Here is a 57,671-nt window from a genome sequence, read left to right on the forward strand (position 1 = left end):
AAATAAACCCCTTAAATAGATTCTCTCTATCCAAGGGGGATTTATACTTCGTTTGTTACTGGAATAAAATTTTTATAATTGCTTAAGTTAGCTTCCTTTGAATAGTCAGAAAGTTTACCTGTGTAGATATGATTGAGCTCCTTTAGATTCATAAAATCATTTGGAGTTACTAATCCAGGTCGTTTATTGAATAGATTTAATCCACTTTTTTCAAGGACTGTAGCTACAAATTGCGAACAAAAATAGCCATATTCCCTTTCAATTGGGACCTTCACGATTACACCTAATAATCCAATAAAGCTATATACATATTTGTCCCTTTCCTTTTCAAATCGTTTGATTACTTTTCTCATTCGGGAATAAACACCTAATTCTACTTCAAGTGAAAAAATAGAGCAGGTGGTCTCACTGAAATATTCGTATATTTTACTGTCTATACCTTCAATAACAAAGCCGCCCCATAAAGGATTATTATATTTTTTTCTCCCAAAGCTATAGAACTGCCTTAAATCTTTGGTAAAAGAGATAGCAACATGATTATATGGTGCCTTGGTATACACTTGTATAATCTTTGTTGGAACTGAGCCCGTATTGGTCAGTAATATATATATTGTTCTTTTTTTGCTCTTAACCTTAAGACCTTCCATAAGAAACTCTCCTACTTCTTTTATCAGATATATTATAATATTGTATCATATTTTAGGTATAAAAGTAATGTCAAAAAATGAGTTAAGAAAATTCCTAACTCATAAGTTAAAAAGCAATATTTATTTTTTGTCCACATTATATCACCTACACTTCGCTGCGCCTAATAACTTCAAATCCATTCATAGCTTCCAGCATGACGTAGTATGAGCGTAGGCCACATTCTGCTGCTTTTTCAATAGTAATTCTGTCCATGTTGAATATTCCTGAAACGTCTCCTTTTTTGAGTAACGAAATAATCTCATCGTCAAACTCTTCACCATAAGGACTGTAGCCATAGGGCCCATCCTCAGTCAGCATATGGGATAAATCTCCACTGGCAATAAACACTGCATCAGTATTGCTGTCTTCTACTGCCTTTTTTATACACATACCAAATCTGTACAGCTGCATTTTAGGCAGCATACCATTAACTACCCTAATTAAATGTTTGCGAAATGATAATATATGTAATACTATTATCATAGAACATTTTAAGGGGTGAACTTTATGGGCTTTTATGAAGAGCTTAGCAGATACTATGATATTATATTTCCAGCTACATCAGATAAGATTGACTTCATAGAAAAAGCAGCTGATAATGGGAAATACGTTCTTGACATTGCCTGTGGAACAGGAAACTATGCAATTGAGCTAGCTAAGAAAGGATATATAGTAGACGGAATAGATCTTGATGCTGCGATGATTGAAGCTGGGAAGAAGAAAGCAAAGAAAGAAGATTTAGATATTAATCTTGTTCAAGGAGATATGAAAGACATTAATGCCTTATTTTCTGAGAAAAAATATGATTTAGCATATTGTATAGGAAATTCATTAGTCCATTTAGACAATGAAGCAGAGATTCAGCACATGATTGATGATATAGGTAAAATCATAGATAATGGCGGAAAACTGCTCATTCAAATAATTAATTATGACAGAATATTAGATTTTGATATAGATCATTTGCCTACAATAAGCAAAAAAGAATTAGGGGTAGAATTTGTCAGAAATTATATCCTTGATAGAGAATCTAGAAAAATATTGTTTAATACTGAAATACATATATCTAATGAAACAGGACGACAGAAATATGAGAACTCTGTAGCTTTACTTCCTTTAAGGAAAGAAGCTTTAGTTAATATAGTGAAGAAGGCTGGATTCAATAATATTAAGGTTTACGGTGGATTTAATGAAGAAGAGTATACAGAAAATTCTTTTGCTACTGTATTAATAGCTGAGAAATAATAAGAACAATGAGCTTTAAAATATGGTTTATGTCTCAAAATTATTTAATAATTACCGATATAACGAATAATATTTTTCAAAAAACAGAAAACTCTAATAAGAGGCTTTCTGTTTTTTGTCTATGTTCATTTTCAAAAATCAATATGTCTTTTAGCTTTTTATGAACCTCTATCATCGTCTTACGTTTCATTTTGTAATCTTTTGCAATTATGATATAATGAGTTAACTATTAATTCGGAAGGGTAATTTTATGATTATTGACTATTCCTACACTAAAAGAAAAATCGATAATATTTCTGGACATATATTTAAAGGGAGAAATTATAGATGTAATTACGTCAGATACAAATCTCTATATAGAAACTGTTCCCCTGGAACTGAAAATGTTGAACTATATTTTTTTGAACCTAAAAAAGAGGTTCGAGCTTCTGCCTTAATTCTTCACGGGTTAGGCAGCAAGAACATAAAATATCTTTTATGGCTTGGTCCTCACTTAGCTAGTGCTGGTGTAAGCACTAGTGTATTAATATTGCCTGGTAATTATACTAGAGTGGAAAACAACTCTATTAGTGGCCGTAGCTATCTTTATCCTGATATTAATACAATGTACCAATTTTGGGAGCATGGAGTAATAGATACCCTTAGTACTATTGATTTATTAGAACAATTAAATTCTTGGAACAAAAATAACATTATTGCTGGATATTGTTTAGGTGGTATGATATCCACAATTGTCGGTGCCATAGATAATAGAATTAACCATTTATTATTTATGACAACAGGAGGTCATATACCTCGTATTTTACATCAATCACCTGCTACTGTGTTTGCAAGAAAAATGTTTGAAAAAGGCTATGGTACGGATTATCATTTAAAGGACGAAAAAATACTTTATGATATTTATGAAGAGCAATTTCCAGAAATAAAGAAAATGTCTTTTGAAGATATAGTATCTAGTGAATATATCCATCCTTTATTTAAAATAGATCCTATTTCCTATGCTCATTTATTAGACATGAAAAAGGTAACATTTATTGATGCATACTTTGATTCTACCTTACCTGTGCAATCACGCAAGATACTCTATAATGAAATGTCTGAGGCAAATACTAAGATATTACCCATAAGTCATGTGAATTGGCTTCCTTTTGGATATTTTTTAGCTAAATATATACTCCATAAGCTAAACTTCAATTCTAAGGAAGCAAAAAAAGCTCTATTGATCAAAGAAATAATACGAAATCCATTAGAAAAATAAACTATGGCAGGTCATTTATGGATAAATTAAAAGAAAAATTTAGAACTTCTTTTTTTATAGTAAATAAGCTATATTTAGTACTAATATTTATTGTTCTTGCCGTAGAAAATCTAACCTTAGGATTCTATTATTTCCTCATATCTATTTTTATTTATACCTGGAAAATATTAAATTCAAGGATTCCTATAAATGTAAGTAAGAAACTTGAACCCAAAACATTTATCTATAAAAAAACTAAAAATAAAGACCTTAAATTAGATATTTGGCTTCCATCAAAAAATAAAACAACCACTCCTTTAGTGTTTTTTTGCCATGGTGGAGGATGGATTTCTGGGTCTAGAAATCAGCCTAATAATGTTTCTTGGTGTAAATATCTTGCAGCAAAGGGCTTTGCTGTTGCTAGCATTGACTACAGGTATGGCTATAGAAATACTATGGATGATATCCTTTTAGATTATAGAGATGCATTAAATTATGTAATAAAAAACAGTAAAAGACTGTCTGTTAACAAGGATAATATAGTACTAATGGGATTATCTGCAGGCGGTCATCTTTCTTTATTGTATTCTACTTATCATACATATAATAAAAATAAAGAATCAATGTCTGGCATAAAAGGGGTAGTAGCTTACTATGCTCCTTCTGATATAAATGACATCTTTGTTTCTGAAAACAAGTCTATATTTGCAAGGTTTGCGACTAGTCAAACATTAAAGGGAATTGCAGCTCCAAAAGAAGAAATATTTAATTATTATTCTCCCATCACATGGATTAGTGAAAACATGATTCCCTGTTTAATAGTTCATGGAAAACTAGACACTACTGTGCCATTTAAATCTTCTGTAAAATTTGTTTCAAAATTAAAAGAATATAATATCAAGCATACTTTTATGGTTCATAAAAAAGGTGGACATTCCTTTGATACTAAGCTTAAGGACATGACCACCGTAAATATATTGGAGAAAACAGCTAGGTTTATTAGAAAGGTTATGTAAAAAAAGCTACAGAATTTAATAATGATTTTAAGGGACTTCTAAAAGACTGCGCCTTTGTAAATGCGTTTTATATTGAAACAAGATATCCGACAGAAGATCCTCTTGCAGTTGAAAAGGAAGAGGTTCTAATGTGTTTTGAAATTACAGAGAATATAATAGATTTTATTGATGGACTCATAAAATGAGATTAGATGGACAGGTTCCTTGGCTTTTGCAAGATTAAGAAATCTGTCCATCTAATTATATTACTTAATTTGCTCAAACCTCTTAACCATTTTCCCATCGACTTCAAGCTGTTCAGTTAATTGGGAGAATGAAGGTTTCTACCCATCTTCTAGCTTCAAAAATTAACTGCCTAAAGGACTTTGGAAATTGAATTTTACTTTCACAATACTAATGGTGATGATTTCGTGGTGGCTATCAATGATAGTTAACATAATTGTCAGAGTTTTTTTATTAGTAAGTTTTACTAGCACAACAGGTTAATTTAAGATTACTTAAGCTTTCTGATATGAGACTACCTAGCGTCCCTAAAAATATCAGTAGCGATTTGTAATTTTTATGTATTCTTTCCTTCTGCCTCATATCAAAAGCAATTATTCCTATGACACCTATGAGCTTGTCAGAATCTATTATTGGATATCCGATTGTAGACATTACATCACATTTACCTTTTACACTACAATTCGAACAAGCTTTAATAGAGCCTGGATTCTCTATATACATTGGCTCTTTATTCTTCTCCACCATTTCAAAGGCACAATTTTCTGGTAGTCTTTCACCTATTTTGTTTTTATTCCTGCCTGTTGCAGCCACTCTGTATAACTTTTCATCTACTATAGAAACATCTACATCTAAAACTGCAGCAATTGCATCTGCCACTTTTTGAGTGGTTTTTTGTATTCTTATTAATCCCATTATCCTCAGCCTCCTTTCTAAGTAATCCTTGTATATTCCTTGTCTTTTAAACAATTTTTACTGTATATAGTTCATACAATTCCATATGCTTTTGAAAATTCCTTTTTATTAAGCTGTAATATAGAGAGCTACAAAGATAAAAATAATAATTCTAAAAAAGCAGAAACCCGATAAAATGGTTTCTGCTTTTACTCTCTTTCATATATTTCTATCCCAACTCTGTTAATATGATTAATTAAATCTTTATTCTGTATCTTATCAAATATTGATATATCAAAACTATATGGCAAATATAGTTCATCTAACTCTAAATAAATTTTATTTAAGTCTTTTATATCTATATCGTTGCCTACTAAAGTCAAATCTATGTCAGAACCATTTTTAAAATTACCTTTTGCTCTTGAACCATAAAGTAATACTTTTTCAATTTTAGAATACCTAGCAAAAATGCTGATTATGCTCTCTAAGATACTATCTTTTAGACCATATCTCATATATCATTATCCTCTTCTTCCAGAATTTCTTCCATTTTAATTCTTAGCCTATTGAACTCTGCAAAATACATGTCTTCTATAAGCATAATAATGCCATCTGCTGTATTTTCATCATATGTATGACTGGTTAAGTTACGATTTTTTATCATTTGCATCCATACTTCGCCATTCTCTATAATACCTAGCTTAAAGGCTTCTTTAACTGCATCTCTTGCGCCATAAATATCTGTATTCCCTTTACTTTCTAGAAAATCTCTCAAGGTCTTCCAAGCTAACTCATATGTATATTCGAACGCTTGTATTAACCCTTGCTTTTCAAGTTTCGAAAGATTTCTAGTCTCCATTAATTCTAATGCTTCTTTGACTTGAATAAATGCCTTTTTATAGTTGCTAAACCTCTGAATCCAACGGATATCTTTATGCTCCATGGCGCTCTCCCTTCATTGTTCAAAATTATAGCAAAAATTGATTCCACTCTTTTGATTATATTATATCATAGCAAACTGTTTTCACTATAATTTATTCTACATCTTATGCTCGGACTGTTTCTCTGTAGTCTCAATACCAATTTCCTTAAAATCTACCAGTATAATTTTCTCATTATATTTTGCAAAATTAATAACGTCATCTGTAAATCCTGATTTTGAGAAAAATACATAGTGTTTATTTTTATAGCTCAGGGCTTGTGATTTTTCTAATAGCGAGTTAATAACCCCCATATCTAAAAGCTGGTTTCTCCATTTGCATTCACCAAGCAAGGCATTATCCTTAGAAATTGCCAATATCTCTATTTCTTCCTCTCTCTTCATAATAGGATTATTTCCCCACCATTGCCCTATCCTTTCAAAAATAAATGGCAGTTCCATTCTTTTATTCTTATGCTTTAGAAAATCTACACAAATCCTTTTAAAAGTACTTCCTAAGAAATCATTTAATTCAAGTAATATCTTTTTTTCATATACATAGTCAATCATTTCTTGTTCAATAAGTCCTATGTTAGTAAAAATAAATCTATACCAGAATCTAAACAGAGGATTTTTTATGGAGTAAGTAGTTTTCTTGCTGTTTTCCTTTTCCCCTATAGGGATTTGTTTTTCTAAAATCTCCAATTCTATAAGAGATTTTATATAGTTGGAGGACTTTGAGCTATCTTCACCCACTTTTGTAGCTATTTCATTTAACTTAGAGCTTCCCGTAGCAATAGCTTCAATAATCGAGTTATATAGAGCTAGTTCTCTAAGCTCCTGCTTTAATAAAGTAGCTGGTTCTTCGAAAAGGTAGCTTGACTTGTTTAATATTTGATTCTTTATATTTTCTTCAATAGAAAATACATCTTTAAATTTTAATAAATACTGAGGTATTCCCCCTACAATTCCATATGCTGTTACTTTATCTTCTAAGCTATAATTAGGAAAAAACTTTATACTATCAAAAAAATCAAATGGTTCTATTTTCATTTGAGCAGTTCTTCTACCATAGAGAGGGCTCTTATAAGAAAGAATTTCTTTTTCCATAAAGCTCATAGAAGAACCACATACAACTATAAATAGCTTGCTAGCCTTTAATTGATGATCTATTAGATTTTGCATAAGAGAAGGAATAGAAGGATTGGCAGAAACTATATATGGAAATTCATCTATTACTAATATTAGAGGTTCTTTTTCAGCTTTTTGATTAAGGAACAAAAAAGCCTTCTCCCAAGAATCAAATTTTTGAATCCATTCATCCATATGGAAATGTTCTAATATTTTTCTAGAAAACTTTTCAAGTGCCATTTTATCATTATACTCTTCTGCTACAAAAAATATTGCATTTTTGCCTTTACAAAATTCACTTAACAATCTAGTTTTTCCTACTCTCCTTCTTCCGTACATAACCACAAACTGAAATGCATCTTCATTATACAATTTTTCAAGAACATTTAGTTCATATTCTCTACCTACAAACTTCACATTTTCACCTTCTTTTTGCCCTTACATATATTATATCCCAAATAGAATAACTTAATCAAGATTAAGTTATTCTAAATAAACTTAATGATAAGTTCTAAAGTCAATCAAGCTATTCCCTCAATAGAAAAAGAATCAGAAATATTAATTTTCTGATTCTTTTTCTTTTAATTCAATTTTCTATTTCTTTTTTTATTAGTCCTACAATTTGATATCCACATTTCCACCTAAATGTGGATTTATGGACGTCTCCATTGCTTTTGTTGACTGCTGAAGCATATCTGCTAAGTTAGCAGATTGTACATTTGCAGAATCCATTGACAGCTTTAAAACTGCTAAACTAGCCTGTTGTTGTATACTGGATTTACTAATCGCAGTTGACATTGCTGCTACATCCATATTATCAGCTCCTTTGATTGATTTATATAATATTTTATATGGAACTATTTTATTACTGTTCTTCTTTAGTTACTGCAACTTCACCTTGTAATGTATCAACTAAGGTTCTTTCCATATTTAATACACTATTTGAATACATTCCTTCATAATACTTCAAATATTCACCTGATATAATTTCTTTTAGCCATTCTCTATTATCTAAGTACCACTTAATAGTCTTGTCCATACCTTCTTCAAAAGTATAGGATGGACTCCATCCTAATTCCTTAGTTATTTTCGAGTTATCTATGGCATACCTTCTATCATGCCCAGGTCTATCTTTTACGTATTCAATTAAATCATCTGATTTTCCTAAAGCTTTTATAATAAGTTTAACTATTTCAATGTTAGCTTTTTCGTTGTTCCCGCCTATATTATAGACTTCTCCTATCTTGCCTTTATGTAATACTATATCTATGGCCGTACAATGGTCCTTAACATATAACCAATCTCTTACTTGCTTACCATCTCCATATATAGGAAGGTATTTATCCTGCAACGCATTATTTATCATAAGCGGTATTAACTTTTCTGGGAATTGATATGGTCCATAGTTATTAGAACAACGAGTAATATTTACAGGAAGTCCATAAGTTTCACCGTAAGCTCTTACCAACATATCTGCTGAAGCTTTTGAAGCTGAATATGGACTATTAGGTGATATATTTGTTTTCTCAGTAAAATATCCTTCTGTTCCCAGTGTTCCATATACTTCATCAGTAGAAACTTGTATGTATTTAACTTCTTCCTCAAACGTTCTGCTATATTTATCATTAGGTTCTAGCTTCCAATAACTTTTAGCAGTATCTAACAAAGCTTGAGTCCCTAAAACATTAGTTCTTAGAAAAACCTCTGGTTCTTCTATACTTCTATCCACATGTGATTCTGCTGCAAAATTGATTACTACATTGATATCAAATTTCCTAAATATTTTCTCAAGCAAGCTTCTATCGCAAATATCACCTTTTATAAAATAATATCTACTATCATCAGAGATATCGTCTAGGTTTTTTAGATTTCCTGCATAGGTTAATAAATCTAAATTAACTATTTTATAATTATAATTTTCAAGCATGTACCTAATAAAATTTGATCCAATAAACCCTGCTCCACCTGTTACTAAAATATTCATAGTATATTCCTCCAAAATACTCAGAAGCTAGATTTCTCCTGCAATACTTAGCAGATACTTACCATATTCAGTTTTCTCGTATTCTCTTCCTAAAGATATCATTTCTTCTTTAGTTATCCACTTGTTTCTATAGGCTATCTCTTCCAAGCAGCTAATATAGAGGCCTGTCCTCTCTTGCATTGTCCTTACAAAGTTAGATGCATTTGCAAGACCTTCATATGTACCTGTATCAAGCCATGCAAATCCTCTTCCTAATAATTCAACTTTGAGCTTACCTTCATTGAGATACTCCCTATTTAAATCTGTGATTTCTATTTCTCCACGAGCAGAAGGCTTAAGATTTTTGGCTCTCTCTATTACACTGTTATCATAATAATAAAGTCCTGGAACAGCATAATGAGACTTAGGCCTGTCCGGTTTTTCTTCTATAGATAATACATTATAGCTTTCATCAAATTCAACAACACCAAATTCTTTAGGATCAGGTACATAATACCCAAAAATAATAGCACCTTCTTTTATTTGAGAGGCATTCAATAATTTAGGCACAAAGCCTTGTCCATAGAATATATTGTCTCCCAGTATAAGACAGACACTATCATTACCTATGAACTCTTCTCCAACTATAAAGGCATCTGCTAGTCCCCTAGGATTTTCTTGAATCTTATACTCAAATCTCATGCCTAAACTAGAACCATCTCCTAGTAAAACTTTATAAAAATCTATATATTCAGGGTTTGAAATAATAAGAACTTCTGTAATTTTGGATAACATTAATACGGATAATGGATAATATATCATTGGCTTATCGTATATAGGTAAAAGCTGTTTACTTATACCTTTTGTTATTGGGTAGAGTCTTGAACCAGAGCCACCTGCTAGGATTATGCCTTTCATTTATTTTTCCTCCAATAAACTAATGAATCTAAGCATTAATATTTATTTCATGCTTTAAAATATAACCACTATTCATCTATTCTATTTTAAAATAATGTCACATATCCTATCTACATCCTCTAATGCAAGATCTGCATAAAGTGGTAGGCATATAATACTATCTGATATATGCTTCGCAACAGGTGTTTCAGTAATATTAAATCTTCCTTTATAGCACTCAAAATCACTAACGAGTGGGTAAAAGTACTTTCGAGCATAGATATTTTGAGTCTTTAATCTCTCAAACACTTCATCTCGCATTAATCTGTATCCATCAAATACAACAGGAAAATAAGCATAGTTACCTTTAACATTTGCTTGTGGTTTACATAGTTTAATCCCCTTGGTATTGTATAGCCTATCTTGATACCTATCTACAATAGCTTTTCTCCTTACTATTTCCTTATCTACATGTCTAAGATTGCATATTCCCATAGCTGCTTGAAATTCATTCATTTTTGCATTGCCACCAACATATTCAACTGCATCAGATTGCGTAATCCCAAAGTTTTTTAAAGCGTCGAGCTTTCTCTTGAGTTTTTCATCTCGAAATACAACTGCTCCTCCCTCAATGGTATTGAAAACCTTTGTAGCATGAAAGCTAAACATAGAAGCATCTCCAAAGGTTCCTACTCCCTTTCCATTCACTGTGACACCAAAAGCATGGGCTGCATCATAAATTACTTTGAGATTATGTTTCCTAGCTATTTCATCAATTCTATCTACGTCACACACATTACCATATACATGAACAGGTATAATGGCAGATGTCTTGTCGGTAATCAAATTCTCTATTTTATCTACATCAATTGTATAATCTTTTGGATTTATATCACAGAATATAGGGTTAATACCGTTTCTTACTATTGCATGAGTTGTAGACGCAAACGTGAACGGAGTAGTTATTACTTCTCCCATTAATCCCGTAGCTGCAATTATGGATTCAAGGGCAAAATGACCATTTGTAAACAATGTAATATCGGACACCTGTAAATAATCAACTAGTTTTAATTCTAATTCTTTATGTTTTATTCCCATATTGGTCAGCCAATGGCTTTCCCATAAGCCTCTAATCTCCTCTGTATATTCCTCAAAGTCTGGCATTGAAGAACAAGCTATTTGGATTGTTTTATTCATAATTTATTTGCACCTCTATTATAATTTCTTCATCATGTATATTGATTTCGAAGACGATTTCCCACAAAAATAAAATCCATATTTTTTATAAAATTCTATAGCTATAACGTTTTGGTTGAAAACTTCTAACTTAATAGCTTTCATATTATTAGTTTCTGAAGTTTTAATGCATAAATCTAATAATGATTTACCAACGTCTCTATTTTGTGATTTGTCCTTCACCCCAATTTGTGTTAAATACGCTACATTATTATCTTTATCATTGGCATAAAAAGCTATAAAACCTATGAAATCATTTTTTTCAATTGCAGCAAACACGATAGCATTTTTATATAATTTTTCTGCATAAGTATTTAAATCTATTACTCTTTCTGATAGAGGTGGATCAAATACTTTATCAAAATTGTGAACAATCTTACGTATTTCATCAATATTTTCTACTCGTAAAATTTCATAATTTTTTACTTGATAACTTCTCCTAATATTTTCATACATATGTATTGCCTCTACATAAACTCATAATCATCTAGCATCTTATTTATCATATTCGGCTCGTTAAACATCATTACATCAATAATAGATAAGCCAGCTTCAAATTCAGGCCTCTTTTGAGAATATCTAGGAAGATTCATTTTTAAGAAATTTATCTTAATTCCCTCTTTTTCGTATTTTTCACGATTGAAGAACCCTATTCCACCTTCGGGATTCCAATACTCTTCAATGTTTCCTATTGTCCTACAAATATTAAGTGCCCATTCGTCTGGAGCGTTGGGTTTTTCAATTTCTAGTTTTTTTTCAGAAAAAATATCAATATCTACATCTACATTAATATAGTTACAAACAACTTTTATAATATTCTCATTTAATTTCACTATGCTTTGTGTTTCAATATCAAGAGCTAGTTTAATTATTTCAACCGCCTGTCTATAAAAAGGAGCTAGTTTTTTATAATGTTCTAATTGACGAAATATTTTATCACGCCAATCAGAACTATTATTAATTAATATATCTTTAATTCTAGTCTCTCTACTATGTTTAATTAATGGAACCGATACATATTGCCATCCATAACTTGGTTTTAGTATTCTATTTCTTTCAATCCATCCATGTTTAATAAATTGAACTGCATCAAGTAAAATAAATTTATCAGTGTACTTTATTAAACTAAAATATCCTAAATATGGGAAAAAATATGGTTGCATTATTGCAATTTTCAATTTATATCACTCTTTTTCTTTTATTATAATGTATTTATATTAGTCTATCACTCTATTTTATTTTTCTATCTATCTTTCTCTTTGTAAAAACTCATCTCATTAATTTCAAATCTATTATAAATATCTTTAAGTGATGCCTGTGATACTAATGCTCTTAGCAAGTCTTTTCTATAATCTGGTATAGGAAATTTATTGAACCTTTGGGATTTTTTTAATTCACAAGGATCATTTTCTTCAAAAATAAATTCTTTAGAAATTTTTTGCCATATTTCTAACCCTTTTTCTGAGTATATTGAAACAAGGCTAACTCCTTCATCATGACTATAATATTTTGTTCCCCAAAAATCTCCTAATCTTATGTCTGCAAAAACCCTATTATGCCTAAACTCACACTCATAGCAGCTTTCTTTAAAACATGTGTTTTTTAAATAAAAAGAGAAAAATATGTCATCGTATACAGTCTTTGAATATTCTTTTCCGTCTTTGTCTTGTATAACTACTGAAAATTTATGCCATCCAATTCTTTTTGAGCGAAAATTTAACTTAACAAATTCTCCTAATCCATATTCTGATTTTAAGTATTCTTTATATTTGAGAAATAAGTTAATAGGTGTAGTACCTCGGCAAAACAAATCTACTAATATAAAGTTTTTCTCAATACCAACTTGATAAATATATTTTCTTATTCCATATATTTGACATGGTAATCCTATTATTAATGTTTTTTTATTTGAATCGATTTTTGAAAAAGCATCTATAATATAGCTTTGAACATATTTTGAACTTTTCATTTTTTCTAAATCTTCTTCACAATTAGCAACTATATGTTTAGCATAATCATCCTCTGGATTCATAATAGCTCCAATAACATTGTAATTTTGTTTATAGCAATATTTAGATAACTCACTTGCAACACCCCCGGACGAGACAGATTTTAACTCTGATTCATCTCTATGAATAGCAGAATATACTTTGCAATTCTCTAGTCCTTTACCTTCAGTAGAGTTATTAATATCAAAAACTCTATAACAAACTTTAACACACAGTCCACAATGTGTACACTCATGTTCATTAACAAATGGGATGAGAAAAGATTCTGAATTCAACTGTAAATCAATACACTTATTTGGACAAATAACTGCACAAATTCCACATCCTGTACATTGGTTAAGGGTATTTTTGAGAGTTGAAATATTATACATTTGTCTTTGTCTCCATTAGCTCTTTCAAAGCGTCTGTCCCTCTTCTAACCATGTTTTGGACTTGTGGTATATGTTCTTCTAAATGCTTTCGAATAAATAATCGATTTTCAAAACACAAGTTAATTTTCCGAATCATGTCATCTGAAGTTGGTTCGCATACATATTCTGGTAATCCTAATATTGAAGCAAATCCTATAATTTTTGTACTCTTAGAGCCTTGTCCATGCATAATAAAAACAGTAGGAACAAATTGTGAAACAGACCCCACTGAAGCATGCATTCTGCCTGTAACAAAAACATCAAATTGACTAATAATAGCTTTAGTTTTTGCAGGGACATATGCATTATCTATGCATAAAACATCATCCATATTCCTCACTATTCCACGTTTTGCTATTACCTGTTGCAATTGTTTTACAATAAAATAGTCTCGTCCAGGCTTAAGCTTAAAATTGGGAGGTAAATCAAAACCATTGCTATGTGACATTAGTATAACTCTAGCACCTAAATTATTTACGACATGCTCAACAGCAATGGCAAATTCTGTATATTCCTCGTCGCTTCTTGGCCACTTATCATAAGGAGGAGTAGCCATATTGAAACCACAAACAACCATACCAACTATCGGTTTTGTTGATTTAATGACATGTTCTCTTTCAAATATGTCTTGCATTTCACTAATTTTTGCTGGCTCAAATAAAAACGAAGGGCAAGGAAATTCTTTCACATTATCGGTTTTAAAACCAATATCTTTTACCATACAAGTTGCTTCATGCTCGCGATGAGTAACCAAACTGAAGTTTTCAAAAGTAATCCTTGCCAATTCATTAGTTTTCCGATCGCTAAATGGCCCAACCGTAGCAGCAAATAACACTGTACGTTTCTTGAGCAATTGTGCAACTCGCATCTTAAGTAAATTAACTAACATTCTGTTATTTCCTACAGGATTAGCTTTGTCCCCCCACATTTCGCCACTAATATCTATAATCAAATCACTAGACATTACTTGTTCCAAATAAGGCGTGGTTTCCACAATTTGTCCTGTTTGATTATAAATCTCTGCAATTCCATACTCCTTTAAAGCAATATTAACATCATGATCAGACCAAGAATAATAGATATCCATTGGTAAGCAAACTACTTCCTCTCTTTCACAAAATTCTTCTGTCATCTGAAAAGTAGTTACTATTTCTGCCTCTGGAAATACACGATGAAGTTCTCTGAAAAATGGTTCTATAATGTAATAATTACCTACATTTCCATATTCAAGCCTGCCCCAATGTAATGTACATAATCCTGTCACTAATATCTTCATCCTTACTGTTCCCCCTATCTTTTACTATAGTAAACTTATAAAATAAATTATCGTTTTTTATCTTTTGCCCTAACTACCCTTAGGCTATTGTTATAATTCTATAGTGTACTATTTGTTCTATACAGTAGTTATATCAAAATATATGTATATATAATAAGTTTTTCATAAAATCTATCAGTTTATTATTTCCTATAATCCTAGATTCTAAATGAAATCTTTTATTTATTTTTAAATAAGCCTCCATAATTTTCAGCTCAATATTATATATACTTGAAAACATAACTATAATGATTTCATATGCCTTATAAATGTACAAATACTTATTCTATAATCATACTTGTTCATAGCTTCTCTTTGTCCATTTAAAGCTATCTTTTCTAACTCATTAATATTTTTCTGATAGTATTTAATTTTATCAATAACTGTATCAAGGTCATATAATATTATATTTTCCCCATCTTTAAAATATTTGTTTGTAAATCTATCCTTTTCAGTTACAGCTACTGCTCCATTAATCATAGCAGATAATACTCTCTCTGTAACTCCATTGTATAAATGTCCAGTAATATTTAAAACCATTTTACTATTATTCATCATTTCAAGTAATGATTTGTAATCTACTTTGCTTTTTATTATTAACTTACCAGATTTGTTTAATTTATTATACTCTTCAACATTACCTAAACAAACAATATTCAGATCAGATTCTCCTATTTTCTTAACTAACTCATATCGTTTATAAACTCTAACATATCTTTCAACTTGTGAATGAATTAAAGCTCTACAACCAAAATCATCATTTATTATGTTATGTTTTAAAAGAAATTTAGATATTTCATCATCAATATTTATAAGAAATTTTTCTTTTATAGCTAAATCTGATAAATAATTTATAATTAATCTAAACTTTTCATCTAGTTTATCCCAAGACTTCTTTATTTCAACTGGATCTATTAAGGAGCCTGCAAATAATACATCGATTTCTCTTTCATTAAATTTCTTTTCTGCATAATTAGCAGCAGGATAGCCACTACAATTGCTTAAAATTATTTTTTTACTAGGAAAATACTTTTTAAAATATTCAATATTTTCTTCGTCTATACACGTAAACAATGTTTTTTGTGGGGAGTTAATAATTCTACTAAGTTGGTTTACAGGATGGTCTCCTAGTGTTCCTAAAAAAGGTATGTCTAATGTATCATATAGGTTTCTACCATCACTTAATTTTATATCTATTCCTATACAATTAGATGAATATATAAAATCACATTTTTTATTTATTATATCTGTATTTATTTTACTAACAACGTTAGGCTCTAAGAGATCTAAAATATATACTTCAAATCCTAACTGTTTATAAAACTTAGCTCTGTAATCAGTTCCAACTCTTAATACATCATATTGAGATTGCCCTTTAAAGAATACTATTCTCTTGTTAATTTTACCTATTTCAATATTTTCCCATCGATCTCCTTTGTTAGAATTAAAGCAATATTCAAAACCACTATATGTATATTTTTTATTCAAGGACTTCTTTTCAATTTTATTGAAAAGGTCAATTTCCGAAAAAAAATCAAAATATTTTTGCTCATAATATATAGGTAAAACTTTCTCATCTTCCTTATTCAAATATATCTTTCCTTCAATAGTCTCCTTTTCTACGTAATTAAACTCATATAAATTATAATAAAAATCAAAATGTCTATCATTAATATCAAAATAATTATTTCCTTCTTCATCAATAAAATAAACAAAATCGTCAACAATAGAATTATAGCATCTATACCATGCAAATGTTAGATCTCTCAAGTTTGATAAAATCACTATCTTATTAACGTTATTATGTTGTTTTTTGTAGTACTCAACAATATCTGGTAATTGACTGAAATCAAAATCTTCACTTCTTATATTATCGTAAAGATACATCTTATACTCTCTTCTATCAAACTCATTAATGATCTTATTAAATTCATCTATTCTTTGTAAATCATTTAAAAAAATTAATAAGATGTTATCCAATAATCTGGCCTCCCTATCTTTAAGAGAAGTAAAACATTCAAAATCGCTGAAAAAGCCTAAATTAATTTACTATTATTTTGATACTTTAGCTGAAAAATCTCGTATTTTCAAAAAAACAAGATTCTTCGCTAACGCTCTATACATTGCACACAACTTTGGAAACTAATTGGTAACTAAGCAAATCCTGATATATCAAGGGTTTAGAGGATATGGAGTACAAGTTAATTCATAAACTCTAAAATAATGAGTCCCTCTTAACAAAAAATAACAAAACATTAATTTCCAAACTCCTATCCTTTTTCGGGATAAAAAGCTTGTTTCTTATGAATCTTGGATATTTGCCAAATTTTTACCAAAGATGTGTGTCATGTATAGCGCTAACGCTCAGGATCACTAAAAGACTTTTTTCAATGGTTATGAATATTTTCTTTCCCCTAATTTGCTTTTGTCTCATTTAAAGTCATTATTACTTATTAACAATGATAACAGCCTTCTTTTTAAATCTATACTCTCCCATACTTATCCTCATATCTTATTATGTCATCTTCTCCAAAATACTCTCCTAATTGAACTTCAGCAACCATCAAAGAATCTTCTTCTGATTTGTTTATTAATTTATGCTTACATCCTTTAGGTATATAAATAAAACTACCTGACGATACGGATTTAACAGATTCTCCTATAATTATTTCTCCTAGCCCCTTTATAACTACCCAATACTCTTCTCTTTTTTTGTGTTCTTGAAGACTTAGTTCCTCTAACGGATTTATTTTTATTATCTTTGATTGAGAATAAGGATTTAAAAAAGTAGTTTTATAGAACCCCCAAGGTTTATTATATATCTCGTGTTCTAAAATGGAATCGTCAAGAGATAAGAAATCATATGTCATATCAAATTCTATATTTTCTAATAAAAGAACATGCATATTCTTTTTAGTTATTATATTCATTAGTGTATAATCCTCATTTAGTATAGGTATAAAATTGATTCTTGTAGATTTGAATATTTCTATTATATCTCCAAAATCATCATTTCGATAAATGTATTTAAAATTTTTATTATAGATATGTTTTATATCTGATTCTAATTTTTCACCTGATAATAATGCTCTCCTAATATCACCATCAGTCATTGTTCCAATAATTCTTTTATTATCATCATTTATTATTAAAAAACCTTTTTTATTTTTCTCAATCTTTTCTAAAGCATTAAAAATAGTTCCACTTGAATTAAAAATATAATTTCCAAAACTCATAATTTCATTCCCTCATTTGTTTTTCTATTTGCAATATGCAATTAAAGTATCACAACTTAGTTCAGTAACTAATCTTTCTCTATAAAAATCTTCTACCCATTCGAGGGTATCTAACTTCCTGTTTTCTAGTTCAGGTTTTCCTTTTATAATCCAATTCAATGCATTATATAAATCATATCTCTGAATCCCTTTAAATTCATAAATTAGCCATCCAGATGTTTTAAGTAATTTCTCAAGAGATTCCTTATTAAAATAAGTAATATGAGCTCGTTGGAAATAAAAGTCATAATAGGTTTCAGATATATTCAACATATGATCATCAAAATTTGGTACTTCTATTATTAAGAGTCCATCTTTTTTTAGCATTTTTCTTATTTTCTTTAAAAATTCTTCAGGTTCACTAATATGTTCCAAAACATGCAATAAAAATATTACATCATACTTCTCATAAAAAGATTTTGGCAAATCTTCATTTATTAAATTAACATTAAATATTTTACATCCTAAATTAGTTGTTCCATATTCACGTCTAATATCACTTATCTCTATTCCTTGAATACTATACCCATGCATCTCCATATATTTGATAAAAAATCCATACCCACATCCAACTTCAAGCATGTCATCAGTTCTTTTTAATTTATTCTGAAAAGCTGCTAATCGTCTTCTGCTTTCTATAGTTGATCTCTCTTTTATACTGTTCATATCTATACTTTTAAAAGTATCTATAGCTTGACTATCCTTATCGTAGTATTTTTTATCCTCTATTATTGACGGTCTTGGATAAATCTGAACTTGTCCACAACTGGAGCATTTAACAACCTTATGCTGATTACTATCCCTTAAATTATCCTTTATAATTTTTGATTTAGATGACCCACACATTATACAATTAAATAGCAATTCTATCACCTTCCCGTATTAGCCTACCTATATTTAATAATCAAATCAGCTACTTCTCTTAGAGCTCCTTGTCCACCTTTTACTGAAGTAATATATTTTGAATTTTCTTTAACAATACTTATTGCATCAGCAACACAACAACCTAATCCTACTATTTTTATAGAATCTAAATCGTTAATATCGTCACCTAGATATGCAATCTCTTCTAATTTTAAGTTATGCTTTTTTGCTATTTCTCTAACCAATGGCGCTTTTTCTTTTATTCCCATATAGATTTCATCAATTCCGAGTTTTTCAGCTCTTCTTTTTACTAAATCAACCTTTTCTCCAGTAATTATTACAGTCTTGATTCCCACTTCTCTTAACAATTGAACACCCATACCATCTTTAGTGTTAAATCTTTTTAGCTCATCTCCTACTTCAGAATAATACATTCCACCATCTGTTAAAACACCATCACTATCTGTAATAAGAAGCTTAATATTCTTAAATACTTGTTTTAATTTGAAATAGTCATTCTTTTTCTTTCTTTCCAATAATTTTTCAACTATTATCCAATCACTAAGTTCATCTATTTCAAAATAGCTATCTTCGTCCATTTCTACTATTCCTATGTTACCAGATATTCTATTTTTAGATTTTAGCAAGCTTTCCTTACTAGTTATATAAAAGGCACCATTCTCTACAAGAAAGCCTTCAAAACTTTGTCTCATTGGTCTATTCATATAGTTATAGTTAACAGGATAATATTCTTTTTCATTTCTCGACCAAATAAATCTTTTCTGTCTAACTACTGAAAGAACACTATCAAATTTATTTTCTAGCACCATTTTAAATCCGTTCTCTAGATCTTCAATCTGTAACAATGGTGACGTAGCTTGAATTAATACAATATTTACAAAGTCATATTTTGAGGCAAATTCTAGCATAGCAGACTCTGTAGTAGAGTTATCTCTAGCAGTAGACTCATCACGATCAATTACTATTATTTTTTCAGAATTATATGATTCAACAACATCTTTTATACTCTGACTATCAGTAGATACAAATACTTTATCTATATACTTACAACTTGTAGCCATATCTAATACCCAATAAACTAAAGGTCGACCATTAATGGGCTTAATATTCTTTAATGGAATTGATTTACTACCACCTCTCAATGGTATAAAAGCAACATTTCTATATTTCATCTTATTTCCCCTTATACTTTAATTTTTTCCTTTGTACTTTTTCTATATCTAATATTTCTTCACTTTTATAAGATAGTGCGCTTGATACATTATCCAAGTTAATCACCAATTTTCTCATATCATCAGGTTCTAAAGAAGCTGCATGATCTGTCCCTTTCCAAGTTCTATCTAGTGTATAATGTCTTTCTATATATTCAGCTCCTAGAGTAAAAGCTGATATATCAACAGATGTACCTAAATGGTGCCCTGAAAAGCCAATAGCTTTAACTATACTTTTATATCTTTCATTCAAATTATTTATTTCTAAAAGGCATATATCTTCATATGGAACTGGGTATCCCGATGTACAGTTATACAGTATAATATCTTTATTTCTTGATTTTTCAATAGCCATATTAATTAATTTTTCTAACTCTATACTTGTAGTCATGCCTGTAGATATATGTATTTCTCCTTTATAATGCTTGAATAAATAGTCTAACATTTCAAAATGTGTATTCATAGCAGATGGAATTTTAATAAATTTAGGGTTCAAGGAAGCTATTTCCTTTGCTGACGTCATATCCCATACAGAAGTACTATATATTACTCCGTATTCCTCACATAATTCCTTAAGTTCTCTGTGTTGCTCTAATGTAAACTCTAAAAACTCCCTATGCTCACCATAAGTTTTACCATATGAATTAGCTGGATTTGGATGTGGAGTATTATATTCTTCTTCTGATAATAACTCTCTATTATTTCTTTTTTGAAATTTAATAGCATCTACTTTACAGTATAATGCAGCTATCTTAATCATTTCTTTAGCTATATTCATATCTCCTTTATGATTACATCCTATTTCTGCTATTATTATTGGTTTATTCATATAATTTTTACCTCCCCAAGTTTTTACATATTTTAAAATATTCTTTTTTATATTTTTATGTATTGATTCTACTAACTCTATATCTAAATTAACTTTAAATGTTTTTTAATAATCATTTAAACTAGCTATCTAATTTAAAACTATCTATAGCTTTCTTCATCTCGGTATATACATCATAAATGGTTTCTATATCCTCTTTACACTTGTCCATAAACTGCCTAAAGCTATTTGAAATTCGTTCACCTTTTAAAGCCTTATCTTTTTCTTCATTCAAGCCATCTATGCTATCTGCTAAAGTTTTATAGCTTACTCTGTTCATAGGTAGAATAAAAGTTTGAAAGAACTTGTTTTTCTCTACCTTACTTAAAACTCTATCTAGCTTTACGTACATTTTTTCAGCTTGATTAAAATTCCTATTTTTAGTAAATGTATCTATACTCTCTAAGATTCTATAGTATTCTTTTATTATTTTAGATGTTTCTTGATACTCTCTATCCATTTTCTTAGACTGTGATAACAAATGGTCTTCACTATAACTATTTTTTTGAAAGACTAGCCAGTTTTCTTCTACTATACTTTCTTTTAGATATTCTCTTATTATTTCTTCTAGTTCTATAAAAGTAGTTCCTTCTATATGAGCTCCACCTTTAGTACTATTTATAACCTTTGTGTTTTCAAAACTTCCTATATATAATTCCATTTGTTGTCTCATCCTATTGAATCCTTCATCTGTCAGTACTTCATTACCATATACATCTTTTGTCCATATACCTTTTTTAATTTCTTCTTCAGTTACATCGGTACTATAGTCAATCCCTTCAGAATGCCTTTTTTTATCTCTATAAGCTAAGTTTTGACCAGCAAGTATTATAGTACTAAAGCCTAATTTATATAAAAGCTGCAATGTAACTACAGCAATAGATGGAGCATCAAATACAAAATCTATACTTGTATTCTCTTCAGCTTTTAAATAATAAGCTGCTATAGTATCCTGACTGGTTAGCATATGGTATTTGTCACCTTTATAATTTTCTAATGTCTCATAGCCTACACTTGAACCAAATATCATAGGTATATTCGCTATACCCATTTCCTTAACCTTTTCAAATACTATTTGATTTCTTTCTGTAGGGTCATATGTACAAGCCGCATCAGGGTATATTTTGTTATGGATCAAAGTATTTATAGCTGAACCTACGCTAAATATATAGGCTAACTTATTTTCTTTAATATATCGTATATTCTCTATTTCTTCGTTTAATGAAGGGCCTGCTGCAACTAGCAAAGCAGTTTTACCTTTAAACTGTCCTCTTTTCTCTATAAGTATATTAGGTGTAAATAAAACTTCATTAAAATTCTTCATGCTGTTTAGTATCCAGCGCTTTTGAAAAGCATGCTCTGTTAAAATACCACTTTTTTTATTTTTAGCTACTTCTCTGTAAATACTTAAGAAGTTTTTATAATCTTCTTCAAACAAATTTTTATGCTGAGGAAGTACAACCATGACAGTTTTACCAGTTGATTTGCTTAAGTATTTATTTAGGAAATTATATATGTTTTCTTTATCTGTTCCAGTAACCATACCCTTCAGTTTCTTTGATGGAAGGTCTTTTATATCTTTATTCGATAAATAAGCATATAATATTTCTGGTACAGGTTCATATATATAGTAACTCACATCTGTATACTTTTCTAAGAATATGTCTATATGGTATCCCAATCCAGTACCATAAAATATTACACTACTATTCGGCTGAATAACCTTATATTCTTCTATAATTGCTTCGGCTTCCCTAATAGGGTTATATTTACTATGTAAATATATGCTTTTATTTTCTTTTTTTATTGATAAAGTTTTATGTCCGTTTTTTGTATCTTCTATTTTTATATACTCTTCGTCTATATTATTTTCTATTTCTTTTAATTTCGACAGAGTTGTAGGAAAAAGCTCTTTCAATATTACTATATTGTCAACCAATAGCATACTAATTATCCCCCTTAGAGACCAATCCTTCTAGTTTTTCTTTCATTCCATTAAATAATGGAGTTAATTCATAAGATAGTATATCTGCTATAGAGATTAAGTCTTGATTTCTAAGTATTTCTTCTAATTCTTCAATTAGTTCTTGAAGTGTATATATATCTTTAGCATAGTAATTCCAATCTTCATAACTAGATACTATATCCTTCAATCTTTCATTTGTATCTATAGAAGCAAATGAATCTATAATCCATGCAATACCTTCTAAAAGGTCTGAAAATTTATCCCAGGATTGCTCAGTTGGAGTTTTGTAGAATTCATTCGAAAGAATATTTAACTCTGGAATAGCCCTATTAAAATAATCTATTGTCGTAATCATTATATTTTCTGCTAATTCCTTCAGTGTACTAGATACTACATTAACTTCTCTTATGCTTCTAATGTTATCTAAAAAATAATCATGATAATCTTCGTATATTTCTAAGTCATCTATTACTAAATGACTAAAATAATAGTCTGATTTTTCTAATATACTATCTATTTTTTGAAATAAGCCATCTATAATGCTCTTATCATTGCTATATTCTAATACCTTATCTAATATGTAAACCTTCATCTTCTACCTCCAAATTTATTGTCTTTTAGACAATCTTCTTAAGTATTATCGACAAATAGTAGAAAAATCTTAAATCTTTGCATGCAAAAAGAGCTAGGAAATTTTTCCCTAACTCTTTTATGCTTATCTTTATTTAAGCTTAAGACCCTTCTTCACTTCGTTCATCAGGGTAAGCGATTCACTCAATTTTAGAAAAGCACTAAAATTGGTTCACTGCTTATCTTAATAATTGAAGTACTCCTTGCGGAGCTTGGTTTGCCTGCGCTAGCATGGCCTGAGCTGCTTGTTGTAGAATGTTTTGTTTAGTGAATTCTACCATTTCTTTAGCCATGTCTGTATCTCTAATTCTTGCTTCTGCTGATTGTAGGTTTTCAGCAGCATTGTCTAAATTCTTGATAGTGTATTCAAGTCTGTTTTGGTTAGCACCTAATCTAGAACGTAAACTAGAAACTTGACCTATAGCATCATCCACCATTTTAAGCTCAGCATCAATAGACCCTGAAGCTGTTAAAGATGTAACATCAAGACCACTTACTCCTAAATCACTAGCTGATACCCCTTTGCCTCCTGATGTTTGTATAGCTAATTTCATTGTTTGTCCGCTGTTAGCACCTATTTGAAAAACTCCAATGCCACTATTAAAATCTCCATTTAGTAGTTGCTTACCATTGAATTGAGTACGGTCTGCTATACCAGTTAATTCTTTATTTAATTCTTTTATTTCGTCTTGAATTGCACTAATATCTTCGTCTTGTAATGTTCCTGCATTACCAGCTTTAACTACTAGTTCTCTCATTCTCTTAAGAATGTTATGGGTTTCAGTTAATGCACCTTCAGCTGTTTGAATTAATGATATAGCATCTTGTGAGTTAGCTGATGCTTGATTTAATCCTCTGATTTGGTTTCTCATCTTTTCAGAGATTGATAGACCAGCTGCGTCATCTCCAGCTCTGTTAATTTTTAATCCTGATGATAATTTTTCCATTGATTTTGCTTGGTATCCAGTTGTGATACCCAATTGTCTGTGAGTATTAACTGCCATTAAGTTGTTATTAATTCTCATTTAATATTCCTCCTTGAATTATGTTTTTGATTTGGCATCCCTGCCATGTTCAGTAAGATCCTTCGACTTCGTCTCAGGATGACATTTTTGTGTTAACTCTGGCCAGAGTTATAAACTTTTAATTTTGTCTTCACATTATTTATCGGACAAACAGTTTAAAAACTTTAGCGTTTTTACAAATTATTTTTTTCTGATTTGATTTATTTATCTCCAGTGAAATAGTTAATATGAATTGTGAATGTTTGCTAAAATTTAGACTTTTTCAGCAAATCTTCTAGTACTGATAAGTCTATTGATTTAGGCTGTGCAGCATACTTATTTTCAGCCTTGATGTTTTCATATATCTCTTTTCTATGTATATCTATATTCTTTGGTGCATTTATACCCAATTTTACTTTGCCATCCTCTATTCCCACTACAATTATTTCTATATTGTTATTTATGACTATACTCTCATTAGTTTTTCTGGTAAGTATTAGCATGTGCTATTCCTCCTTACCTTTAGCTTTTGCATTTTCTAAAATATAATGCTTAGTTGTGTATCTATTGTCATCTAATACTATTTGCTTTCCTAGCTTTTCTCTTGTATTTATGATAATAGGGCCTGCCAGATTTGCTGTCATCTTGGTAATATCTTCTGGTATAACTACTACAGAATAAACTAAAACATCTTTTTCATCTTTTATATTTAGTTTTTCTAGAATATGCTCTGGTATGTTGAACTCATAGTCTTCTTTAAATAAAAACGGGTTTGTAATTATAAATGCCAGCTCTGGTTGTTCTACTGATTGGAGCCACTTGAATGGTATATCCATATCTGGATTAGCTATTATGATAAATCTTTCAAGATCGTCAAAGCCTGGAATACCATCTTTGAAGTTGATTATGTTTTTTTCGTCTATTTCTATTTCGTTGAAGTCTCTTGTTAATAGCTTCATTGTTTAACCTCCTCATTTTGGGATTCTTCGCTAGCGCTCAGAATGACATTATTGTTATGATATTCTTTGCTATTGTTTAGAATAGCATACTCATCTTTAAAGCAATTTGGGAATGGCTATTAGCCATTCCCTATGCTTTATTATCTATGTATCTAATTTCTGTTTTTGGATATTGCTTCATATATATGTCCACTTTGCCTGGTCTATAGTCTGCCTCTGGTCTTCTCGGTGTATAGCTATGCTCTACTCCACCCAGCTGCCATTGTATATTTAAATATCCTGTTACATCTATTTTAGGCCTGCTAGTTGGTATGAGAGCAAAGTCAAATTCATGCTGCTTTGGCATAGAATTTTTGAAGGCTATTTCGGGTATAGCTTCAGGCATTTTTCTTTGTATCATAGCCATTCTGTTACCATCATCTACTATTCTAGCTATGCCTTCTAAGGCTTGCTGTCTACCTAGCTGTGCATATTCAGCAGCTACCTGAGACCAAGGCTTTCTTCCTGCTTCTGCAAAAGGTTGAGACTGATCTATAAGTACTTTAGGCAATTTCCTGTCTATTATCATCTGTGGCTTTATTTGCCTTATAGATTGTTCTCCCTTAGGCTGTCTCATGTCTAAATATGCATTTGTGGTTTCGATGCCTATTTGGCCTTTTACTGTTGTTATGCTTAGTGGCATTTTATCACCTCGAGATTCTTCACTATCGTTCAGAATGACAATATAAGATTCTTCGCTAACGTTCAGAATGACAACATAAGATTCTTTGCTAATGCTCAGAATGACTTGTGTTATTGATAAGCAATGGCCTTCCTACTATCTTAAGAAATCTACTAGACTAGGCTGGATAATTCTTGCTCCTGCTGACATAGATGCTAGATATACGCTTTCTGCCATTTTAAAGTTCATAATTACCTCTGCTAAGTCTGCATCCTCATTTTCTGATAGCAGTCTTTTAAAGTTTACGGCATCTGAGTCTAGTCTTTTTTGAGTCATTTCCAGTCTATTAGTCTTAGCTCCTATTTCGGCTTTTACTTCAAGTGTATTGCTAATTGAAGCATCTATAGTGCCTAAGCTATTACTTAATGCAGTAAAATCTTCATCTTCCAAATATTGCTCTATTTCTTCAAACATTTTTACAAGATAAGAATCATCTCCAGTACTCGCAGAAGCTGCACCATAGTCAGGAGTAGTTCCTACACCGAAAACTCTCATTCCTACTACATTTACATCAATATTTTCAGAAACTCCAACATTATAAGAAGATATTTCATTATTTTTCAATGTTTGATTTGGTTCTGAAGGGTCATTTTTAAGATAATATTTACCATTTTCATCTAGTAAAGGTCTATCTGTCTTAAACCCTGTAAATATTGATCTACCTGCATGTGTTGTGTTAGCAACTTGAACCACTTGATTTTTTAGTTCTGTTATTTCTTTTTTTATCATTTCCAGGTCTTCTTTATTTTTTGTACCATTTGCTGCATCTTCTGCAAGATATCTTGTTCTATTGAGCACTTCTCCAAGATGGGTTAGTGCATCCTCTGTAGTATACATCCAAGCAACAGCATCTCTCAGATTATTCTTATACTGTTCTATTTTTGATTGATCTGTATATAGCTTTAAGCTCTTTGATACTCCTATAGGATTATCTGAAGGAACTTGAAATAATTTACCTGATTGATATTGAGTTTGAAGCTTTTCCATTCTTCTTAAGTTTTTATTTAAGTTACCCATCATGTTTCTTACAAGCATACTGTTTGTTATTCTCAATTTATTCACCTCTTTTTATGGACGCCTGAGGCGCTCCTACTGTACTACTATAAATGCGAGATTCTTCGCTGACGCTCAGAATGACAACTTTAATTAATTCTCAATCCTCAATTCTCTTCTATCTTCCCACTAATCCCAATCTGTTTACAGTTATGTCATATAGTGCATCTAATGTACTTATCATCTTTGCTGATGCTGTATATGTTTTCATAAACCTAACCATATCTGCCATTTCTTCATCTGGGTCTACTGAAGATACTGAATCTATTCTTGTTTCAACACTTCCTACTATAAGTGCTTGGTTATCCTTCATTCTTATTGCGTATTGGCTAGATACCCCTAGGGTAGATATTATAGATGTTGCATAGTCCTCAGGTGTTCCTTGGGAATATGTGCTTCCACTAAAGAAAGTCTTACTTTCTCTTAGTTTTATGAGCTCTAATATGTTTTTATTGTTCTCAATGCCATTAGGATCAGTTGGTAAAGAAGGATCATCTGGGTTTCGACCTGCCGCTATGTTATCTAAGCTATCTTTTATCGACTGTGCTATAGATATGTTATCAGCCCTAATGTCTCCACCGCCTAGTGCTTCAAAGAAGTCTCCTCCTGCAACACCATTAGCATTGTAACCTTCTTTATGTACCTTATTTATTTGTTCAGCGAATATTTTAGCAAACTCATCAAGTCTCTTTACATAATATGGTATGCCACCATATTCACCATTTACTCCAGTCCCATCTCTTACATCTAGTAATCCTTTAAGCTCTCCACTTTTCAAAGCTACCTTATTTCCATTTTCCCATTCAACTTGTGCCAGTTCTTCACCTGTTATTTCGCTAACCTCTGTTCTTGGTGGATGTTTTAGCTTACTAAGGTTTGAATGCTCTACTAGAGAGGCTCCTCCTATAGATACCTTGTACTTTCCGTCTTGTTCGCTTACCTGCACATTTACTATCTTGGATAGTTCACTTACTAGTAAATCTCTCTGGTCCCTTAAATCATTAGCCTTGTTTCCATCTAGCTCAAGCCTGTATATTTGCTCATTTAAGTTTTTTATTTGAGAGCCTATATCATTTACCTTCTTGATTTGAGCACCTATCTGATAATTCGTATCCTTTTCAAGATTATATAGCTTAGTAGCAGTTTCATTAAGATGGTTTGTCATAGCTACAGCCTTTTCTCTAACTGCTACTCTATAGGAATCATCACCAGGATTTTTACTTAAGTCTTCTAAGGCGCCAAAGAATTGGTCCACATATTTGCTTAAGCCTTCTTCCCCATTTTCCTTTAAGATATGCTCTATATCCACTAAAGTGTTTCGCTTTATTTCCCATTCGCCTAAAGGTGCATTTTCTGTCCTAAACTTATAATCTAGATATGAATCCCGCACTCTTTCTACTGATGTTATATTAGTACCTGTCCCCACAAAGCCAATACCTGGCAAGCGATGTGGTGATGTAGCGTTTTGTGTAGCTACCTGTCTTGAGTAGCCTTCTGCATTTGCATTTGCTATATTGTGATTTGTAACATATAATCTTCTTTGACTAGCAAGTAGTCCTGAAACTGCTGTATTAAAACCTAACCAACTCATTTAGTCACCTCATTCGATTCATAATTCTTTTAAATACTAGATCCTTCGCTAGCGCTCAGGATGACAACTCTCCGTTTTCTATTCTCAGTTTCAAATTGTTATTCCTATCTTCCCACTATCCCCATCTTGTTTACTATTTGTTCAATCATCTCATCTATGGCATTTATTAACCTTGCATTTGCATTGTATGCATGTTGGAATTTAATCATTTCAGTCATTTCTTCGTCTAAGGAAACCCCTGACAATGAACTCCTTCTATCGTCAATTTGGTTTACTACCATTTCATGTGCATTGCTCATAGTTATAGCTTCATTGCCAGCTATACCAAAGTCAGTAATTATATCTCTATAGAAATTATCAGGATTTGTTTTACCGTCATTGAATATTCCGGTATATCTCAATTTTGCTATAGCTTCTGCTATTTTACCATCTCCAATATCTCCTGACTCTGAAGCTGCTATTTCATCTAATGAATCTAAGACATCATTTAACTTTATATTTCCTGCCCAATGTTCATTACTTGGATCTTGTTTAACAAAAAAGTCTATTCCTGTGTTTCCAGTAAGTGTCTTTCCTGTACTGTGTATTTCATTAATGGCCTCTGATAACCCTTTGACATACTCATCCAGCTGTTTTTTCATAGTAGGTATTATATATTTATATTCAGTTGTATCTGTTATTTCAGACTCCTGACCATAGTATCCTCTAGCATATAATAAACCTATCAATTCTCCGCTTTTTAAATCTCTTTCTGGTAAAAGCTCTTCGCCTGTATCCTTCCAAAATACATCTACAAAAGGACTTCCATTATTTTTAGCCTCAATTTCTCTATGTATGCCATCTGACACAATATGTGCGCCGCCAACGGCTACATTAATGGCTCCATTGTTGCTTGTATAGTAATCAACCTTTACTATCTGAGATAATCTATCTAAATAACCGTTTCTAGTGTCTCTATAGTCATTTGCAGTAACTCCCATGGCTTCCGCAGACATTATTTTAGTATTTAATTCAGCTATGCCATTTGTCAGATAGTTAACTTCATCTACTATATTTTTTATATTATTATCTAGATTAAACTGTAAGGATTCTAGCTGTGTGTACATATGATTTACTGAGCCTACAAACTCTATGGCTCTTTCTCTCAAAAGTCCTCTAGCAGTTTGACTACCAGGAGTTTTATACACTTCCTCCCATGAGCCCCAAAACTTATCCATCAAGCCTTGCATTGCATCTTCCGAAAGCTCTCGAACTATACCTTCTACTTGATCGAAAACATTGGACCTTGAAACCCAGTACCCAAGCTCTGAAGCTTCTTTCCTGACCTTTGTATCTAAAAATTCATCTCTTATCTGTCTAATCTGCTGAACATCTACCCCTGTTCCAATATAATTAGTTAAACTAATTCTAGAGTACCTTGAATCGGCGTGTAACGCCTGCTGTCTTACATACAAAGGGTTGTCTGAGTTTGCTATATTATGTGAAATTGTATCTAGGGATCTTTTATTTGCATATAATCCCGATATTCCAATGGATAATCCTCTAAAAGAAGACATTTAATCTCCTGCCTTTCTATGCTTTAGTATCAAATAAGCTGATTTTTTGTGAAGTCTGCTCCTTCTGAACCTTATTATTATATATTCCTCGATCTGATGTATTTGTCAAAAGGTTAATATTCACTTCTATATACTCTAGAGTGTCTTTAATGAGCAAACTATTTAAATCATTTTTTTCTTTTAAGGAATTAAGCACCTTAGAAAACTTTTTAGTAATGCTCTCTATTTCCTGCTTTATTCCATCAGAATTGTCAATATGATTTAATAAATCCGTTACAGTCGAATCTTCTTTGATGCCTAAATGTTTGTGAATATTATTAATTACCTTTTCTCTTCTTTCTTCAAGCTGTCCTAGTTTTAATATAAGGCTGTTCTCCACTTGTGTAATATTATCTAAATCATTAATTCTTCCACTCGTAATAATCTCTGTTTTTTTTACTGTCAATTCATGCATTTCTTCATATACCTTTAATTCATCTAATAAAACATCCTTTAGTTCTTCCGTGAGGACTTTCATCAAATCACCGCCTGTCCTATGCTTTTTTATCGAAGCTTACATTTTCTAATATTTTTTCAGCAATCTTACCTGCATCTATTACATATGTTCCTGTTCGAATCTGCTCTTTAATAGCTTCTACCTTTTCTTTTCTTATATCTGGAACATTTTTTATTGCATTCATAGCAATCTGATAATCTTTGGCAGTATCCGATAAACTAAGCTGGTCGTTTTTACTTACTTTATTAGCCTTAGAAGATTCTTTGCTAATTTCCTGCTTTCTATAAGCCTGCATTATTTTATTTATGTTATTGTTATTGAAAATTTTCATAAAAACACCCCATTCATATCCGTCATCTAAATATATTATCGGTAGGAATGGGGTATAACTTTAATTTTTTATTATTTTTTGCGTCTTTCAGCAATATACATCCTATCGCTACTCTTTCCTAGGTCTTTTCTAGATCCAGGAATATTGCCTGATACTGCACCTCTAAACTCTCTCTCCATTTCAGAAATGCATTTGTTGCAGAATTTTCCCGTTTTAATAGGTGCCCCACATCTTTCACAGTCTAATATTAAATTCGGGCTGCTATCTGTTATTTCCAGCTTACCTTCTCTTAAAAATTTCAATATTTTCTTTGTATCTACACCAGTTACCTCTGATACCGTCTGAATATCGGCACCTGGATTATCGTAAAGGAAATCTTTAACTGCTTTAAATTCTTCTACATCACTATTTCTGCATATTGGGCACAAATCAAAACTATCGTTCGCAAAAATTCTATTACATTTTTTACAGTTTTTTATATTCATATGTTTCACCCCCGAACAACAAATAAATTCTCTGCTACGTCTTTAAGAATAGTTTTCGATACTTTATGATAAAATCCTTCTTTTTCTTACCTAATTTTTAGGATTGATAATTTAGTCCTATAAATGTCTTCCTGTAGCAATGGTAAGCACTATTATTTCCGCCGCACCACTTTCTATGAGAGTTCTCGAACATTCATTTACTGTAGCGCCTGTAGTGAATATATCGTCAACTAAAAGAATCCTTTTTTCTTTAAATACCCTGTTATTCTTGGTTTTAAAAGCCCCTTTTATATTTTGCTGTCTTTCATATCTATCTAGCTTGTTTTGTATTTTAGTGGCTCTTATTCTTATGAGATTGTTATTGTCTAGTGGTACATCTAGCTTTGATGAGATGTATCTAGCTAAAAGCTCGGATTGGTTGTAGCCTCTTTCTGCTTTCCTAGATCTGTGAAGAGGCACTGGAACTATAAGGTCGATATGGCCTATATTTTCTTTTTCTAACTCATATAGCATTAGCTCACCAAAGGATTTGTACATATATGGCTTTGATTCATATTTGAACCTGTAGATAGCCTTTCTTAAAATCCCTGAAAACTCCAAGGGAGAAATGGCTCTTGTAAAATAAAACGTCTTATTTGCACAATAGCTGCATCTGTCTGAGATATTTCCCTCATAGGTAGGCTTGCCGCAGGTAGAGCATTTATCCTCGTTAATGAAGGAAAGCTTGTCCCTGCAATCACTGCATAGATGATCTTCCTTTACGTCCTCATCATAATGGTCGCAGTAAAAGCATACTCCTTCTTCTGGAAACAAGAGATCTAATGCAGAATTGTATAATTTCTTTAGTAGGTTTTCTTTGTTAGACATGACAACCTCCATAAACTTAAATCCATCGCTAGTAGATCCTTCGTGAGTAAGGTTTATACTGTCAGTCTCAGGATGACAAAATACTTGTCGGCTTATATGGTCCATCTCAGGATGACAATTCTCAATTATAAAACAGCCAATAGCCGTTTTACTCCCTCATCATCATGTCGAAGACTTTCAAAAGTCTTTTATCAAGACCTGAGTACCTTTTTAATATTCTATTATTATTTATCATCATATGCATATATTTTTCCATGCCTACTAATACTACTAACTCTTTTGCTCTTGTAATAGCTGTATATAGCAGATTTCTTGTAAGAAGCATAGGAGGCCCCCAGCATACTGGCATGATCACTACAGGAAATTCACTTCCTTGGCTTTTATGGATTGTTGTAGCATAGGCAAGTCTTAGCTCATCAAGCTGATTAAAGCTATATATTACTTCCTTATTATCGTCAAATAGTACTGTAAGCTCGCTTTCCTCTTCATCAATAGCAGTTATAAATCCAAAATCTCCATTAAAAACTCCTTCACCTTCAGTAATGCTTCCATCCTTTTCCTCAAGAATCCATTTAGTCTTATAATTGTTCTTTATCTGCATTACCTTATCCCCTACTCTAAACAGCATGTCTCCAGATTTCTTTTCTGCTTTTAGGTGATGCTTAGGATTTAATGCTTGCTGGAGCTTTTCATTTAATGCATTTACACCTGCATCTCCTTTTTTCATAGATGTAAGTATCTGAATATCTCTAGCTGGATCGTATCCGTTAAATTTAGGCAGTCTCTCTTGGCTTAGTTCAATTATTGTATCTACTATGCTTTCAGAGCTTAATCTAGTCATAAAGAAGAAATCCTTATCCTTTACATTTAGGTATGGAGCTTCCCCTTTATTGATTCTATGTGCATTTACTACTATCATACTTTCTCTTGCCTGTCTAAAAATCTCGTCTAGCTTTACTACTTTAACAATTTTACTATTTATAATATCCCTAAGAACATTTCCTGCCCCTACTGATGGCAGCTGATCTGTATCACCTACTAATATTAGTCTGGTTCCCGGCAGTATTGCCTTTGTAAGATTGTTCATTAGAAGTATATCTACCATTGACATCTCGTCTATAATGACAACATCAGCTTCTATTGGAGTTCCTTCATCTTTTGCAAAGTCCATTCCAAGCTCATCATCTACAAAGCCATATTCCAGAAGTCTATGGATGGTCTTGGCTTCTTTTCCCGATGCTTCACTCATTCTTTTAGCTGCTCTTCCAGTTGGTGCAGCCAATGTAACTGTAAGGCCCTTCTTTTCAAAAAGCTTTATAATGCTATTAATAGTAGTAGTCTTTCCGGTACCTGGCCCCCCTGTAACTACTAATAGTCCATTTTCTATGGCCTGTCTTATGGCTTCCTTCTGCTTTTCTGCAAATTTTATATTATCCTCTTCTTCAATATCTTCTATGACTCTATTTAAATCTATATCAAGGCTCTTTACCTCTGATCTCGATAGCTCAATTATTTTTTTACATACATTAGTCTCCGCAAAATAAAATGGCATATAGTATACGCATATTTCATCTCCATCTAGTCTTTCTAGCTGTATTTCCTGCTTTATGGCTAGACTTTTTATTCCATCAGCTACTAGTTCCCTTTCAACATTTAGCAGCTCTGATGTCAGCCTTATTAAGAGCTCCTGCGGTGCATAGGTATGGCCTTCTGCCGAAAACTCCATTAGCCTAAATTTAATTCCAGCATTTATTCTATATGGTGATCTAAAATCTACTCCCATGCTTTGAGCTATTTTATCTGCCATTTTAAAGCCTATACCAACTATATCCTCTGATAATCTGTAAGGATTTTCTTTTATTTTTATTATGGCTTCATTTCCATATTTTTTATATATTCTTATACCATAATTAGGTCCTATGCCGTAGTTTTGAAGGAATATCATTATATCTCTCAGTTCTCTTTGTTCAATAAATGCCTCTGCAATCTTTTCAATCTTTTTTTCTCCTAAGCCTGGGATTTCTTTTAGTCTATCCGGATTGTATTGCAGAATATCTAATGAATCTAAACCAAATTTTTCAGCTATTTTTTCTGCTGTCTTAGGTCCTATGCCTGGAATGAGGCCAGAAGAGAGATATTTGACTATACCATTTAATGTGGCAGGTACTACTGTAGAATATGTATCTACCTTTAGCTGTTGACCATAATTGACATGATACGTCCACTCTCCCTGCACATTAAGAGTTTCTCCTAAGCTAATAATAGGTATATATCCTACAATAGTGACTACATCATCGTCAGTTTCTAGTATTGCGATGGTGTAGCCATTAGATTCATTATGAAATATGATTTCTTCGATAGTTCCTTGAAGAGTTACCATTGCAAGTACCCCCAGTAAGTTTAATTAAAAATGGATCACGTTCTCCATCAAAATCTTATTATAATAAGCTCATGTAGATTTGCTAAAAATGCATAGTAATAATTTTACTATCACTTAGCTATCGTATAGATATCTCTACATTAATTATACACTAGAATGAGAAGACTTCAACAAGTTAATCTTGATATCCATCAATTCATTCCTGAGTGCAGCAATATCTCCTTTTGTTGCAGGCTTACTTAATTCGCTATAAAATCCTTGACCTTCCATAATAGTCACCCCAGTTCTTTTACAATAAGCATCCTTCACAATATGTGCATTTCTTATATTTCTTCTTGCAGACTCCATTCCTTGTAGTACTTCTATGTAAAGCTCTTTATCTAGAGAAATATATATCCTGTTATTTTTCTTAATAATATCTTTTATAAAACCTATATTGAAATATCCAAGAGAGCCGTCATTTTTGGATATGGGCTTTCTGACCTTTAGCGGTACAAATATATTATCCTTATTAAAGGGTAAAGGAACTATGTTTGCTGAACCAATAAGCTTTCCATAGTATTGCCTTGTAGAGCTAAGGTCAATCATAAAATGTTTTGCTAGTAATGTTATAAATGTTTTGATGCTTTTATTTATGTATTTTTCATCTTGATTTTTGGTGATTACCTTTGTGGAATTGCCTTCCATATCTATATACAATGGTAAAATAGCTATAATCTCGTTTGAAACTAGTTCTTCTACACTTATCATTTTCTTCAACTCCTTTCTTACATAGCAGGTTGACTTGAAAGTCAGCCTCAGTTTCTGTTCGTAGGACAATATTGAAAGTGTTCTGTGAACCAACCTATTTTTATATTATTATATCCGAACGTACGTTCTGTGTCAATAGATGGAATAAATTTGTGGTTAAGTAAAAGATTAAATTCCAGTTGGTAAGACTAAGGCTTTGGCTGGCATGGAAGCCAGCCTCTACTTCTTAGCAGCTATAACCTTTGAAAGCTCTGTTATACTTTCAGTTAGCTTGTTCAGCTTTCCTTCTATCCGTACAAGCAAATATACTGATACGGCAATTGGAAAACCTAAATTGGCTATTTGAGAGTAAACCTCTTCCATGATAATGCCTCCTTTCGCAAAATAAATAATAATTGTCATACTGAGTGCAGTCGAAGTATCTCTCATAATTTGGTGATAGTTTAATTGCTGCTTAACCATTGTGTATAAGCTTCTTCGTTTTACTCAAGATGACAAGAAAACTTCATGATAATACTAAGTCGGGAACAATCCTTAGTTTGCCCCCGACTTAGTTTGCTGGTTTCTAATTATAGTACTATCTCTTCTACATCTGTGCTTACTATTCTTGCTGACACTACTGAAACTAAATCACCATCTGCTGTTTCAAATATATTCGCCGCTACTATATTTTCCATAGCAGTCTTGATATCTGCCTCAGCAACATCTTCTTTTGGATTGTCTAGAGATAATTTGCTTGTTTTATCTTTTTGGTTTTTGAAAACCATCTCAAGTCTTTTCTTAGCCATGAATTTCACCTCCTTTTTCTATTGATTTAGATGTGTCTCCAGTTAAGGAGACACGTCTACTACTCTTGTTGAAGATCAATTTCGTCTACTCTTTTTATACCTATAAGAGGCATTTCTTGTAGACCTGCTAGTGATTCTGCTACTGAGAAAAGATTATCGTTAACAGCGTCAGTTTTTACCTTAGAAAAGGTTTTAGACTTTACTACTGGGTTTCCTTTCTCATTAAGACCACCATCAAGTTGAAGCTTTAATTTTGTTTCCTTGATAACAGCGTTAACTGCCATGTTTCCACCTCCTTTCTTTTTGGAGTCATGGAATGTAGCTTCATGTCCCCAATCAATGTCATTTTGAGAAGCTCTTCTCTGTGTTCTACCGGTAATCTAATAATAACTGATATATTAAAAAGCTTTAAATCGGGAGTTAGGGTAAAGTCATTGATTAATTGAGAATGGAAAATGAAAAATAGATTAAAAATAATAAGGAGAAGTCAAAAGTCCTTTGATGACTTTTGTACTTCTCCTTAAGTTTAAAAATTATTTTATTTTCCTAAGCCTTCTTTTCTAAGTATATCAACTTTATCTGTTTTCTCCCATGGAAGATCTAAATCAGTTCTTCCAAAGTGGCCATATGCTGCTACTTGCCTATATAGTGGTCTCCTTAAATCTAAGTTTTTAATAATGGCCGCTGGTCTTAAATCAAAATGTTTACTGATAAGTTCTTCAATTTTGCTCTCTTCAATCTTATTTGTTCCAAATGTATCTACTAGTATAGAAATAGGCTTTGCAACGCCTATTGCATAGGCAAGCTGAACTTCACATTTATCTGCAAGTCCAGCTGCTACCACATTCTTAGCAACATATCTTGCAGCATAAGCAGCAGAACGATCTACCTTTGTTGGATCTTTTCCTGAAAATGCTCCACCGCCATGTCTAGCATATCCTCCATAGGTGTCTACTATTATTTTTCTGCCTGTAAGTCCTGCATCTCCCTGAGGTCCACCTACAACAAATCTGCCTGTAGGATTTATATAGTATTTGGTGTTCTCATCTATTAGGCTTGAAGGAACTATTTTTGATATTATATGCTCCTTAATATCTTTTTCTATAGTTTTCAGTTCAACTTCTGGACTATGCTGTGTAGATATTACTATGGCAGCTACTCTGGCCGGTTTATTATCGTGGTACTCTATAGTAACCTGAGTTTTCCCATCTGGTCTCAAGTAATCAAGAGTTCCATTTTTTCTAACCTCAGATAATCTTATTGCCAGCTTATGAGCTAATGATATTGGAAGTGGCATCAGCTCAGGAGTTTCATTACAAGCAAACCCAAACATTATACCCTGATCTCCAGCTCCAGTGACGTCAAGCTCGTCTGTTTTTTGACCTCTATGCTCGAAAGCCTCGTTTACTCCCATTGCAATATCTGGTGACTGCTCATCTATTGATGTCAATACTGCGCATGTGTCGCAGTCAAAACCGTATTTCGCCCTTGTATAGCCTATATCCTCAATAGTCTTTCTAACTACTTTTGGTATATCTACATAGCAATTAGTTGTTATTTCTCCAGCTACAAGAACAAGGCCTGTTGTAACCGATGTCTCACAAGCAACTCTTGCATCAGGATCTCTTTCCAGTATAGCATCCAATATAGAATCTGATATTTGATCACATATTTTATCTGGATGCCCTTCTGTAACAGATTCTGAAGTAAAAAACCATTTTTTCATCCTAAGCCCTCCATATATTTTAATAATTTTATTATTTACATTCCATAATAAAAAAACCTCTTCGAAAAGAAGAGGAAGTATTCTTAAAACCTCATCTTTCAGAACTTACATTCTGTAGGATTTAGCACCTGATAACAAATGTTACTGGTTGCTGGGCTTCAACGGGCCTATTCCCTCCACCACTCTTAATAAGGCAAACTATATTCAATTTTTTTCATCAAAGAAATATTATCACATGTAGTTTTTTATGTCAATAATTCTTTTACCCATAATAGTAGAGACATAAACTATCTTTTACATTACTTATCTCTAATATACAGATAATATTAAGCTACACATTGAGATATTAAGATTATGTAACCTTATTGTCAAATAAAGCTTATAATAAACCTATAAGGCACAAATATAGTATTGCGTTTATATGATTCATAGTCTATAATAAAAAGGTAACATTTTTGCGGGGTGTAGCGCAGTTTGGTAGCGCACGTGGTTTGGGACCATGGGGCCGGGGGTTCGAGTCCCTCCACCCCGACCAAAAATAATGGCAATTATAGATGTCATGGGCTTTCTCGCCCATGACATTCGTCTTTTTTAGGGTCTTTAACCCTAAAAAATCTCATCAGAAAAAAGCTCAATTTCGTGGATATCATTCCCACTTCATGATTACACCCTATGTAGTGGTGTAATCAAAATTTATATCAATTCAAATATCATATCAAGGAGTTGCATCTAACTTTCGCCTAACCATTTTAGACAACTATTGTATAATTGGAAAATATTTGTTAAAATTATCATTAATGGCGATATTCACAGTTAATATCAGCAAAAATCTATTGTTTTATGACATTGTGATGCTGTAACTACTTTGTTGATTAGGACTTCCAAAGCTTTATTTCAACATAATTTACCAGTAGTGAGCTAAAAACACAATAGTTACAGATTGTTAACTCTGAGATAATCGTAATCCAGTCTTAGCTCAGAGAAGAATATATATTTGATTCTAATTTACAATGAGGAGAGGAATAAGAAACATGAGCAATTACTATGGCGAAAAGTTAAATTCTCAAAAGCTGTTTCAGGTGTATGAAACCCAAATTCCACGTATTAAGCAGTACTTACAAGCGGAGATAGATTTTGCCAAGAAAAACCTATCAAAAACACAAAGAGTTTTGGAGCTTGGAGCCGGATATGGTCGGATTGTTAGGGAATTGGCTCCCCACTGCGGCTCTATAGTCGGGATGGATATCTCGGAGAAAAGCGTTGAGTTAGGCAAGGCATATCTCAAAGACTATCCCAACGCGAGCATGGTTGTGATGGATGTTCACAATATGGAATTTTCTAAGCCCTTTGATATCATTTTTTGTCTGCAAAACGGGTTGTCTGCCATGCGTGCTGATTCCACCGTCATTCACAAAATTCTTGAGACATTGGTACCAGGAGGAACGGCCTATTTCAGCAGCTACAGTGCTAAATTTTGGGATTTCCGCCTTAAATGGTTTGAAGAACAGGCCGCTAAAGGGCTTTTGGGGGAAATTGACTATGCCAAAACCCAAAATGGCGTGATTATTTGCAAGGATGGCTTCAGGGCGATTATCCATTCACCCGCGGATTTTCAAAAAATCGGTGAGGAGTCGGGCTACCCCTATCAGGTGCAAGAGGTAGATGAGTCCAGCGTGTTTCTTATTATCCATAAAAACTAATCAAGCAGAAAGAGAAGTCGATCGATGTTACAGTTGGCTTCTTTTTTTAATGAGTAAATATTACAGGGTGCATATAAAACATATGCACCCTGTATTGTTATTTATGACATTCAGAATTTGACGAACATCCGCTGCAGCAGGAACTGCATTTTTTCCTATGTTTGTAGGTATAATAGCTGACACCTACAAATGCTGCTCCTATTAAAATACCAATAATAGCTGTTGCCATAATTCAATCCTCCTTTTACAATAAAACCTCATGACCTAAATACTCTATAGTCTTTAATATAATCGATCTATTTGTTTAAAATATAAAGCTTATTCTAAAAATATCTTTATGCTTTCACTGCTTTTTTAAAAGTTTTTGATGTAGAATCAGTATCCCTATAGGGCCTAAATAGCAGATACAGCATTAATGCAACCATCATAAAGGCAACCACTGTACCTATATTAAATCCATTTCCAGTAAAGAACATTCCTAGCTGATATACCATTAAAGAAACTGCATAAGCAAATCCAGTTTGATAACCAACTGCAATAAGTGTCCACTTTGCATTTCCCATCTCACGTCTAATAGCACCAATTGCTGCAAAGCATGGAGCACATAGTAAATTAAATATTAAAAATGAGAAAGCAGACAGTTGTGTAAATGCCTGCTGTAGCAATGGCCAAATTTCAACACCATCTTCTGCTACTTCAGCAAATCCAAAAAGAATACCAAAAGTACCCACAACATTTTCCTTTGCAACAAGTCCTGTAAATGTAGCTACTGTTGAGCGCCAATCTCCAAATCCTAAAGGTGCAAATATAGGAGCAATGACTCTTCCAATGGAAGCTAAGATTGACTCTGATGTATCAACCATCTCAATTGACCAGCTAAATGAGCTTAAGAACCAAATAACTACACTTGAAAGAAATATAATAGTTCCAGCTTTTTTAATAAAGGATTTTCCCCTGTCCCACATATGAATCAACACTCCCTTGATTCCAGGAACATGATATGAAGGCAGCTCCATTACAAATGGAGCAGGATCTCCTGCAAATCCTTTTGTTTTCTTTAAAATAATACCTGAAATAATTATTGCAGCAACACCAATAAAGTAAGCTGATGGTCCAACCCAGACCGCCCCTGGCATCAATGCCCCTGCGATTAAAGCAATAATTGGAAGCTTTGCAGAGCATGGAATAAAAGTTGTGGTTATAATAGTCATCTTTCTATCACGTTCATTTTCAATTGTCCTTGAAGCCATAATGCCTGGAACACCACAACCTGTACCAATTAGCATAGGAATAAAGGATTTACCCGAAAGACCAAACTTTCTGAAAATCCTATCCATTATAAAGGCAATACGTGCCATGTATCCACAGTCTTCAAGAATTGCAAGGAACAAGAATAAAACAAGTATCTGAGGTACAAAGCCTAGTACGGCACCAACTCCAGCAATAATACCATCAAGTATTAAAGAATTAAGCCATTCTGCAGTGCCTATGGATGCTAAAAAGTTTTCAACAGCAGAAGGAACTATTTCTCCGAATAACATTTCATTTGTCCAGTCAGTCATCCAGGTTCCCACAGTAGATACTGAAACATAGTATACTAAAAACATAACTGCAGCAAATATAGGAAGCGCCAAAAATCGGTTAGTAACTACTCTATCAATTTTATCAGAGGTAGTCATATTAGTACTTCTCTTCTTCTTTACACATTCTTTAACAATGCCACTTATATAGGTATACCGTTCATTTGTTATAATGCTTTCGCTGTCATCATCAAGCTCTGTTTCACACTGTACTATGATTTTCTCAATAGAATTCATAGCAGAGTCTAAAAGATTAATCTGCTCTATTGCCTTTTCATCACGTTCAAAAAGCTTTATGGCATACCAGTTAAGATTGCTGTTGTCTACTTTTTCTGAAAAAATATCCTTAATTGAACTAAGCGCTTGTTCTACATCCTTAGAAAATGAATGCTTTGGTACTGGTTTATTCTTAGACTTTGCTAAAGCTATAGCTTTTTCAGCCACTTCTATACAGCCTTCGCCTTTCAATGCTGATGTTTGAACTATCTCGCAGCCAAGCTGTTTTGAAAGCTTTTTAATATCAATCTCATCACCATTCTTACGCAAAACATCCATCATATTCAGTGCAACTATGACAGGAATACCAATCTCTAAAAGTTGAGTAGTCAAGTACAGGTTTCGTTCAATATTAGTACTATCAACAATATTAATAATAGCATCTGGAGCATCGTTTAATAAATAGTTTCTAGAAACTACTTCTTCAAGAGTATAGGGTGAAAGAGAGTATATACCAGGTAAATCAATGATTTCCACATCTTTATTTCCTTTCAATCTCCCTCCCTTTTTTTCAACGGTTACACCAGGCCAATTGCCCACATATTGTGAGCTTCCTGTAAGAGTATTAAACATCGTAGTCTTGCCACTGTTTGGATTCCCCGCAAGAGCTATTCTTAAATTCATATACTATTCCTCCTTTAACAAGTTAGTTACGACTAACTTCATGTTCTAAAATATGCAGTCCCTAGGACTGCTTAAATTTATTGTACTTCAATCATTTCTGCATCGGCTTTACGCAGACTAAGCTCGTAGCCACGAACATTTACTTCAATGGGGTCTCCTAAAGGTGCATACTTACGAACCATAATCTTAACACCTTTTGTGATTCCCATATCCATAATCCTACGTTTTACAGCTCCTTCTCCATGGAGCTTTACAACAGTAACAGTTTCTCCACATTTAACTGAATTCAATGTGTTCATGTCTTTGTCCTCCTTATACCATAATTCTATTAGCCATGACTTTATCAAGCGCCACACGAGTATTTTTGACATTTAAAATCACGTTCCCTGCAAGCTCAGAAACAATAGTAACATCTGCGCCCTCCACAAATCCGAGGCTAGCCAGGAATTTACGTACATCATCTTTTCCTACAATTTTCTTAATAAAGTTAGTTTCTCCTATTGCAGCCATAGTAAGTGGCATCATAATTCCTCCTATTAGTTAGCCTAGACTAACCTTTAATTTAAATTTAGTCTATCACCCTGTTTATAATTTGTCAATAGAGTTTTTCGCTTTTTTGTTGATTTAATTAAAGTTTTCTGTTAACATGAACGTAGGATTTGGAGGTGTGATTTTATTGAAAATTCAAGAATCTGCTGAAAACTACCTTGAGACAATTTTGATGCTCAAAAATAGAATTGGTCAGGTCCGTTCTATAGATATAGTTAATGAGCTAAACTTTTCTAAACCTAGTGTGAGCAACGCAATGAAACAGTTTCGTGAAAATGGATATGTTACTATTGATAAAAAGGGATTTATTACTTTAACAGAATCTGGTCTAGAAATTGCTGAGCGGATATACGAACGCCACAGCCTGCTGACAGAATGGCTTGTAGCACTTGGTGTCAGCAAGGAAACTGCTCTAGAGGATGCATGTAGGATTGAACATCATATTAGTCAAGAGAGCTTTGAAAAAATCAAAGTACATTGTGAAAAATGCATTTTATCTAATAATTGCAAGAAAAATGATAATTGATTACTTGATCGCTTCCACCATATAATTTCAACACTGCTGGGTACCCCCAGCAGTTCTTTTCTATATTCTCATCCTTTCATATCTAATATTTTATATTTAATATTAATGGAACATGCTTTTATCTATTCTTTTACTTTTCGGGCACATATGGTTTAAATGTATAAAATTACTAGGTTACATAATTGTAATTATATTGTAATCAAATTATAATCTAATCTCAGCTTTAATGCTATATAATTATAGATGACGACGGAAGAAATATAGGAAATATGGAACTTTTTCGTCGAAATTACTGTCAAACCTATTAGTTTTCCTCACAAAAATCGAGATGTAAAAACAAAAAACAAAAGAGAGGTGTATACACAATATGAACAGATACATAAGAAATTTCGTAGTAGGGGTTTCCTCTGCCGCCATAATTTTTTGCAGTTTTACTCCAAGCTTTGCAAGTAAGCCCTTCATAATACATGAAGAAAAGATGTCAGAAAACATATCAAGTGGTGTAATACACGAGACAATTAAGCAGTTCAATGCTAATGGCTGGTGGAACATAAATGTGCTTAGAATAAATCTTGATGACCAATACACAGATATTAAGACATTATTCAGTAAGGATGGTATTTCTAAAAGAGATACTATCACAAATATGATGAAATCATCTAATGTAGTAGGGGCTATAAATGGAGATTACTTTTCCACAGTACATAATTCATACCCAGAGGGTGTAGTTATTGATGGTGGAATAATGGTGTCATCTCCTTATGATACATGGAATCAAGGACTTCCTGTATTTGCAGTGGATAATTATAAGAACCCTTCCATATCCTTCTGGGATTGGAGCATAAAAGTAATAGCTCAAAACGGAGCGGCTTTAAATGTAAAAGCAATGAACAAAGAAAGTAAATTACACGAGGATATCATAATATACGATAAAAATTGGAATAGTCAATCCTTAGGGAACAAGGTATTCAATGATCTTATAGAAGTAGTAGTAGTTAACGATTATGTGTCTGAAATAAGAGTAGGTCAACCTCCTATTTCTTTCCCTCAGGATGGATATATTATAACTGGAAGAGGAAGTGTTGCAAATCAGCTATCAAATAACTTTCATGTTGGAGAAAGAGTATCTTTAGAATATCATACATCACCTGATTATAACAGCATAGTTGCTGCAATTGGTGGTGGAAGTCCTCTGTTAAAGGATGGGGCCAGAACTCCTTTTAAGATAAATATTCAAGGGGATCATCCTAGAACAGCCATTGGAATAACTAGAGATAAAAGAGAGATTATAATGGCTACAATTGACGGTAGAGATACATCATACAAGGGAGTTAGTCAGGAAACAATGGCAGATATAATGCTGACTCTAGGTGCCTATGATGCAATTAATCTTGACGGAGGCGGCTCTACAACTATGGCTATTAAGCCTGCTGGTACTGATGATCCTGTAATTGTAAACCGTCCTTCTGAAGGAAGTCAGAGAAAAGTGACAAATGGAATCGGCGTAACTAGTACTGCTCCTCAAGGTGACCTAAGCTATATTAAGGTCTATACTGATGACAGTAAAATGTTTGTTAATACTACCAGAAAGTTTTATATAAAGGGCTTCGATGAATTTCATAATCCAGTAGATGTAGATGATGAAAGTGTTCAATTCTTTATAGATGGGATAAATGGCAAATTTAATGGAAATGTTCTTACAGCAAATAGCTCGGGTGAAGGAACAGTAAAAGCCTTTTATAACAATACACATGCAGAAATGAAAATCAAGGTATTAGGCGATGTAAAAGAGCTTCAATTAGAAACAGATAAGTTTGGTATAGATGCATCTAGTCAGAAAAGCCTTGGAAAAATATATGGAAAGAACAGCCAAGGACATGTAGCACTTATAGAGTCAAATGATATAGCTTGGGAATCAATAGGTAACGTAGGCTATGTGCAGGATGGTATATTCTACAGTGCAGATAAGCCAGCTGCTGGTGCGCTTGTAGCTAGATTAGGAAGTGCAGTAGAAAGCACATTGGTTTCCGTAGGATTTGAGGAAATCATGATAAATGATTTCGAAGGTCTAGGTGGTATTAGCTTCTTGTCATATCCAAATGTGGTTACAGGCAGTATTGAGCAAAGCTCTGACAGCAAGGTTGGACTTGGCTCTGTAAAACTTAGATATGATTTTACAGGCTCTGATGAAACTAGAGCAGCGTATATAGCTTTTGGTGAAAAAGGGGTACAGCTTAGCAAAAACCCAGAAAAAATAGGCATGTGGGTATATGGCAATGAAAATAACAGCTGGATAAGAGGACAAATGTCTGATGCCAATGGAAAAGCTATTAAGCTTGATTTTGCTACTAATGTGGATTGGAAGGGCTGGAAGTTCGTCACTGCTAATATTCCTTCTGATGCCGCATATCCAGTAACATTAGAGAGAATTTATGTAACAGAAATAAATCCTATGAATAAATACTCAGGCGAGTTGCTTTTTGATGGTTTAAAAGCAATGTATCCGAAAAACTTTGATGTAGTTAATCTTCCTTCCTCTACATCAGTAAAGGATGAAAAACAGAAAACTGTTGATACAGTAGAAAGTGGATTTAAGTTTATAATGGGCTTTGGAATAGATAAATTAGATAATCTATATAAACAGCAGATTGCAAAGCAAATTACTAATCGCTTATCTAATAGTAAATATGGATTTTTTATGGGACAAATTGATGAAAGTCTGAAAAAAGGAACTAATGCAAAAATAGTAGAGGTCTCAACTGGGTATTTACCAATTAGAGATGGTGATATATTATTCATCAGAGCTGATAGCTCAAAGGGTGGCTTGAGAGCATCAAATCCTGAGCAATGGATAGGGTTAAAAAATGATCTGTCTATAGCTACTCAAAATAATATAATAATCGCTATGTCAAAACCTGTATTTGGCAGCAATGGATTTACAGATAAGCTTGAGGCAAAGCTGCTTCATGATACATTAGTGCAATATGCAGAAAAAGGCAAGAATATATGGGTAGTATCTAACGGAGGTAAAAACGAAGTAGACTTAAGAGATGGTGTTAGATATATAGAATTGTCCAAGCCAAATCTAAATACCACAAGTACTACATTTGATTTAAGACTATTAGAATTTTCATATAATAATGGCGAGTTAACATATGACTTTGTGCCAGTATTCAAAAAGTAGGGGATAATCTCCCCTACTTTGCTTTCTCCACATCTTATGTTTGTATCTAATTTGTCGTAAATATCTATATTGCTTTCATTTATCCTCATACTAGTAATTAATCCTACAGTTACAATTGTAAGTATGACAATTAATCCCATATATAACATCCTTTTCTTTGCCATCAATCATCTCTCCTTTTAGTAGTTATTATTCGTCTTTTTATGCTGTTTATTCATGAAAATATATACAAGCTTTTTAGAATAATTTAGCCATCTTCTAAATATATATTTATATCCACTAAAGCATAAGGAGGGCGGCAAATGAAAAATTTAAGAGTATTAACTACTCATGTTGAAGAGAAATATAAAGCTGCAAGGGAAATCAGCAATTATTTAAGTACATATTTTGAAGCTTACCCAAGACATGATGACATAATAATTGTAGGTATTGGAACGGACAAGTGTATAGGTGATTGCTTGGGTCCCCTTGTGGGAACTATTTTAAAGAAAAGAGATTTCATTTCCCCAGTATATGGAACCTTGAAAAGGCCATTGCACGCTCTTAATTTAAAGGATAGGGTATTGAGTATAAAGTCCAGACATCCTGATGCTTTTATAATTGCAATAGATGCATGCTTAGGAGAAGATGATAGTGTAGGAACTATACAGATAAGAAGTGGTCCCATAGATCCAGGTAAGGGTGTAGGAAAAAATCTTCCATCAGTAGGTGATTTATCAATAATAGGAATAGTTGAAAAGCTAGGCAATGATAATAATTCTTCACTTCATAACATAAGGCTTTCATTTATATTTGAAATGGCAGAGATAATTGCAGAAGGGATTATGATGGGTCTGTGATAATTGAGATTTGAGAATTAATTATGAATAAAAATTGTCATCCTGAGCGTAGCGAATGGTCTTAAATATAGATTCTTCACTACGTTCAGAATGACAACACCTATAGTTTTCTTCTATTCTAATATATTTAACAAATCAAATATTAGCTTACACGCTTCTCCTCTAGTTAAGCAATCCTTTGGTCTAAATTTACCATTTGAGCCATTCATTATTCCCATTATTTGAAGGTTTTTTATGGCATTAAGTGCTTCATCAGAGATTTCGCTAATATCTGAATAGTCTAACTGAAAATCTAGATTATCATCATAGCCTATGGCTCTGCTAATAATAATTGCTGCCTCTTCCCTTGCTATGTATTCATCAGGTTTAAATTCGTTGGTTTCTTCATATCCTGTTATAATATTTGCCTCCGTTATTGCTATTACATGCTCAACTGCCCAGTTGTCTATATCGCAAGCATCTGCATACTCTAAGTCATTATCCTCTGGCTTAAGCTGCAAGGCACGGGATAGCATTACTGATATTTCCTGTCTGGTTATTTTATCATTTGGGTTAAAATTGCTTCCATCTCCACTGACTATATTCATATCATGAAGACTTATAATATAACTTTTTGACCAAGTCCTAGATATGTCTAAGAAAGGATATATACTTCCAGTTTTAGATATCCAATTTCCAACAAGCCAGCCCTCTTTATTTATTTCCTTAGCCTTAACCTTATACCAAAAATAACCGTTATTTAGTACTGGTCCTTCTAATACCTGAAACTCCATTAAATTAGTTACTTCCACAATATCTGAACCATTAGGCGTTTCCTTTAGGTTCATAATATGTCTGCCATCAAGCCTTACAATATCTCCTTCAGTATAAGTCAATATATCGCCATAGTGAAGGTCCTTTGGTGTATCAAATTTAGAGCTTTTACTTGGAAGTCCCTGCTTAGGCAGTAGTTTATTATCTATTGGAGTTATTTTTTGTCCATATTCCTTTTCTGCTATGGAATATATCAAATTCTGATAGGTCTGTTTTTTCAATCCCGTGTTTGGATTATTAGATTTACTCCAGCCATTGTATGCCCATATGGCAAAATACCAATTTTCTAATACATTTGGGTTCATGTCCCCTATTTGCGGAAGCTTCTCTAAAGCAGTATCCCATTTTCTAAGAAGCACATCTGCTCCTGCTTCTATATTGTAGTCAATATCGTACTTTAATTTCTCATTATCAAACCAGCCATATTTATTATGTACTTGCATGAGTCCTACGCTGCCTCCTCTACTTACAAAGGCAGAGCCATCATTGTTAAATTGCTTAAACACGCTTTCAACTCTGGCTATGGACTTTAGTATGACTGAAGGTATGCCTCTTTTTCTAGCTACCTCTTCAATCTTTTTTTCTAGTTCTGCCCTAGGTGGATTTGAAGGCTTTGTGCTTGCGCCTACACTTTTATAAGAAAACATAAGCAGTATTATCGTACACAGGACAGAAATAAAAATCCTTCTTAACATAACTACACCCCATTCTCATTATTCAAAGGCCAAGAATATAGATTAGTAATTTTTGCTAGTAAAGTTTTTTAATATTCATATTATATACTATAAAAATTTTTTTGTAAAATGTAACAGTTGGGACATGTTTTTTGTTATTATAAAGAGAAGTATTCTACATTTAACTTCAAGGATAAAAATAACTCCAGCAGATTTTTTAACTAGTCTACTGGAGTTTTTCTCTAATATATTCTATTTACTTTTTCCTTTACTTCCTTTTCTATGGCTTTAAGCTTATTATATGCAGCATCATAGCTTTTTCCATTAGCTGACATGTAGACCTTTAGCTTTGGCTCTGTGCCAGAAGGTCTTAAGGCATACCATGAATTGTCTTCAAATATAAACTTGATTACATTTTCTTTAGGAAGACCTAATATAGATTCTTCACTGCGTTCAGAATGACAAACATGTGTAGAAGGTGAATTATCACATAGTTTACTGCTTCCAGCCATATAATCATTTACTCTCCAGATTTTTAAATCTGCTATTTCTTTAGGAAAGTCTTTTCTAAAGCCATCCATTATAGAATCAATTTTTCTTTTTCCTTCTATCCCTTCAAGATTTATTGAGAACAATTCTTCTATATAGTATCCAAATCTTTCATATAGCTGGAGCAATGCCTGATGTAAATTAAGTTCCTTTGTTTTATAATAGGCAGCCATTTCACATATTAGCATCGAAGCAATTACTGCGTCTTTTTCTCTTACAAAAGTGCCTGTCAAATATCCAAAGCTTTCCTCGTATCCAAACTGAAAGCTGTATTCTCCCGATTGTTCAAATTTTTTTATCTTTTCTCCTATATACTTAAATCCCGTAAGAGTATCTATGGTTTCCACTCCATAATGATTAGCTATGACTCTTCCCAGTTCACTTGTTACTATAGTCTTTATAATAACTGAATTTAAAGGAATGTCTTTTCTGCTAGACAGTATATAGTCTAGAAGCAATGCACCTGTTTGGTTTCCATTTAAGACAATGTATTCTCCTTTGTCATCCTTTACAACTACTCCTACCCTATCACAGTCAGGGTCTGTCCCTAATATAATGTCACCCTTTACCTTTTCTCCTAGTTCTATTGCCAGCTTAAATGCCTTAGGATCTTCAGGATTAGGATAGCTTACTGTGGAAAAATTTGAATCTGGCAGCTCCTGCTCCTTTACAACATAGACATTTTTATACCCAAGCTCCTCCAATACTCTTCTAACAGGAATGTTTCCCGTTCCATGAAGTGGAGTATATACAATATTTATATTTTTATCAATATCATCTCTTAGGCTAAGAGTCTTCACATTCTCTATATAAATATCATCTATTTCTTTTCCAATAATAGCTATAAGCTCTTTATTAAAGGCTTCTTGCTCATTCATAGTCTTTACATCTGAGAAATCCTTTATGTCTTTTACTCTTGCTATGACTTTGTCAGCTACATCAGGTACCATTTGGCCTCCATCAGCACCATATGCCTTGTATCCATTGTATTCAGCAGGATTGTGACTAGCTGTGATAACTATCCCAGCATTGGCCTGTAGATGTCTAACTGCAAAGGAAAGCTCAGGAGTTGGTCTTAGGCTTTCAAAAAGATATGCTTTTATTCCATTTGCAGCTAATACTAATGCAGAGGTCTTAGCAAACTCTCTAGATTTGTGCCTAGAATCATAGGCTATAACACAGCTTTTGTCATCCTGAGCATCGCGAAGGGTCTTAAAATTTTTCACTTCGTTCAGAATGACATCATCGTTGCCTTTAACTAAATCTCCATTGCCTAGAATAAACTCAGCTAGTCCTTGTGTAGCCTTAGATACTGTGTATTTGTTCATTCTATTCGTTCCTGCACCTATTTTACCTCTTAAACCGCCTGTTCCAAATTCTAAATCCTTGTAAAATCTATCTTCAATTTCTGCAATATTATCTTTAATCCCTAGCAACTCTTTTTTAGCTTCACCATCAATATCCGGGCTCTTTAGCCATAAATTATATTTATCCATGAAATCCATAGTAGCTTCTCCTTTTTCTCATGTTATCTGTAGTATATTATACTATATTAAGAAAAAAAAGGCTACCAAGTATGACAGGCAAGCCCTATTGTATTACATATTTCTGTATAATTGCAGCTTAAGCGTTTTGGGTTTTATGTATTTTTTCATTTATACTCTCATAGCCAGGGCTCCCCCTCTAAAAATGTTCATTTATAATGCTTTCCATGTGTGCCCTATCAATGTCTAAATAATATATTCCATTTATTTTTATTCCTTTTCCCTTCAATGTAAAAGTCTCAATGGTATCTGAATCTAAGGCTTTGAGCAATAAAGCAAGGGCTCCTATTTGATCAAGCTTAAGGTCAGTAAATATTTTGTCCTTCATTTTCAAATATAGAGGAATCACATCAGACAGCTTACCATTTTCTTTAATCTGATTAAACAGTGCCATCATAAACTTATGCTGCTGACTTATTCTAGCAAAATCTCCTGCAGGCACATCTCTATTTCTTATATAGATGAGAGCCTGATCCCCATTTAGCTTCTGCTCTCCCTTCTTTAAGACCTCTTCTCCAAGGTCCATGTCTCTTTCTACATCTATAGTTACTCCTCCTATTGTGTCTACAATGCTTTTCACAGAATCCATATCAACAGTAATATAATAATGAACATCGATCCCTAGTAAGCCCTCTACTGCTTCTACTGCATACTGATTCCCTTTTTTCTTAGGACCTCCGCCAAAGGCCATAGCATGATTTATTTTGTCCTTGTTTTTATTACCTGGAATGTCTGTATAGCTATCTCTCGGAATAGATAACATCTTTACTTTTGTTGTATCAATGTTTACCGAGACTACAATAATTGAATCGCTGCGATATCCTTTTTTTCTTGATTCACGTTCTTCACTGCTATCTACTCCTAGGAGAAGTAGATTGATTACATTTTTGTTAAAGGAAAGTTCCTCTAGCTTTTCCTTCTGTTGTTCTTCTCCTTGTTCTTTTTGTTCTTCCAGCTCAATTTGCCTTTGAGCATATTTTCGCTCATGATTATACAGGTCTTCCGGCTTCTTCAAATCCTTCTCAAAGGCTTTATGAGGATTGGTCAAATTACTAATTTTTTGGAATCCTATAATACCTGCTATTAATAAGATACTAGCTGTACAAATCATAATTATGCATAGTGTTTTTTTCTTATTCATTGCTTAACACCCTCAGAATGTATACATTTTAAATATTCTTATTCTATACTTTGACCAGCTTAATTTTTTTCTGAATCTAATCTTAAAAGTTTGCCTTTTTATTTTCTATTTTAAGCTTTTCCTTAAAACGGTTTACTATAATATTCATTTCTTCAATCCTCATAAAGCAAATAATAGTAAAGTATAGGACAGCCCCTATGCCAACGGAGCTTATTAGTGCCAAATTAGCACTAAGAGATTTAAGTAGAACAATATAGATTACTTTAGCTATAGCCCCCATAATCAAGGAAGCTAATATGGTTTTTAAAAAAGAAGCAGCAATACTTTTCAAGCCAAATGCTCCTAGCTTCTTTCTAAAGCTTATAAACAATAACACTGTACAGAATATAGCTGATATACTAGTAGCCAATGCAAGCCCAGCTATTCCCATAAACCTCGAAAGAATAATATTTAGAAATATGTTCATAGTCATGGCAACTGTAGCATTGATCATAGGTGTTTTGGTATCCTGCATAGAATAAAATGCTCTTGAAAGAATATCTCTAAAACCAATGCCTATAATACCAATTGAGTAAAAAAATAAGGCGCTTGATGTCATGTGTATGGCCTTTAAATCAAAAGCTCCTCTGCCAAATAGAAGTCCAACCACTGGCTCTGCAAATATCATAGAGCCAACTGTAGCAGGTATTACTAATAATCCTATTATATTTATGGCTTCAGATATTGTTCTTTTTAGTTCCTTAGTATTATTTTCAACAGCCATTTTTGATATCATAGGATACATAGCAATAGATATTGAGGTTACAAATATACCCTGAATAAACTCAACAAGCCTATTGGAATAATTTAAGGCTGAAATTCCCCCTACTGCTATACTTGATGCAATAGTTCTGTCTACCAGCACATTGATTTGATCTACAGAACCCCCTATTATGACAGGAAATATTAAATATATCATTTGAATAACATGTTTATCTTTCATATTTGTTATCAGCTTATATCTATAACCTTTCTTATAGACAAAGGGAAGTAAAAATAATAATTGAGAAGCATTCGCTACTACTACACCTATGGGCAATACCATAATACTTATATTGAAGCTTAAAAAAATTGATATGATAATAGCTAAGTTCAGTGGAAACCCAACCAATGCTGGTATTATGTAATTTCCCTTTAGCTGAAGAAATCCATTGAAAATATATATAAGGCTGGTAAAATATATGCCAAATAAACTTATTCTTGTAAACCGCACTGCCAAGGCTAAAGTTTCCCCCTTAAATCCCGAGGCAAATAAACGGACTATTTCCTTTGTAAATAATAACCCAAAGACAACTATTACTGTACATATAATAATTAGAATATTGACAATATTATTTGTATACCTATTTCCTTCCTCTTCTCCGTACTCCTGTTCTATTCTACAATACATGGGTATATATCCTGTAGATACGGCTATACCAATAAATGCAAATATGACCATAGGTATGGATAGTGATATTAAGTAGGCATCGCTAATATTTGAAGCGCCATAAATATAAGACAAAATAATATCTCTAGTAAAACCAAATATTTTTGATAATATTGTAATTAACATTAAAAGAATGGCTGTTTTTTTCATTTTATTTTCCTATAAATAACTAACAATATTTATTTTTGATGTAAAGGCTTTAATATCCTCTATTAAAGACTGGAGCTTTTCTCCAGTACTCAAGTCAAGTAAATTACCATCTTTATCAAATGCAGGATGCACCATTATCTCTATGCTATATAATTCTGGTTTGCTAATTGTCATCACATCCTCTGCCGAACCAAAATACCTTATATCTGAAAGTCTATTTGCACGTAAAACTGAATTGTAAATAATCTTATAAAGCTTTTTTAGCCCTTTAATCCCATTGCCACAATTTCTAGTCAATCGAACTGAGCTAATTTCATTTTTATGAGCAATTCTTATGGTTTCCCTAAAGATAGCCCATTCTGTATGGTAATGATGATGTGAATCAATATGGGTAGGAATAACTCCTCTAGACATTAGCTTGTCAATTTGTGCTTGAAATTCTTCATAAACTGCGCCTCGTTCTTCTCTATTCAAGTAAAAAATAGTCTTTCTTTCTCCATTGAACATCCCATTATCATCACAAAATTTGTGGCATTGTGTCATTCTTTCTGTAAGAGGATAGCCATCAACTAGATTTAGATGAATTCCTATTTTTCCATTAAGATTATATTCATTTATCAATTCACAGGCATTTTCAAATCCAGGCATATTTGTCATTATTGTAGCACTTGATGCCAAGTTTTCTTCAAAGGCTTGCGCTATGGCCTTGTTAATGATTTCTGAAATTCCAAAATCATCAGCATTGACTATTAATTTCATATTCTTCCCCCAACTTATATTTATATGGCATCTGATTACAATTTTAGCCACAGTCACGTCAGACTGTGTGAAAATTCACATTCTATACGTTTTTGTCATTCTGAACGCAGTGAAGAATCTGTATTTGAAGCTATTAAAGACCCATTCGCTCTACTCAGGGTAACAGTTTACACAGTCTGGCGTCTCCATATTAGATTCTACTTCTTTTAAATATAAGAATAGGATTAAAAGCAAAATCCAATATCCAGAAGCTAAATATCCGCCTTTTTGAAAATTCAATATAATGAATAACATGCCTATTTTAAAATTCTCAAACAATATTAAAAGGCTCATTAAACAAAATATTGTAAAGCTCACCAGCCCTAGATCAGATAGTATGTATGCATAAACATTATAGATTTCTGGAGTATTCCCTATTCCATTACCCATAAGAATATTGCCCTTGTTTATATAATCCCAGCTTCCAAAAACTCGTGCTTTAGCCGACCCATCTCCTCCGCTTAAAGCCTCTGTGGTTCTTTCAATTAAGGTTTTTTCAATAGTTCCCCAAAAGGCAAATATCAATATTGCTAGAATTAAGATTCCCACTATATATTTCTGGCCTACTATTAGCTTACTTACTCTCTCAATATTCCAGTAGTACATGATTTTCATTAAAAGCAATACTAATACTGAGCTATATGAAAATGTCAGTAGCACAGTGACAGTAATTAAAATATTTGATATTTTATTTATTTCATGCTTAGATTTGTTAAAATAATTTATTCCCAAAATAAAGTTCAGATAGAATCCTAGATGAGCCGGCTCAGAAAAAATACTTCTGGCTCTGACTGAGCTCATTTCATATCCTTTATAAATATAACTAGAAACATCCATTCTTGTGAACTTCCAAAAAAATTCATAAGGCAGAATCCCAGATGAATAAATAGCTAGTGATATATATATTCCAATAATGCACATTAGAGCAGCAGTGATATTTAATACCTTAATAAACTCTAGCTCTAATTTTTTGCTTCTTATGTAATTGTATAAACTAATAATGATTATTAAATAATATGAAACTTTTAGTATACTTATTAACCCTTCATCTATTAAAAATACAGGATTAAAAAACAAATTAGCAATTACATTTATAAAGACTATGGATAATGTACAAAAAAAGATGAGAGCTTGTTTTGTTTTTATAGAAAGCTGTCCCCTTATAAGTATTATCATAAAACCTAAAAACAACAGTATGTCTCCAAATGTAAAGGGGCTTATTGTCCAATCAGTTACTGTAAAGGCAAGGCTTACAATAATTAGAGTTAATTTATCAATCAATGGACATTTATTCATGCTTCAATCCTCATTTCTAATAAAAAGCATTGTTATTGAGTTCTATAATGCTTTAATCCTCTCCACATGTATTTCAAAGCCTCTCTAAAAGATAATTCATTTTTATACATAGAGTGCTTCCTTACTGCAAATTGAAGAATTAAAACCCAGGATAATTTTCTAGAAAGAGCTCCAAAGAGAGCACCTCTATCAAAGAAATATTTTTCATTGAAGCCTGTAAACCATGTTGAATCCCTGTTTTGATGTATTTCTGCAATTTTAGATGTATCACCATATATTTTGACCCCATTTTTTAGACAATCAGCAATAAACAAGCTATCCTCTCCACTGCTATATCTTGCTCCTCCTCCAAATAAGAGAGAAAAAAAGATATTTGATTTCAATATCTTTTCTCTTTTGAAAGCAATGTTAATTGTTCCGAATTTAAAATAATTATAAAATCTTATGCGACCTGACTTTTTTACCTTTAATCTATATTTGCTTTTATCAGTGTTTGGAGCATTAAACATTATCATATCTGCTTTTGGATTTTTCTCAAATCCTTTAATAATAAGCTCTTCATAATTACCTACGTAAACAATATCATCATCTGCCATTACACATACATCAGCATCTGACCTCATTAAAGCATTATTTCTGCTTTTTCCTACTCCACGTTCATCAAATGAATACATTCTAATATATCTGTTGTCCTCTTTCCTTTCAATATAGCTGTTAGTATCACACTGATTTATAATAATGGCATTTCCCTTGATGTTCATTTTATCAGCTATTGAGAGATCCCCCTGATGCATAGTGGAAACTAATACTTCAATCTTCATATTGAATCTCTCCTTCACCAAATATTGAGCTAATAATCTTCCAATAATCTAAAGCACTCTGAGCATAAATCCTATATACATCAGAATTATTTATCATTTTATTTATAATACTCTTCTCTATATCAAACATTCTATCTATTGATAAATCAGGATTAAAATAATTTAGCACTAACATGGCAGGAGATCTGTGATAATTAAATTCATATTTACTTAAGTTAATAATGTTATTTAATACTCCTTCCTTACTCACTAAGACTTCATTATCTCCTTTGCCTAAAACTACTATATTAGAGATTGCTGCCTTAGCTAAAACACGCTCTGCACTAAAATACTCCATTATTGATTTAGATTCTGACGAAAAAAGCTGTAGTGCTGGTATTTTATTACTCAGTGCATAAGTCAGTCTATCAAGCTTTGATTCCTTATTATGATTATAATATCTAAATGTACTGGTCCAAGGGGCTCCATAGATATTCTCTCCATCTGTTAATCCAATGTCCTCTGCTATAAATTGTATTCCTTCCATTTCACATAGCTTAATAGCAGTTAAGGTTTTTCCAGCATTGGGAGGAGCAAAGATTACTACGGTTTTACCTTTAATGTTTACAGCTGAACAATGCACCGTACTGTATCCA

57 protein-coding genes, 1 tRNA gene, 1 pseudogene and 1 riboswitch (1 of these 60 only partly in view) are annotated in these 57,671 nt (G+C 32.4%); of the genes and pseudogenes, 9 read left to right on the top strand and 50 right to left on the bottom strand.

What is annotated here, in order from left to right; genetic code table 11:
* Positions 1-41: 41 nt before the first annotated feature.
* Positions 42-647 (bottom strand): hypothetical protein, encoded by a 606-nt coding sequence (locus QO263_RS18300; RefSeq protein ID WP_285624636.1) that lies wholly within the window; start codon positions 645-647, stop codon positions 42-44.
* A 145-nt stretch (positions 648-792) separates the two neighbouring features.
* Positions 793-1,170, bottom strand: a complete 378-nt coding sequence (gene amrB, locus QO263_RS18305; protein ID WP_285624639.1) for an AmmeMemoRadiSam system protein B — start codon at positions 1,168-1,170, stop codon at positions 793-795.
* A 24-nt stretch (positions 1,171-1,194) separates the two neighbouring features.
* On the opposite strand from amrB, the gene QO263_RS18310 reads away from it, so the two are divergent.
* The 4 genes and pseudogenes from QO263_RS18310 to QO263_RS18325 all read left to right on the top strand — a co-directional run.
* Complete coding sequence (locus tag QO263_RS18310) at positions 1,195-1,932, top strand: class I SAM-dependent methyltransferase (protein ID WP_285624642.1); 738 nt, start codon at positions 1,195-1,197, stop codon at positions 1,930-1,932.
* 250 nt (positions 1,933-2,182) lie between these two features.
* Positions 2,183-3,190, top strand: coding sequence for an alpha/beta fold hydrolase (locus QO263_RS18315; protein ID WP_285624644.1), 1,008 nt, complete (start codon positions 2,183-2,185; stop codon positions 3,188-3,190).
* Positions 3,191-3,207: 17 nt separating this feature from the next.
* Positions 3,208-4,185, top strand: a complete 978-nt coding sequence (locus QO263_RS18320; protein ID WP_285624647.1) for an alpha/beta hydrolase — start codon at positions 3,208-3,210, stop codon at positions 4,183-4,185.
* Positions 4,186-4,199: 14 nt separating this feature from the next.
* Positions 4,200-4,370: pseudogene (locus QO263_RS18325) on the top strand (HEPN domain-containing protein); the annotation flags it as partial.
* Between the two features lie 271 nt (positions 4,371-4,641).
* Here QO263_RS18325 and QO263_RS18330 read toward each other — a convergent pair.
* The 36 genes from QO263_RS18330 to metK all read right to left on the bottom strand — a co-directional run bounded on the left by QO263_RS18330 (position 4,642) and on the right by metK (position 38,504).
* A complete protein-coding gene (locus QO263_RS18330) occupies positions 4,642-5,103 on the bottom strand; it encodes a GAF domain-containing protein (RefSeq protein WP_285624650.1) in 462 nt (153 codons plus the stop codon).
* A gap of 188 nt (positions 5,104-5,291) precedes the next feature.
* Positions 5,292-5,597, bottom strand: coding sequence for a nucleotidyltransferase domain-containing protein (locus QO263_RS18335; RefSeq protein WP_285624653.1), 306 nt, complete (start codon positions 5,595-5,597; stop codon positions 5,292-5,294).
* On the bottom strand, positions 5,594-6,025 hold the full coding sequence (locus QO263_RS18340) for a nucleotidyltransferase substrate binding protein (protein WP_285624656.1): 432 nt from the start codon (positions 6,023-6,025) through the stop codon (positions 5,594-5,596). The genes QO263_RS18335 and QO263_RS18340 overlap by 4 nt, the downstream gene beginning before the upstream one ends.
* A 96-nt stretch (positions 6,026-6,121) precedes the next feature.
* Positions 6,122-7,549, bottom strand: a complete 1,428-nt coding sequence (locus QO263_RS18345) for an ATP-binding protein (protein WP_285624659.1) — start codon at positions 7,547-7,549, stop codon at positions 6,122-6,124.
* A gap of 198 nt (positions 7,550-7,747) precedes the next feature.
* Positions 7,748-7,945 (bottom strand): YjfB family protein, encoded by a 198-nt coding sequence (locus tag QO263_RS18350; protein ID WP_285624662.1) that lies wholly within the window; start codon positions 7,943-7,945, stop codon positions 7,748-7,750.
* Between the two features lie 52 nt (positions 7,946-7,997).
* On the bottom strand, positions 7,998-9,116 hold the full coding sequence (gene rfbB / locus QO263_RS18355; protein WP_285624665.1) for a dTDP-glucose 4,6-dehydratase: 1,119 nt from the start codon (positions 9,114-9,116) through the stop codon (positions 7,998-8,000).
* Between the two features lie 27 nt (positions 9,117-9,143).
* Positions 9,144-10,013, bottom strand: a complete 870-nt coding sequence (rfbA, locus tag QO263_RS18360; RefSeq protein WP_285624667.1) for a glucose-1-phosphate thymidylyltransferase RfbA — start codon at positions 10,011-10,013, stop codon at positions 9,144-9,146.
* Positions 10,014-10,094: 81 nt separating this feature from the next.
* On the bottom strand, positions 10,095-11,189 hold the full coding sequence (locus tag QO263_RS18365) for a DegT/DnrJ/EryC1/StrS family aminotransferase (protein WP_285624670.1): 1,095 nt from the start codon (positions 11,187-11,189) through the stop codon (positions 10,095-10,097).
* Between the two features lie 18 nt (positions 11,190-11,207).
* On the bottom strand, positions 11,208-11,684 hold the full coding sequence (locus tag QO263_RS18370) for a GNAT family N-acetyltransferase (RefSeq protein ID WP_285624673.1): 477 nt from the start codon (positions 11,682-11,684) through the stop codon (positions 11,208-11,210).
* A gap of 11 nt (positions 11,685-11,695) precedes the next feature.
* A complete protein-coding gene (locus QO263_RS18375; protein ID WP_285624676.1) occupies positions 11,696-12,406 on the bottom strand; it encodes a WbqC family protein in 711 nt (236 codons plus the stop codon).
* A gap of 65 nt (positions 12,407-12,471) precedes the next feature.
* Positions 12,472-13,608 carry a Coenzyme F420 hydrogenase/dehydrogenase, beta subunit C-terminal domain gene (locus QO263_RS18380; RefSeq protein ID WP_285624678.1) on the bottom strand — a complete coding sequence of 379 codons (1,137 nt, stop codon included), beginning with the start codon at positions 13,606-13,608 and terminating at the stop codon, positions 12,472-12,474.
* Positions 13,601-14,923 (bottom strand): polysaccharide pyruvyl transferase family protein, encoded by a 1,323-nt coding sequence (locus QO263_RS18385; RefSeq protein WP_285624680.1) that lies wholly within the window; start codon positions 14,921-14,923, stop codon positions 13,601-13,603. Before QO263_RS18385 ends, QO263_RS18380 begins: the two co-directional genes overlap by 8 nt.
* A 282-nt stretch (positions 14,924-15,205) precedes the next feature.
* The gene (locus QO263_RS18390; protein ID WP_285624682.1) at positions 15,206-16,942 is read right to left on the bottom strand and encodes a glycosyltransferase family protein; all 1,737 of its coding nucleotides are present in this window, start codon (positions 16,940-16,942) and stop codon (positions 15,206-15,208) included.
* Between the two features lie 503 nt (positions 16,943-17,445).
* The gene (locus tag QO263_RS18395) at positions 17,446-18,198 is read right to left on the bottom strand and encodes a CBS domain-containing protein (RefSeq protein WP_285624685.1); all 753 of its coding nucleotides are present in this window, start codon (positions 18,196-18,198) and stop codon (positions 17,446-17,448) included.
* A 24-nt stretch (positions 18,199-18,222) separates the two neighbouring features.
* On the bottom strand, positions 18,223-19,101 hold the full coding sequence (locus QO263_RS18400) for a class I SAM-dependent methyltransferase (RefSeq protein ID WP_285624688.1): 879 nt from the start codon (positions 19,099-19,101) through the stop codon (positions 18,223-18,225).
* Positions 19,102-19,124: 23 nt separating this feature from the next.
* Positions 19,125-20,294, bottom strand: a complete 1,170-nt coding sequence (locus QO263_RS18405) for an acylneuraminate cytidylyltransferase (protein WP_285624691.1) — start codon at positions 20,292-20,294, stop codon at positions 19,125-19,127.
* A 1-nt stretch (position 20,295) separates the two neighbouring features.
* On the bottom strand, positions 20,296-21,162 hold the full coding sequence (locus tag QO263_RS18410; RefSeq protein WP_285624693.1) for an N-acetylneuraminate synthase family protein: 867 nt from the start codon (positions 21,160-21,162) through the stop codon (positions 20,296-20,298).
* A 121-nt stretch (positions 21,163-21,283) separates the two neighbouring features.
* Positions 21,284-23,146 carry a motility associated factor glycosyltransferase family protein gene (locus QO263_RS18415; protein ID WP_285624696.1) on the bottom strand — a complete coding sequence of 621 codons (1,863 nt, stop codon included), beginning with the start codon at positions 23,144-23,146 and terminating at the stop codon, positions 21,284-21,286.
* Position 23,147: 1 nt separating this feature from the next.
* Positions 23,148-23,759 (bottom strand): DUF8042 domain-containing protein, encoded by a 612-nt coding sequence (locus tag QO263_RS18420; RefSeq protein ID WP_285624698.1) that lies wholly within the window; start codon positions 23,757-23,759, stop codon positions 23,148-23,150.
* A gap of 217 nt (positions 23,760-23,976) precedes the next feature.
* Positions 23,977-24,822, bottom strand: coding sequence for a flagellin Hag (gene hag, locus QO263_RS18425; RefSeq protein ID WP_285624700.1), 846 nt, complete (start codon positions 24,820-24,822; stop codon positions 23,977-23,979).
* A 245-nt stretch (positions 24,823-25,067) separates the two neighbouring features.
* Complete coding sequence (gene csrA / locus QO263_RS18430) at positions 25,068-25,304, bottom strand: carbon storage regulator CsrA (RefSeq protein ID WP_285624702.1); 237 nt, start codon at positions 25,302-25,304, stop codon at positions 25,068-25,070.
* Positions 25,305-25,307: 3 nt separating this feature from the next.
* Positions 25,308-25,760, bottom strand: coding sequence for a flagellar assembly protein FliW (gene fliW, locus QO263_RS18435; protein ID WP_285624704.1), 453 nt, complete (start codon positions 25,758-25,760; stop codon positions 25,308-25,310).
* A gap of 130 nt (positions 25,761-25,890) precedes the next feature.
* Positions 25,891-26,442, bottom strand: coding sequence for a DUF6470 family protein (locus QO263_RS18440; RefSeq protein WP_285624706.1), 552 nt, complete (start codon positions 26,440-26,442; stop codon positions 25,891-25,893).
* A gap of 135 nt (positions 26,443-26,577) precedes the next feature.
* Complete coding sequence (flgL, locus tag QO263_RS18445; RefSeq protein ID WP_285624708.1) at positions 26,578-27,534, bottom strand: flagellar hook-associated protein FlgL; 957 nt, start codon at positions 27,532-27,534, stop codon at positions 26,578-26,580.
* Between the two features lie 118 nt (positions 27,535-27,652).
* Entirely contained in the window at positions 27,653-29,125 is a 1,473-nt protein-coding gene (gene flgK / locus QO263_RS18450) for a flagellar hook-associated protein FlgK (protein WP_285624711.1), read from the bottom strand.
* 104 nt (positions 29,126-29,229) lie between these two features.
* Complete coding sequence (gene flgK / locus QO263_RS18455) at positions 29,230-30,681, bottom strand: flagellar hook-associated protein FlgK (RefSeq protein ID WP_285624714.1); 1,452 nt, start codon at positions 30,679-30,681, stop codon at positions 29,230-29,232.
* Positions 30,682-30,697: 16 nt separating this feature from the next.
* Entirely contained in the window at positions 30,698-31,198 is a 501-nt protein-coding gene (locus QO263_RS18460; protein ID WP_285624716.1) for a flagellar protein FlgN, read from the bottom strand.
* 16 nt (positions 31,199-31,214) lie between these two features.
* Positions 31,215-31,508, bottom strand: coding sequence for a flagellar biosynthesis anti-sigma factor FlgM (gene flgM, locus QO263_RS18465; protein WP_285624719.1), 294 nt, complete (start codon positions 31,506-31,508; stop codon positions 31,215-31,217).
* A 71-nt stretch (positions 31,509-31,579) separates the two neighbouring features.
* Positions 31,580-31,993, bottom strand: coding sequence for a TIGR03826 family flagellar region protein (locus QO263_RS18470; protein ID WP_285624720.1), 414 nt, complete (start codon positions 31,991-31,993; stop codon positions 31,580-31,582).
* 117 nt (positions 31,994-32,110) lie between these two features.
* Positions 32,111-32,860, bottom strand: coding sequence for a ComF family protein (locus QO263_RS18475; protein ID WP_285624723.1), 750 nt, complete (start codon positions 32,858-32,860; stop codon positions 32,111-32,113).
* Positions 32,861-33,008: 148 nt separating this feature from the next.
* The gene (recD2, locus tag QO263_RS18480) at positions 33,009-35,240 is read right to left on the bottom strand and encodes an SF1B family DNA helicase RecD2 (RefSeq protein ID WP_285624725.1); all 2,232 of its coding nucleotides are present in this window, start codon (positions 35,238-35,240) and stop codon (positions 33,009-33,011) included.
* A 144-nt stretch (positions 35,241-35,384) separates the two neighbouring features.
* On the bottom strand, positions 35,385-35,990 hold the full coding sequence (locus QO263_RS18485) for a hypothetical protein (protein WP_285624728.1): 606 nt from the start codon (positions 35,988-35,990) through the stop codon (positions 35,385-35,387).
* 219 nt (positions 35,991-36,209) lie between these two features.
* The gene (locus QO263_RS18490; RefSeq protein WP_285624731.1) at positions 36,210-36,353 is read right to left on the bottom strand and encodes a YvrJ family protein; all 144 of its coding nucleotides are present in this window, start codon (positions 36,351-36,353) and stop codon (positions 36,210-36,212) included.
* A gap of 206 nt (positions 36,354-36,559) precedes the next feature.
* Positions 36,560-36,778 (bottom strand): DUF2922 domain-containing protein, encoded by a 219-nt coding sequence (locus QO263_RS18495; RefSeq protein ID WP_285624733.1) that lies wholly within the window; start codon positions 36,776-36,778, stop codon positions 36,560-36,562.
* Between the two features lie 59 nt (positions 36,779-36,837).
* The gene (locus QO263_RS18500; protein ID WP_285624735.1) at positions 36,838-37,062 is read right to left on the bottom strand and encodes a DUF1659 domain-containing protein; all 225 of its coding nucleotides are present in this window, start codon (positions 37,060-37,062) and stop codon (positions 36,838-36,840) included.
* A 254-nt stretch (positions 37,063-37,316) separates the two neighbouring features.
* Complete coding sequence (gene metK / locus QO263_RS18505) at positions 37,317-38,504, bottom strand: methionine adenosyltransferase (protein ID WP_285624737.1); 1,188 nt, start codon at positions 38,502-38,504, stop codon at positions 37,317-37,319.
* Between the two features lie 88 nt (positions 38,505-38,592).
* Positions 38,593-38,699: riboswitch (SAM riboswitch) on the bottom strand.
* A 263-nt stretch (positions 38,700-38,962) separates the two neighbouring features.
* Between metK and QO263_RS18510 the strand changes: the two genes are divergently transcribed.
* Positions 38,963-39,039: transfer RNA gene (locus QO263_RS18510), tRNA-Pro, on the top strand.
* Between the two features lie 496 nt (positions 39,040-39,535).
* Positions 39,536-40,204 (top strand): class I SAM-dependent methyltransferase, encoded by a 669-nt coding sequence (locus tag QO263_RS18515; protein WP_285624739.1) that lies wholly within the window; start codon positions 39,536-39,538, stop codon positions 40,202-40,204.
* Between the two features lie 97 nt (positions 40,205-40,301).
* Here QO263_RS18515 and QO263_RS18520 read toward each other — a convergent pair whose 3' ends face one another.
* The 4 genes from QO263_RS18520 to QO263_RS18535 all read right to left on the bottom strand — a co-directional run bounded on the left by QO263_RS18520 (position 40,302) and on the right by QO263_RS18535 (position 43,206).
* Complete coding sequence (locus tag QO263_RS18520) at positions 40,302-40,433, bottom strand: FeoB-associated Cys-rich membrane protein (protein WP_285624741.1); 132 nt, start codon at positions 40,431-40,433, stop codon at positions 40,302-40,304.
* A gap of 106 nt (positions 40,434-40,539) precedes the next feature.
* Entirely contained in the window at positions 40,540-42,684 is a 2,145-nt protein-coding gene (feoB, locus tag QO263_RS18525; RefSeq protein ID WP_285624744.1) for a ferrous iron transport protein B, read from the bottom strand.
* 77 nt (positions 42,685-42,761) lie between these two features.
* Entirely contained in the window at positions 42,762-42,983 is a 222-nt protein-coding gene (locus tag QO263_RS18530; RefSeq protein ID WP_285624747.1) for a FeoA family protein, read from the bottom strand.
* A gap of 13 nt (positions 42,984-42,996) precedes the next feature.
* Positions 42,997-43,206 carry a FeoA family protein gene (locus QO263_RS18535; RefSeq protein ID WP_285624750.1) on the bottom strand — a complete coding sequence of 70 codons (210 nt, stop codon included), beginning with the start codon at positions 43,204-43,206 and terminating at the stop codon, positions 42,997-42,999.
* A 154-nt stretch (positions 43,207-43,360) separates the two neighbouring features.
* Here QO263_RS18535 and QO263_RS18540 point away from each other — a divergent pair, with 154 nt between their 5' ends.
* From QO263_RS18540 to yyaC, 3 genes are all read left to right on the top strand, one after another.
* The gene (locus QO263_RS18540; RefSeq protein ID WP_285624753.1) at positions 43,361-43,759 is read left to right on the top strand and encodes a metal-dependent transcriptional regulator; all 399 of its coding nucleotides are present in this window, start codon (positions 43,361-43,363) and stop codon (positions 43,757-43,759) included.
* Between the two features lie 367 nt (positions 43,760-44,126).
* A complete protein-coding gene (locus tag QO263_RS18545; protein ID WP_285624755.1) occupies positions 44,127-46,943 on the top strand; it encodes a phosphodiester glycosidase family protein in 2,817 nt (938 codons plus the stop codon).
* A 302-nt stretch (positions 46,944-47,245) separates the two neighbouring features.
* Positions 47,246-47,782: a spore protease YyaC gene (yyaC, locus tag QO263_RS18550; RefSeq protein ID WP_285624757.1), complete on the top strand. Its 537-nt coding sequence runs from the start codon at positions 47,246-47,248 to the stop codon at positions 47,780-47,782.
* Positions 47,783-47,895: 113 nt separating this feature from the next.
* Here the strand turns inward: yyaC and QO263_RS18555 are convergent, their stop codons facing one another.
* The 8 genes from QO263_RS18555 to QO263_RS18590 form a co-directional block, all read right to left on the bottom strand.
* Positions 47,896-49,290 carry an S-layer homology domain-containing protein gene (locus QO263_RS18555; protein WP_285624759.1) on the bottom strand — a complete coding sequence of 465 codons (1,395 nt, stop codon included), beginning with the start codon at positions 49,288-49,290 and terminating at the stop codon, positions 47,896-47,898.
* Between the two features lie 221 nt (positions 49,291-49,511).
* Positions 49,512-51,323 (bottom strand): phospho-sugar mutase, encoded by a 1,812-nt coding sequence (locus QO263_RS18560; RefSeq protein ID WP_285624762.1) that lies wholly within the window; start codon positions 51,321-51,323, stop codon positions 49,512-49,514.
* Between the two features lie 178 nt (positions 51,324-51,501).
* Complete coding sequence (locus tag QO263_RS18565) at positions 51,502-52,503, bottom strand: LCP family protein (protein WP_285624765.1); 1,002 nt, start codon at positions 52,501-52,503, stop codon at positions 51,502-51,504.
* 82 nt (positions 52,504-52,585) lie between these two features.
* The gene (gene murJ / locus QO263_RS18570) at positions 52,586-54,121 is read right to left on the bottom strand and encodes a murein biosynthesis integral membrane protein MurJ (RefSeq protein WP_285624767.1); all 1,536 of its coding nucleotides are present in this window, start codon (positions 54,119-54,121) and stop codon (positions 52,586-52,588) included.
* Positions 54,122-54,130: 9 nt separating this feature from the next.
* Positions 54,131-54,880 carry a carbohydrate deacetylase gene (locus QO263_RS18575; protein WP_285624769.1) on the bottom strand — a complete coding sequence of 250 codons (750 nt, stop codon included), beginning with the start codon at positions 54,878-54,880 and terminating at the stop codon, positions 54,131-54,133.
* Positions 54,881-55,030: 150 nt separating this feature from the next.
* Positions 55,031-56,215, bottom strand: coding sequence for an O-antigen ligase family protein (locus tag QO263_RS18580; protein WP_285624771.1), 1,185 nt, complete (start codon positions 56,213-56,215; stop codon positions 55,031-55,033).
* 32 nt (positions 56,216-56,247) lie between these two features.
* Complete coding sequence (locus QO263_RS18585) at positions 56,248-57,036, bottom strand: glycosyltransferase family A protein (RefSeq protein WP_285624773.1); 789 nt, start codon at positions 57,034-57,036, stop codon at positions 56,248-56,250.
* Positions 57,026-57,671: the 3' portion of a phosphoenolpyruvate carboxykinase (ATP) gene (locus QO263_RS18590; protein WP_285624775.1), read on the bottom strand. Its footprint extends 416 nt past the window's final position; 646 of the gene's 1,062 nt are visible here — the last part of the coding sequence; its start codon lies beyond the right edge, outside the window — the gene reads right to left on this strand; the stop codon is at positions 57,026-57,028. The genes QO263_RS18585 and QO263_RS18590 overlap by 11 nt, the downstream gene beginning before the upstream one ends.

It is taken from the genome of Proteiniborus sp. MB09-C3, assembly GCF_030263895.1.
GTDB lineage: Bacteria > Bacillota > Clostridia > Tissierellales > Proteiniboraceae > Proteiniborus.

Coding starts and splice junctions, on each gene's coding strand:
- QO263_RS18300 (WP_285624636.1), bottom strand. CDS start 647: ATGGAAGGTCTTAAGGTTAAGAGCAAAAAAAGAACAATATATATATTA.
- amrB (WP_285624639.1), bottom strand. CDS start 1,170: ATGATAATAGTATTACATATATTATCATTTCGCAAACATTTAATTAGG.
- QO263_RS18310 (WP_285624642.1), top strand. CDS start 1,195: ATGGGCTTTTATGAAGAGCTTAGCAGATACTATGATATTATATTTCCA.
- QO263_RS18315 (WP_285624644.1), top strand. CDS start 2,183: ATGATTATTGACTATTCCTACACTAAAAGAAAAATCGATAATATTTCT.
- QO263_RS18320 (WP_285624647.1), top strand. CDS start 3,208: ATGGATAAATTAAAAGAAAAATTTAGAACTTCTTTTTTTATAGTAAAT.
- QO263_RS18330 (WP_285624650.1), bottom strand. CDS start 5,103: ATGGGATTAATAAGAATACAAAAAACCACTCAAAAAGTGGCAGATGCA.
- QO263_RS18335 (WP_285624653.1), bottom strand. CDS start 5,597: ATGAGATATGGTCTAAAAGATAGTATCTTAGAGAGCATAATCAGCATT.
- QO263_RS18340 (WP_285624656.1), bottom strand. CDS start 6,025: ATGGAGCATAAAGATATCCGTTGGATTCAGAGGTTTAGCAACTATAAA.
- QO263_RS18350 (WP_285624662.1), bottom strand. CDS start 7,945: ATGGATGTAGCAGCAATGTCAACTGCGATTAGTAAATCCAGTATACAA.
- rfbB (WP_285624665.1), bottom strand. CDS start 9,116: ATGAATATTTTAGTAACAGGTGGAGCAGGGTTTATTGGATCAAATTTT.
- rfbA (WP_285624667.1), bottom strand. CDS start 10,013: ATGAAAGGCATAATCCTAGCAGGTGGCTCTGGTTCAAGACTCTACCCA.
- QO263_RS18365 (WP_285624670.1), bottom strand. CDS start 11,189: ATGAATAAAACAATCCAAATAGCTTGTTCTTCAATGCCAGACTTTGAG.
- QO263_RS18370 (WP_285624673.1), bottom strand. CDS start 11,684: ATGTATGAAAATATTAGGAGAAGTTATCAAGTAAAAAATTATGAAATT.
- QO263_RS18380 (WP_285624678.1), bottom strand. CDS start 13,608: ATGTATAATATTTCAACTCTCAAAAATACCCTTAACCAATGTACAGGA.
- QO263_RS18385 (WP_285624680.1), bottom strand. CDS start 14,923: ATGAAGATATTAGTGACAGGATTATGTACATTACATTGGGGCAGGCTT.
- QO263_RS18395 (WP_285624685.1), bottom strand. CDS start 18,198: ATGAGTTTTGGAAATTATATTTTTAATTCAAGTGGAACTATTTTTAAT.
- QO263_RS18405 (WP_285624691.1), bottom strand. CDS start 20,294: ATGAAATATAGAAATGTTGCTTTTATACCATTGAGAGGTGGTAGTAAA.
- QO263_RS18410 (WP_285624693.1), bottom strand. CDS start 21,162: ATGAATAAACCAATAATAATAGCAGAAATAGGATGTAATCATAAAGGA.
- QO263_RS18415 (WP_285624696.1), bottom strand. CDS start 23,146: ATGCTATTGGTTGACAATATAGTAATATTGAAAGAGCTTTTTCCTACA.
- QO263_RS18420 (WP_285624698.1), bottom strand. CDS start 23,759: ATGAAGGTTTACATATTAGATAAGGTATTAGAATATAGCAATGATAAG.
- hag (WP_285624700.1), bottom strand. CDS start 24,822: ATGAGAATTAATAACAACTTAATGGCAGTTAATACTCACAGACAATTG.
- csrA (WP_285624702.1), bottom strand. CDS start 25,304: ATGCTAATACTTACCAGAAAAACTAATGAGAGTATAGTCATAAATAAC.
- fliW (WP_285624704.1), bottom strand. CDS start 25,760: ATGAAGCTATTAACAAGAGACTTCAACGAAATAGAAATAGACGAAAAA.
- QO263_RS18440 (WP_285624706.1), bottom strand. CDS start 26,442: ATGCCACTAAGCATAACAACAGTAAAAGGCCAAATAGGCATCGAAACC.
- flgK (WP_285624711.1), bottom strand. CDS start 29,125: ATGAGTTGGTTAGGTTTTAATACAGCAGTTTCAGGACTACTTGCTAGT.
- flgK (WP_285624714.1), bottom strand. CDS start 30,681: ATGTCTTCTTTTAGAGGATTATCCATTGGAATATCGGGATTATATGCA.
- QO263_RS18460 (WP_285624716.1), bottom strand. CDS start 31,198: ATGAAAGTCCTCACGGAAGAACTAAAGGATGTTTTATTAGATGAATTA.
- flgM (WP_285624719.1), bottom strand. CDS start 31,508: ATGAAAATTTTCAATAACAATAACATAAATAAAATAATGCAGGCTTAT.
- QO263_RS18470 (WP_285624720.1), bottom strand. CDS start 31,993: ATGAATATAAAAAACTGTAAAAAATGTAATAGAATTTTTGCGAACGAT.
- QO263_RS18475 (WP_285624723.1), bottom strand. CDS start 32,860: ATGTCTAACAAAGAAAACCTACTAAAGAAATTATACAATTCTGCATTA.
- recD2 (WP_285624725.1), bottom strand. CDS start 35,240: ATGGTAACTCTTCAAGGAACTATCGAAGAAATCATATTTCATAATGAA.
- QO263_RS18485 (WP_285624728.1), bottom strand. CDS start 35,990: ATGATAAGTGTAGAAGAACTAGTTTCAAACGAGATTATAGCTATTTTA.
- QO263_RS18490 (WP_285624731.1), bottom strand. CDS start 36,353: ATGGAAGAGGTTTACTCTCAAATAGCCAATTTAGGTTTTCCAATTGCC.
- QO263_RS18495 (WP_285624733.1), bottom strand. CDS start 36,778: ATGGCTAAGAAAAGACTTGAGATGGTTTTCAAAAACCAAAAAGATAAA.
- QO263_RS18500 (WP_285624735.1), bottom strand. CDS start 37,062: ATGGCAGTTAACGCTGTTATCAAGGAAACAAAATTAAAGCTTCAACTT.
- metK (WP_285624737.1), bottom strand. CDS start 38,504: ATGAAAAAATGGTTTTTTACTTCAGAATCTGTTACAGAAGGGCATCCA.
- QO263_RS18515 (WP_285624739.1), top strand. CDS start 39,536: ATGAGCAATTACTATGGCGAAAAGTTAAATTCTCAAAAGCTGTTTCAG.
- QO263_RS18520 (WP_285624741.1), bottom strand. CDS start 40,433: ATGGCAACAGCTATTATTGGTATTTTAATAGGAGCAGCATTTGTAGGT.
- feoB (WP_285624744.1), bottom strand. CDS start 42,684: ATGAATTTAAGAATAGCTCTTGCGGGGAATCCAAACAGTGGCAAGACT.
- QO263_RS18530 (WP_285624747.1), bottom strand. CDS start 42,983: ATGAACACATTGAATTCAGTTAAATGTGGAGAAACTGTTACTGTTGTA.
- QO263_RS18535 (WP_285624750.1), bottom strand. CDS start 43,206: ATGCCACTTACTATGGCTGCAATAGGAGAAACTAACTTTATTAAGAAA.
- QO263_RS18545 (WP_285624755.1), top strand. CDS start 44,127: ATGAACAGATACATAAGAAATTTCGTAGTAGGGGTTTCCTCTGCCGCC.
- yyaC (WP_285624757.1), top strand. CDS start 47,246: ATGAAAAATTTAAGAGTATTAACTACTCATGTTGAAGAGAAATATAAA.
- QO263_RS18555 (WP_285624759.1), bottom strand. CDS start 49,290: ATGTTAAGAAGGATTTTTATTTCTGTCCTGTGTACGATAATACTGCTT.
- QO263_RS18560 (WP_285624762.1), bottom strand. CDS start 51,323: ATGGATTTCATGGATAAATATAATTTATGGCTAAAGAGCCCGGATATT.
- QO263_RS18565 (WP_285624765.1), bottom strand. CDS start 52,503: ATGAATAAGAAAAAAACACTATGCATAATTATGATTTGTACAGCTAGT.
- murJ (WP_285624767.1), bottom strand. CDS start 54,121: ATGAAAAAAACAGCCATTCTTTTAATGTTAATTACAATATTATCAAAA.
- QO263_RS18575 (WP_285624769.1), bottom strand. CDS start 54,880: ATGAAATTAATAGTCAATGCTGATGATTTTGGAATTTCAGAAATCATT.
- QO263_RS18580 (WP_285624771.1), bottom strand. CDS start 56,215: ATGAATAAATGTCCATTGATTGATAAATTAACTCTAATTATTGTAAGC.
- QO263_RS18585 (WP_285624773.1), bottom strand. CDS start 57,036: ATGAAGATTGAAGTATTAGTTTCCACTATGCATCAGGGGGATCTCTCA.